Origin of the sequence: Paracoccus onubensis, assembly GCF_003591515.1 — a bacterium.
GTDB classification, from domain to species: domain Bacteria; phylum Pseudomonadota; class Alphaproteobacteria; order Rhodobacterales; family Rhodobacteraceae; genus Paracoccus; species Paracoccus onubensis.
Map to the genome: position 1 here is coordinate 1 of NZ_QZCG01000012.1, position 56,838 is coordinate 56,838.

A 56,838-nucleotide genomic window follows, 5' to 3' on the forward strand; every position below is an offset into this window, starting at 1 on the left:
TGAAGCGCTCAAAGAACGCCCATTCCTGGTCCGACATAAGATCTCGTGCCAAGCTGGTCTCCATCGCAGATGCCAGCTTGAAGCATGCCCTACGCCCGAGGGGAATCCCTTTTGTCAACACGACCTAGGTTATTCAGCCCGAGGCATATGCTTTTCCTTCTACAATTCGATTACAATGCTCTTCGCGGAAACCAATGGGCGGTTCTACGGTGGGGGAGTACTTGAGCTGTCACCGAACGAATTGAAAGGGCTTCCGTTGATCTATCACGAGCCTACGGATGCAGAGTTTGAAGCTTTTTTGGAGGTTCACAGAAGCGCCGGCAATGACCCCGAACCTGTTCTTGATTTCGGCGATGAATGGCTTCGGAAGAAAGCCGTGGTGAAGGAGGATGAGATCGCGGACATCCGGCGAGCTTGGTTATCAGTTAGGACACATCGACTTAGGCATAGCAACCGAAAGAGCATTTGAATTTTTGCCCTGTGGAAGGTCAATCCATCAGCGACTATCGAGACTATCCAGTGCTTCAATTGCGTCTAACGCCGGAGCAACGTCGACGGCGATTTCTTCGTGCTGATTTCAAGGCCGGTCCAAAGACGGCGAACGGCCGCTAGTGTAGCTACTTCCATTAGTTCTCGCCACCGCAGCGAACGACCGCTTCCCGCCGATGCTGTTGAAAAACTCGCCGATGATCTTCGGCCTGGAATGGTGCCGCACGTCCTCTTCAGGGAATTCCTTCCATGCCTGGCGTGCGCTTGATCGGCTTCTTCAGCCAATCTGCATCGAGGGGGCGTTTGCCGGGCGGAGCTTTGCCAGTTTCCGGAGGTTTTGGGCGGTGGCGGCGAGTGTGAACTCGTCCCTCACTCCCAATGGCCCCCTCAACCGCAGTCGGCTGAGCCCCAGGATACGTTTCAGATGCGCGAAGAGCATCTCGACCTTCTTGCGCCGTCTCGAGGCCGTCTCGTTGAAGGCAGACGCGACGCAGGTTCGGGCGAAGTCGCGCACGATCTCGTATTTGCCGCGTTGCAGGCTGCGCGTTTCGCTGTTCGGGCAGCATTGCGCCTTCAATGGACAAGCCTGGCAGTCGGTTTTCGCAGCGCGATACCTTCGTGGTTTCATCTCGTTCGAGAAGCGCGCCGGGTCGGAATAATTTCGTCGCGCGTGGCGCAGTTCGTTACCTTCTGGGCAGATGTAGCGGTCATTCTCTTCATCCCAAGTGAAATCGGAACGTGAAAACGTGCCGTCCGTGCGCTCGCCCTTGTCGATCACCGGGATGAAGGGCAGGATCTGCCGCTTCAGGACGATCTCGACCAGGCTTTCTTCGGAGCCATAGGCCGTATCGGCCACCAGCCAATCCGGGCGAATATCGAAGCGCTCTGCCGTGCGGTCCAGCATCGTAAGCGTGGAGCCGACCTCGGCCTGCCGAACCGAACGGCTCGCTTCAACATCCATGATGATCCCGTGATCCGTGTCGATCAGGTAGTTGTCCGAATAAGCGAAGAAGGCAGGCCCTTTGCGCGCAGCCGTCCACTGACTGGCGGGATCGGCATGGGCCGTGAACTTGGGTTTGACGGGCGTGGCTGTACCGAAGGCTTCCTCATCGAGCGTGTCGAGATACTCGCGCACCGCCCTCGGGGCCTCCGCCGGATCGATGGTTGAGGCGTCCCATTCGCTCTGGCGGCTGGAGCTCTGCTTTTGGACATCGGCGCTGATCAGGCTGGCATCGACGGCAAAGCCCTGACCGCCGACCAGGCCATGGGCAATGCACTGGGCAACCACGCGCTCGAAGACGTGGCGGAAGATATCGCTGTCGCGGAACTTGCCATGTCGAAGCTTCGAGAAACTCGAATGATCCGGCACCTTGTCCTCGAGTCCGAGCCGGCAGAACCAGCGATAAGCGAGGTTGAGGTGAACTTCCTGGCAGACACGCCGCTCGGACCGCAGCCCCATGACATAGCCGATTACCAGCATCCGGATCATGAGTTCAGGATCGATAGAGGGCCGACCGGTATGGCTGTAGAAACCGCGCATCTCCTCGTGCAGACCGGTCAGATCCAGGAAGCGGTCAATACCCCGAAGGAGATGGTCGGGGGGGATGTGCGTCTCGAGATCGAACTCGTAGAAAAGCCGGGTATGGACCTTCTGCCTTCCAAGCATCGCAATCCCTCCAGATCCCTGTAACCAAAGGGAATCAGAAGCCTCGATCCCGATCAAGCCCAGAGTTTTTCAACAGCATCCGCCCTTCGAGCACAACTCCTCGCGGATGCGGCACGGACAGAGCGATTGGAGCGAGGTCCCGAAGTAAAACTCCGCGAGCGGCCGTCTGCAAGGCAGCGTCCACAGGGATGACCGCAAGCAGTTCAAAACCCGAGCATTTGCCACATATCTGTCTCTGCGGATCATAAAACCGGCAGAACACAATTATCCGACAAATAAGTCCCTGCAATAAAAAGCATTTCATGGAGGGAGTTCGCGTCCTTGTCAGCGTCGATTGCGTCGAATGTAAACGTCTTATGCCTGATAAAACGCTCAACTATCAATGAGATGATGATCATCTTGACGCAAAGTGTCAGCACCGAAGGTGCATGGGGTGTGAAAAGGTCGGCGCCTTCCTCCCCGTCATCATCCGTCATCAAAATTGAATCTCGCTCGCAAGCTTGTCCCGGTGTGGATGGGTGAACGCGACCGCTGAAATGTGCGCTGCCATCGCGCCGGTTGCAGGGCTAGCGCTGGCGCGAACATTTCCGGCAAGAAAGCTGAACGGCTGTTCACCGCCCGATTGCCCTTTTTGCCGACTAGCTCAGTTCTTTATGGACGAGAAAGTTTATGGGCAAGCCGCACTCCGGGTCCACCGCCATTTTCCGGAATGAACTCAACCCCGGCAGCCTCCAGTGCAGCAGAGAGGGCCTCAAGCGTTGTCTGCCTTGGCGTGGTTTGGGCACTTTCAATTCTGGCAAGAGTGCGAACTGTCAGCCCTGACGCATTGGCCAAATCCTCTTGCGTCCAACCAAGTAGCCCTCGTGCTGCTCGAATCTGTTCGGGAAAAATATCCTTTCCCATGCCATTTTTGGTTGAAAATGTCTGATAATCGGACATAATGCCTCTGTTATAGCTAATAGCGGTCGTACGGAGTGCAGCAACACTCCGTACGACCTAACCACAACCCAAGCTGCGAGGAGCTCGGATCATGGCTGATTCCGACCATACACGAATACACACTGCCGTCACGCGCCGGAAGGCTCTGAAAACGACGGCGGCAGGCGTGATGTCCGTGCCATTTCAAGCAACTGGTGTCATTGCGTACACGGGAACCGATAAAGCCAGCCCCGATCCGGCCCTGACGCTGTGGCGGGAGTGGCAGGCTGCGCATGCGCATACAACAGCGCTGTGCCGTAAGCAGCAACGTCTCGAAGCATTGCTGATGCGGACAGCCGGCCTTCCCCGCGTGGAGGTGGAATTGGACGACGGCACGATTGTCACGTTGTCCCGGGAGGAGGATATCGAGGAACTGTTCGGCGATGATCCTGCCCTGGCTGGGGAATGCGCGAAAGCAAGGGCCGAGTTTGTGGCCCGTCAGGCCCGCTGGGCCGAAGCCGATGCGGTAATCGGCTATTCTGCGGCGCGGGAGGAAGAACTCGACGCTGCGGACCGTGCGCAGGATCTGGCGGATAGGCTGACGATAACACCGGCAACAACGATGGCTGGCGTGATCGGCAAGCTCGATATGATCTTGCGGGAAGGTCAGTCTTCAGAAGACTGCGATGAGTTTCCATGGCGGGAGATTCGCATGGCGCTTTTCGATCTGAGGCAAATCGAAAGGATGATTTGGGCATAGAGGTAAGGAATCAGCATGCCGTCATAGCGGATAGCTGGCCATTTATCACGTCATCGGCCCTCCTGATGCCCGTGATCCTGGATCCCGATCCCATCCGATTTGCCGCCGATTCCGCGCCACAATACGGCGTCGCATCCACGCCTCTTGCCTGCCCGAACCTGCATGTCCTTTCTGGATCAGAAATGACCAGAAGGAGGCAAGGCAGCCATGCACCCACCAGACCGTATCATCCGCCTGAACACCGTCCTTTCCCGCACCGGCCTCTCCCGGTCCACCATCTACCGCAAGATCGCCGAGGGCACGTTCCCGGCCCAGCTCAGGATCAGCGTCCACGGCGCGGGATGGCGCGAATCCGAGATCAACCGCTGGATCGACGATCCCGCTGGATGGAGGCCGCGCGGGGAGTTCGACGTCGATGGCTGACGGCGAAGCCGATGACGACGGAAGAGACATCTCGACCTGTTCCACGCGCGCCAGACCGCTTTCGGCATCGGAACAGCTTGAGGAACTGTTGGGCTATCCGTGGCCCTTCTCCGGCCGCCCGCCCAGGCACGACCTGTCCGAATGGACCGTCACCGACAACTGGCCTGATCCCGTTCCTGTCACGGAAACCGAGATCGAGGTGTTCGAGCGGTGGTTCGGTGATCTGTTCGATGAGCTGTTTGGCCCGGATGCTTGAGCGATCCGCAGGTCGAAACCAAAACCCGGACTTGATAACAGTACTGATATATGATACCAATCCTCATGAAAAAGCGTCACAGAACCACGCTTGAACTGATCTTCGCCCGCCCTGTCAGCGGCTCAATCCGTTGGGCAGACATCGAGGCGCTGTTCGTGGCCCTCGGGGCCGAAGTCAGTGAACGGGCAGGTTCGCGCGTAGGTGTATTCCTGTTTGGCGAAGTGCGCGTCTTTCATCGTCCACATCCGTCACCGGATACGGACAAGGGTGCAGTTGCCAGCATTCGCAAATGGCTGATCGAGAACGGAGTGGAGCCATGATCAACGTGATCGAGATCAATGGAGAGAAGGCGGTCATCACCTTCGACCCGGATATTCAGATGCTGCGCGGCGAGTTTGTCGGCCTGAATGGCGGTGCCGATTTTTATGCCGAAAGCGTCCACGACCTGATTGAGGAAGGCCAGAAATCATTGGCCGTCTACCTGGAGATGTGCCGGGAAAAAGGCATTGAGCCGGGTCGGAAATTTTCCGGGAAGTTCAATGTCCGCCTCGATCCCCGCGACCATGCTGCGGCCGTCATTGCCGCCGCCGCAGCGGGAAAAAGCCTGAATGAATGGATTGTCGGGGCGATCAGGGAAGCTGCCGAAAGCGACGACCAGGCGGCCTGAGCTTGAAACTGCGACCGGATTGTTCGGTCCCGAAACCTGTTGAGAAGGAGACCGAACATGACCGCTCCTACGCCTGCAATTCGCCAACGTGCAGCTCTTTACCTACGAGTCTCGACGGCACGACAGGCCGAGCATGATGTCTCCATCCCGGACCAGAAGCGGCAGGGCGAAGCCTATTGCAAGGCGCGCGGGCTGCAATTGGTTGAAACCTACATGGAACCGGGCGCAACGGCGACCAACGACCGCCGCCCCGAGTTCCAGCGCATGATCGAGGCGGGAATATCCAACCCCGCACCCTTCGATGTCGTCGTGGTTCATTCGTTCAGCCGATTCTTCCGCGATCACTTCGAATTGGAATTCTACGTCAGGAAGCTCGCCAAGAACGGTGTGAGGCTCCTCTCCATTACCCAGGAGATGGGCGATGATCCCATGCATGTCATGATGCGTCAGATCATGGCGCTGTTCGATGAATACCAGTCGAAGGAAAATGCCAAGCATGTGAGCCGGGCCTTGAAGGAGAATGCGCGGCAGGGTTTCTGGAACGGCTCGCTTCCTCCCATCGGCTATCGCACCGTTGCCGCCGAGCAGCGCGGGGCCAAGGTCAAGAAGAAGCTGGAGATCGATCCGCTCCACGCCGACACGGTGCGGTTGATCTTCCGGCTTGCCCTGCAGGGCGACGGCACGTCCGGCCAGATGGGCGTCAAGAACATCGTCTCCCATCTCAATCGCAATCGGATCTTCACCCGCGATGGTGGCCGGTGGGGCATCGGGCAGGTTCACCGCATCCTGACCCGGCGCACCTATATGGGTGAACATGAATGGGGAAAGAAGGGCAAGCACCAGAAAGACAATGCGTCCAGCGACGTCGTGATCGTCCCCGTCCCGCCGATTATTGACCGTGAGACCTTCGATGCGGTTCAGATCCTGCTCAAGGCCCGCAACCCCAAGGTCACGCCCGCCCGCGTTGTCAGCGGTCCGACCATGCTGACCGGTTTGATCCATTGCGCCAAATGCGGCGGAGCCATGACCATCCGGACCGGCAAGGGTGGACGCTATCGCTATTACGCCTGCTCGACCAGGGCACGGAAAGGACCAACCGCCTGTGAAGGCATGTCCGTCCCAATGGAAAAGCTGGATGATCTGGTGGCCGGTCACCTGGAAAGCCGACTGCTCCAGCCCGAACGGCTGGAAACCATCCTTGCTGCCATCCTCGACCGCAGGGAAGAACGCGCCGAGCGCCGCCAGGAACATATCGCCGAGTTGAACAAGCGGGCAACGGAATCGGACTTGCGCCTCAAGCGGGTCTATGACGCCATCGAGGCAGGTGTGGTCGATCTCGACGATCCGGCGCTCAAGGATCGCATCGATGGGCTCAAGACTGTCCGCGATCAGGCAAAAGCGGACGCCGAGCGCGCGCAAGCCATGCTTCGGCATTCAGGTCAGAAGGCGGTGACGCCGCAGATGCTGCGTAAGTTCGCCACCACGGCCCGTCAGCGCATCCGGCTCAAAGGGGGAGGTTATCGCCGCGACCACCTGCGCGCACTCGCGCAGCGCGTCGAGGTCGATACCGGCGAAGTCATGATCATGGGATCGAAGTCCCGGCTGCTTCAGACATTGGTGGCGGGCGATGGCGTAAACCCAGTGCCCTCTCAAGGACTGAAGTGGCGGAGAGAGAGGGATTCGAACCCTCGGAACCCGTGAAGGCTCAACGGTTTTCGAGACCGCCCCGTTCGACCACTCCGGCACCTCTCCGCGCTTGGGTGGTGAGGCGGGGATTTAGAAGGCCGGGGGTTGAAGCGCAAGGGGGTTCGTGGAAAAAACTGCAGAAACCGGAAAGTTCTGCCAGATGTTGCGAATGATTTTCCTTGCCGTGGGGATCGCCGCCGGCCTGCCCGCGATGGTTCATGCCAACCGGTCGGCACCCGTCGCCGAAGTGCAGACGCTTCAGGCGCGGCTTTGGCAGGTGCTCCAATTGGGCGATTTGATGCCCATCATCCGCAAGGAGGCACTGACAGAAGCGGTAAAGATGCAGGATTCGCTGTTTCAGAGAGGTGGAGATAACCGCTGGGAGCAGATCGTCGCACAGATCCATGAGACCGGGCGGCTTGAACAACTTTTGCGTGACGGCCTGCAAGAAGCCGTCGCAGATGAGCAGGCGGCACTGATCGAAGAGGCACTGGCATTTTATGAAACCTCGCTTGGTCAACGGCTGATCGGCCTTGAGACCTCCGCGCGCGAGGTGATTCTGGATATGGAAGCCGAGGCCGACGCAAAGGCAAACTATGCCCATGCGGCCGGTATGGAGCTTCCACGGATCGCCCAGATCAAGCGGCTGATCGATAAGGCCGATCTGATCGCGCCGAATGTTGCGGGCGGGATGAATGCCGCCCTGGCATTCTCGCGGGGCTTCAATGAGGGGGGCGGTTATCCGATGCCGATGTCCGAGGCGCAGATGCTGTCCGATGCATGGGCGCATGAAGCCTCGTTGCGGGCCGAGACCCTTGACTGGATGGAGGCCTATCTGTTCCTCGCATATTCTCCGCTGAGCGATGCTGAGCTTGATCGCTATATCGAATTCGCGGGGTCTTCCGCCGGGCAGGCTTTGGCCGATACGCTGTTCGGCGGTTTCGACAAGCTGTTTGAGTGGACATCCTATGAAATGGGGCTGGCGGCTGCCGGACAGATACAGGGGCGCAGATTGTGAGCAGGGACGTTCTGCTGGTCGGTCCGCTGGCGCATGCCGCGATATGCGATGTGCTTGGCGTATCCGGTGAGAAAGTGATGATTTCGGGCCGGCTTCAGGGCGGTAAGCATGCGGGTATCAAGGCCGGCGACTGGCCGTGCTTCATTGACGCAGAGCTGCCGCTGGAGGCGCGGAGGATGATTATGACACCGGAACTCGCGCGTTATGCCGCGGTCATGGGGTTGCACGAAGTTGCACATGAACGCGGTGTGTTGCTTGGGGTTCTGCCGCAGCACGGTGTTCGACAGGAGGAATGGGCCGAGGCGGGCTGGCAGCCCATGCTCGCCGCTGCCATTGCACGGATCATTCTGGATGAAGCGGAAAATATGCAACCCGAACAGATCGCGGGCCGCCTTCCGATGATCGGAGTGTGGGCGGAAAGCCGGTTGCGGGCGGCTGCGGCCCCGGTTTCGGGCGGTGGGGTAGTCGCAGCGCATGACGCCTCGGATATCCGGTTGCGTGAGCGGCGACAGCCCTTCGCGGGGTTTTTCGCGGTCGAGGAATGGCGATTGTCTCATCGCAAGTTCGACGGCAGCTTCACACCGCAGATTCGACGAGAAGGTTTTATCATGGGCGATGCGGTGGTCGTTCTGCCCTGGGATCCCGTCAGGGACCGCGTGCTGGTGATCGAACAGTTCCGGCTTGGCCCGGCAATGCGGCACGATCCGCAGCCCTGGATGCTGGAGGCGATCGCAGGCCGGATTGACGCAGGCGAAACCGTCGAAGAAGCGGCAAGGCGGGAGGCCGAGGAAGAAGCGGGCCTGCGGATGCAGCATCTGTTCCCGGCCGTGCATTGCTATCCCAGCCCGGGCGCCGTCACCGAGTTTCTTTATCAGTTCATCGGCATTGCCGATCTTCCTGACGGCGTCGCGGGCGTTCACGGTCTTGCCGATGAAGCGGAAGATATCCGCGGTCATCTGCTGCCGCGCAGTGAATTGGGACGCATGCTGCGCGACGGAGAAATCACCAATGGGCCGCTATCGATGCTGATCCTGTGGCTGGAGGGGCAGGCATCGCGGATTCTTTCGGATCTGGATGTGGGGCAGGGCTGAGATAAAGGGAGTTGCACAGATATATTCACCGGGGTTGTCGCGGCTCTGCGGATGCCAGCGGTTTCCCGTTTCCGCGGTGCCGGGCTTCCGGACAGCGCGGATGGCGTGGCGCAATCTTGGATTCCGATGCCTCCGGCGGTTGCATCGGGCTGCGCAGCATGTGTAGTTATTCCTAACGCTTAATTCACCCGCGAGAAGGCCGGAAACCCATGCTCATCCATTCTGATCTGTCCGATACGATCGGCAATACGCCTCTGATCCGGCTGAACCGGGCCAGCGAAGAAACCGGCTGCGAGATCCTCGGCAAGGCCGAATTCATGAATCCCGGTCAATCGGTCAAGGATCGCGCCGCGTTGTTCATCATCCGTGATGCCGTCGCGCGCGGCGAACTGCGTCCCGGCGGTACTATCGTTGAAGGAACGGCGGGGAATACCGGGATCGGTCTGGCGCTGGTGGGGTCTTCGCTTGGCTTCCGCTCGGTCATCGTGATTCCCGAAACCCAAAGCCAGGAAAAGAAGGACATGCTGCGGCTTGCGGGCGCGACATTGGTCGAGGTTCCGGCGGCGCCTTACAAGAATCCCAACAATTACGTCCGTTACTCCGGGCGGCTGGCCGAAGAATTGGCGAAAACCGAACCGAATGGTGCGATCTGGGCCAATCAGTTCGACAATATCGCCAACCGTCAGGCGCATATCGAAACCACCGGCCCCGAAATATGGGAGCAAACCGGCGGGAAACTGGACGGCTTCACCTGTGCCGTGGGCTCTGGCGGGACCCTGGCGGGGGTGGCGATGGTTCTGCAGCCCAAAGGGGTCAAGATCGGACTGGCCGATCCCGAGGGCGCGGCGTTGCACTCATTCTACACCACCGGGGAATTCGACAGCCCCGGCAGTTCCATCACCGAAGGTATCGGGCAGGGCCGGATTACCGCCAATCTTGAAGGTTTCACGCCGGATTTCAGCTGGCGCATTCCGGATGCCGAGGCATTGCCCATCATCTTCGATCTGCTGGAGCACGAGGGGCTGTGTCTGGGCGGTTCCAGCGGCATCAACGTTGCCGGGGCGATCCGTATGGCCCGCGAGATGGGCCCGGGACATACCATCGTCACGGTGTTGTGCGATTATGGCAATCGCTATCAGACCAAACTGTTCAATCCCGAATTCCTGCGCGCCAAGGGGCTGCCTGTGCCGGGCTGGATGATCCGGGAACCTGAAGTTTTGCCCGAAGTATTCACGGATTGATGATACTCATTCGCCGATATCTGGCCCTGTTTCTGACGGCCCTGCTGATTTTCTCGCAGCCGCTCTTGGCGCAGGAAAGTGGCGAGATCGATTATCAGATATGGGAAAATGTCGCGACCCAGGCCGAAAGGCAAAGCGAAAATATCGAAACCACTAGTGAGGAACTGGCCGCGCTGCGCGGCCGGATCGTCGAATGGCGCGGCAGGCTGCAAGCGGGGAAGAATGTCAACGGCGCGGAAATCAAATCCGTAAGAGACCAGATCGCAGCATTGGGGCCGGCGCCGGCTGAAGGCGAAACCGAGGATGAAGAAATCGCGGATCGCCGCGCCCAGTTGCAGAAAAATCTTTCTGCGCTTCAGGCACCGCGCCTGCAGGCCGATGAAGCATTCAGCCGTGCGGAATCCATCATTCGCCGTATTGATGAGGTGACCGCAGAACGGCAGGTGACGGAACTTGTCCGGGTATCGCCATCGCCATTGGTGCCGTCAAACTGGCCCGCGGCCCTGTCGGATGCAGGGAAACTTGCACAGGGGATCGCGTCGGAAGCCCGGCAGCGTACGATGGATCGAGATATCTGGGGCGAGATGCAGCCGAAACTGCCGCAGGTTCTGGGTTATCTCATTGCCGCGGTTCTTTTGCTGACAATCGGGCGGCGCTGGATCGACGGACTTCCATCGCGCTTATCGGCCCATGCGACGGAGTATTCGCGCGCGGTCGTCGCCTTCGTGGCGTCTCTTGGGCAGATCGCCTTGCCCCTGATCGGATTGTTCTTGCTGGTCCGGGCGATCAAGGCCAGTGCCTTGCCCGGCGAATGGACCCTGCCATTTTGGAATGCGCTGCCGGTCACGGGGATGATCGTCTATAGCGGTTACTGGCTGTCTCGCCAGTTATTCCCGGCGCAGGTCGTGGCGTATGACACGCTGTGGATGGAGCAGAAGGCGAAGAATTCTGCCCGCAGGATGGTGAATACGCTCGCGGTTCTGTTCGGGCTGCATCATCTGCTGTCCAGTGCCGTTCTGCCGCTGTCGGGCATTTATGAACGGCTGGGCGACGAGACCAACCGCGTGCAGCTGGATGTCTCGGAGGCCGCCGCTTCTGTCTGGCATTTCCTGCTGATTGCGCTGGCGGCTCTGGCGTTGTTTCGGCTGGGCAACGCGCTGCGCAGGCTGAACCGAAGCGAGCTTGAACAGCAATCCGCCCGTTATCGCATCATGTCCTTCATGGGCAGGCTGTCGCGCCTTGTTGCGGTGGGGACGGTGATCCCGGGCGTCATGGGCATGATCAATCTTGCCAATGGGATAATTTGGCCCTGGATACTGACATTGGCCCTATTCGGGGTGCTGATCCTGCTGAAAGATTTCTGTGCAGATGTCTTCAGCATGATCAAACGCGGCGAAGAGGGCGCACGGGAAGGTTTGATCCCGATGCTGATCGGCTTCGGTCTGATCATTCTGTCACTGCCGGTATTCCTGCTGATCTGGGGCGCGCGCGGTACCGATCTGGCCGAGATGTGGGTCAGTTTCCGGCAGGGTGTCAGCTTCGGCGGCATCAATCTTTCTCCGGGCTCGGTGCTGACGCTGCTGATCGTGTTCGTCATCGGTTACATGATGACGCGGGGGCTTCAGGGCATGTTCCGCAACACGATTCTGCCCAAGACCAAACTGGATGCCGGCGGGCAAAATGCTGTGGTGGCGGGGCTTGGATATGTCGGGATCTTCCTTGCGGCGCTTCTGGCAATCGCCTCGGCCGGGATCGACCTCAGCTCTCTGGCCATCGTGGCCGGCGCCCTGTCGGTCGGGATCGGTTTCGGCCTTCAGAATATCGTGTCGAATTTCGTTTCCGGCATCATCCTGTTGATCGAACGCCCGATCAGTGTCGGAGACTGGATCGAGGCAGGCGGTCAGCAGGGTATCGTTCAGCGGATTTCGGTGCGCTCCACTCAGGTCGAAACCTTCGACAAGACCGAGGTCATCGTCCCCAACAGCGATCTGATCAGCCAGCCGGTGATCAACTGGACGCGCAACAGCCAGACGGGACGCGTCATCATCCCGGTGGGGGTGGCATTTGGCAGCGATACGCGCCGGGTTCAGCAAGTATTGCAGGAAATCATCGAGGATCAGCCGCTGGTGACCGTCGACCCCGCGCCCTATGTCCTGTTCCGTGGTTTCGGGACGGACCGGCTTGAATTCGAGATCCGGGCGATCCTGTCCGATGTCGGGGCAGGTCTTGGGGTGACATCGGAAGTCTGTCATCAGATCGTTGAACGTTTCGCCGCTGAAGGGATCGTGATTCCCTTCATGCAAAGGGATATCTGGCTCCGCAATCCCGAGGCTCTGGATCGCGACGCGAAACCGCAGGTTCAGGCCGCACGGCCTCCAGCCCCACAACCCGATCCGCGCATTGCCGCTGACACGGCGGAAGGTGGGGACAGCTTGCCGGATAGCGATGGTGGCCCGGATGACGGAGCGCGCTGAGCGCGTAGGGTCGTGCTCTGTTTTCCTGCGTGATTTCCGGGCGTCATATATCTGAATGAGGTGAGAGCATGTTGTACCCCGCCCATTCACTCCCTCTGCTTCTTCTTTGTCCAAATACCTTGGGGGTCGCCGGCGGATCGCGCCACTGGTTCGAGAGACCAGCCGGCGACGGGCAGCGCCCCCGGCCATCGCGGAACGCAAGTAACCGGCGTTTCCGGTTCAGTGTGGCACGCTCCGGCTTATTCTCGGAAAAAAACCTTGTCAGACTGTTTGCCGCACGGCTTCAACCTCGTCATCGCTGCTGCCGTCATCCGGCAGACCCTCTCGCGATAGCAAGACCGCGACCGGGCGCAGCCATGGGATATGCGCGCAGACGATCATCAGGGCCACCATGATCGGCACGGCAAGGAACATTCCCGGAATTCCCCAGATCGAGCCCCAGAAGGCGAGACTGAGGATGATCCCAAAACTGGACAGGCGCAGGGTCTGCCCCAGCAGCATCGGATCCAGGACATTGCCGATGATGAATTGCGTCGCCGTGCAGGCCGCTGTGACGATTATCGTCAGAGTGATGTCGCCGCTAAGAACGAAGGCCAGAATGGCGGCAATGATGGTGGCGATGATCGAGCCGATCGAGGGGATGAAGTTCAGAACGAAGGTGATCAGGGCTATAGGTCCGGCAAGATCAAGTCCGGCCATCCGGAATATCAGCCAGACGATCAGGGCGGTCACCGCGCTGACGGCCGTCTTGACCACCAGATAGCGGTTTACCCGATGCATGATCGACGAGATGATCTGCCGGACATGACGCGCCTTGACGGGATCGCCGGTGAGCCGCTCGATCTTGGCGGGGAACCAGAGCTGCTCGGCGAACATGAAGCCGACGAACAGGATCACCAGCACGCTGCCCGACAGAACTCCCGAGGCCTGACCGGCAAGCGAACGTATCCAGCCGGTAATGTTGAAATTGGAAATCGCGGCCAGAAGCCGCTCCTGCGCCTCTGGCCCCAGCCAGTTCGTCAATGTAGGCAGGGCGGCCTGCGCCTGTTCTGCATAGGTGATCGCTGTCTGGACGACTTGGTTTACCTGCGAGACGACAGTGGTCGACACCCAAAGCAGTCCCAGCGCGATTCCGATCAGGGCCAGAAATGTCCCCATCCAGTTCGGAACTTTCAGCCGTGAGCAGATGGCGAATATCGCGTCGGTCGTCAGCGAAAACAGAATGATGGCGATTGCCAGTGAAATCAGGATGAATTTTGCCTGCCCCAGCATGAACAGGATCAGCCCGAAAGCGATGATTCCCAGGAAACCTGTCTGAAGCCGTTCTCTCAGTACCGTCTCGCCAGATTGATCCAACTCGTTCCTCGCCTTGATCCGCGGTGCCTGCATGAAGCACCGCGGGAAATGTTAAGCATCATCCTCGCCGATGTCACTTTCGCCGATGTTATTTCCGGCGATATCATCTTCGTCCGGGCCATCCTCGTCGATGCCATCCGCTTCCGCGTCGCCATGTTCTGCGATGCGGGCGACCGAGACGACGGTTTCACCCTCGGCGGTATTGAATACCCGGACTCCGCCAGCCGAACGCGAACGGAAGCTGATTCCTTCGATCGGAACCCGGATCGATTGCCCGGTCGAGGTGGCCAGCATGATCTGATCGTCGCCTTCCACGGGGAAACTGGCAACCAGAGGACCGCCGCGCATGGCCTTGTCCATGGCCATGACGCCCTGTCCGCCGCGTCCGCGAACCGGATAGCCATGGCTTGAACTGATCTTGCCCGAGCCCTTGGTGGTGATGGTCAGGATCAAATCCTCAGCCGCGGACATCTGGGCATAGCGCTCTTGCGAGATATTGCCTTCCTCGATCGTTTCCTCGTCATCATCAGCCTCTGCTCCGTCGTCCAGAGCTCCGGCGATTGCCCTGCGCATTTTCAGATAGGCCGCGCGCTCGGCCGGATCGGTTTCGAAATGCCGGATCACGGACATGCTGACGACCTGATCGCCCTTGGCCAGACGGATGCCGCGCACGCCGGTCGAGGCACGGCCCACGAAGACCCGGACCGCGGTGGTCGGGAACCGGATTGCCCGGCCATGCGCCGTGACCAGCATCACATCGTCATCCGCCGTCGCCATGCGCACCCCGATCAGGCTGACGTCATCGGGCAGTTTCATGGCGATCTTGCCATTCCGCATCACATTGGCGAAATCCGACAGCGCATTTCGGCGCACATCGCCTTGCGACGTGGCGAAGACGACCTGATAATTTTCCCATTCCGTTTTCGGCGCGTCGATCGGCATCAATGCGGCGATGGATACGCCGGGAACAATGGGCAGGATATTGACGATGGCTTTCCCGCGCGAGGTTCGCCCGCCAAGCGGCAGGCGCCATGTCTTCAGCCGGTAAACCATGCCGTCCGTGGTGAAGAACAGCAATTCGGTATGCGTATTGGCGACGAACAGCGTGGTCACCACGTCATCTTCCTTGGTCGCCATGCCCGACAGGCCCTTGCCGCCGCGGCGCTGCGCCCGGAATTCGGCCAGTGCCGTGCGCTTGATATAGCCGCCCGAGGTGATGGTGACGACCATATCCTCGCGCTCGATGAGATCTTCATCCTCCATATCGCCGGCCCAATCGGTGATTTCGGTCCGGCGGGGGACGGCGAACAGTTCTTTCACCTCACGAAGCTCATCGCTGATGATGCCCAGAATCCGCTCGCGCGAGGCAAGGATCGTCAGATATTCGCGGATCGCATCGGCAAGCTGCTGCAACTCATCCGTGACTTCCTTTACGCCGATCTGGGTCAGGCGTTGCAGACGCAGCTCCAGAATAGCGCGGGCCTGCGTTTCCGACAGGTTATAGGTGCCGTCGTCGTTGACCGGATGCAGAGGGTCGTCGATCAGGCGCAGATATTCGGCGATCTCGTGGGCTGGCCAGCGACGCTCCATCAAGCGCGCCCGTGCTTCGGCCGCGTCCGCAGAGGAACGGATCGTGGCGACGACTTCGTCAACATTGCTGACCGCGACCGCAAGACCACACAGAACATGGCTGCGCTCCCGTGCCTTGCGAAGCTCGAAGGCGGTGCGCCGCGCGACAACTTCTTCGCGGAACGCAATGAAATACGTCAGGAAATCGCGCAATGTCAGCTGTTCGGGCCGGCCGCCGTTCAGAGCCAGCATATTGCAGCCGAAACTGGTCTGCATCGGGGTAAAGCGGAAAAGCTGGTTCAACACGACATCCGGCGTGGCGTCGCGCTTCAACTCGATCACGACACGGACCCCGGTGCGATCGGTTTCGTCCTGAACGCCCGAGATACCCTCGATCCGCTTTTCCTTGGCCAGTTCGGCGATCTTCTCGATCAGAGTCGATTTGTTGACCTGATAGGGAATTTCGTCGAGGACGATGGCGAAGCGATCCTTGCGCGGCTCTTCGATATGGGTTTTGGCGCGGATGATGACGCTGCCCCGACCTTCCAGATAGGCCTTGCGGGCGCCGGAGCGGCCAAGGATCAATGCGCCGGTCGGGAAATCCGGACCCGGTACGATTTCCAGCAGCCTTTCGGTGGGCAAGTCGGGATTTTCGATCAGGGCAAGCGTGGCATCCACGATCTCGCCCAGATTGTGCGGCGGAATATTGGTGGCCATCCCGACGGCGATGCCGCCCGCGCCATTGACCAGCATATTCGGGAAACGCGCGGGCAGAACCGTGGGTTCATGGTCCTTGCCGTCATAATTGTCCTGAAAATCGACCGTGTCCTTGTCGATATCCTTCAGCAGATAATCGGCGGGCTTGTCCATCCGCACTTCGGTATAACGCATGGCCGCGGGCGGATCGCCATCCATCGAGCCGAAATTGCCCTGTCCATCCAGAAGCGGCAGCGACATCGAGAAATCCTGCGCCATCCGCACAAGCGCGTCATAGATCGCGCCATCGCCATGCGGGTGATATTTCCCCATCACGTCGCCCACAGGGCGGGCCGATTTGCGATAGGCCTTATCCGAGGTATTTCCCGTTTCCTGCATCGCGTAAAGAATACGGCGATGAACCGGCTTCAGCCCGTCGCGCAGATCGGGAATCGCCCGGCTGACGATCACCGACATGGCGTAATCGAGATAGGCGGTGCGCATCTCTTGCGAGATGTCGATCAGGGGGCCGTCATGCGTCATGATGGTACGCGCCGGGCCTGCGGAATCGGGAGTTTCCGGCAGATCGTCTTCAGGAGTGTCAGCCACGTGAATTCCTCAACATCTTGTTGAACGCCGGTATAGCCGACACGCAGGGTGGGGGCAATCTTGGCAGGGCGGATTGACCGATTTTCATTGCGCGTCCGCCGATGCCCACTCGTGCAGGCATAGGTCTTGAAACAGGTGAAACCTCGATCCTGACGGCGTGATCCGGTTCAGGATCCGTTTGGATGCAAGAAAGCGGGGGTCAGCGACGCAGGAGCGCGGCCTTCCCCCAAACCGCCAGCAGGATTGCCGAACAGATCGCATTCCAGTTTGCCATGGAAAGGCCAAGGAATCGCCACGCGACCTCATCGCAGCGCACGACCGGCGCCTCTTGCAGTTTTGCCATCAGATCCTGGGTCGACATGGCGGCGATATTCCCGACCCCGCCAGAGCAATGCGCCGGACCTGCCCACCAGGCCATTTCCACGCCGCTGTGATAGATGGCCAGCCCCAGGGCGATTGCGGCTGCGGCCATTCCCAGAACCGAAAGCGCCCGGACCCGGCCGGTCAGCCAGATTACACCGGCAATGATGACCGCCGCCAGATGCGGCCAACGTTGCAGAATGCACAATTCGCAAGGCGCATAACCCGCCGCCTGAAATCCGAGCGCGGCGATCAGAAGCGCGGCAGAGCCGGCCCCGGCGAGAAGCGGAAGAGACAGGTCTTTCATAGATACCTCAGCAAGATGAAGCCGCCGATGAGACAGATCATGAACAGGGTGAAGGCCAGCCCCAGCCGCTGCTCGATGAAGTCGCGGATCGGCGGGCCATAACGCCACAGAAGCGCCGCGACCACGAAAAACCGCCCGGCACGCCCGGCGATCGATGCCAGCACGAATAGCGGCACGGGGAAACCGATTGCGCCCGAAAAGATCGTGATGACCTTGAACGGAAACGGTGTCAGGGCGGCGAACAGGATCGCCCAGCCGCCATATTCGGCAAATCTGCCGGCGAGCTGGTGATAGGCGTCCTGCTTGCCGTAGACGGTCAGCACCCATTGTCCCGCCGAATCCATGAGAACAGCGCCGATCCAATAGCCAAGCAATGCGCCGAGGACCGACCCGACGGTTGCAACCGCCGCGATCAGGAAGGCGCGCGATCTGCGCGACAGGATCATCGGAATCATCAGCACATCCGGCGGAATCGGAAAGACAGAGCTTTCGATGAAACTGATCCCGAGCAGTGCGCGCATGGCGTGGCGGCCGCCCGCAAGCCCCATGGTCCAGTTGTAAAGCTTGCGTAACATGCTGTCCCCTTCGTTCAGAAACCGGATTGACCGCAAGGCGACCGGACGTCAAGGCGCTTGCAAATCGGGTCGCGCTGCTGTGATGATTGAGAACTGGGAACAATCAGGGATTGCGGACCGATGAAGTGGCGGGGACGACGGGGCAGCGGTAATGTGGATGACCGCAGGAGTATGGGCCGGGCCGGTGCAGGGGGCGTGGGTGTCGTAGGTGTGCTTGCGATTCTTGCTGTCGGTTATTTCTTCGGCATCGATATTTCGCCGATCGTGCAGGGGCTGGAACAGGGCGGGCAGCAATCGGAACGACCGCTGACCGAAGCCGAAGAGCAATATGGCGAGTTTGTATCGGTGGTTCTGGCCGATACCGAGGAAATCTGGGGCGAGGTTCTGCAGGAACAGGCCGGTATCACCTATGCGGAACCCCGGCTGGTGCTGTTCAGCGGTGCGGTGCAATCCGCCTGTGGCGGCGCCTCGGCGGCGATGGGGCCGTTCTATTGCCCCGGCGATCAGCAGGTTTATCTGGACACCGATTTTTTCGACATGATGGGGCAGCGGATGGGGGCTGGCGGCGATTTCGCCTATGCCTATGTCATCGCGCATGAAATCGGCCACCATGTCCAGAATCTGACAGGTGTTCTGGAGCAGGTGAATGCCCTTCGTGGTCGTCTTGGCGAACAGGATGCCAATGCGGTTTCGGTGCTGACCGAATTGCAGGCCGATTGTTTCGCCGGGTTATGGGCGCGGCATGCGCAGGATCGTTTCGGCTCGCTGGAAGAGGGCGATCTGAACGAGGCGATGACCGCTGCCGCGGCAGTCGGAGACGATGCCATACAGGCAAGCGCAGGCCGGACGCCGATGCCCGACAGTTTCACCCATGGCAGCTCACAGCAAAGGCAGGAATGGCTTATGCGGGGATTTCGCTCAGGTGAACTGGCGCAATGCGACACATTCGCCGAGGCAGGTCTTGAATAGCGGCCTTAGCGGGGCAGCACGGCCCTGCGCCCCCGCTCCATCTGCGCCCATTCGGGCCACCAGCCAAGCTTTTCGAGCACGACGATTGCCACGATCACCAGAATGACGAACAGCACCAGCTTGACCCTCCGCGCACTGGGAGGATTGCGGGCCCATTGGGATGCGCGCAGAAACCACAGCAGGTTGTTCATCGGCCTCATATCCTGTTAGTCCCCGGAAAGTATCAGACAGACAGCCAAGCCGAAACCAGGAATTCCCGTGCCTCATCACCAGGACAACCGCGACCTTCCCTATAGCGCGCGCCAGATGTTCGATCTCGTTGCAGATATCGAAAGCTATCCGCAATTCCTGCCGTGGAACAGCGCAGCGCGGATCCGATCCCGCCAGACGCGTCCCGACGGCGCAGAGGAAATCGCGGCCGATCTGGTCGTCAGCTTCAAGGTTTTCCGTGAGCGTTTCGGCAGCCGCGTCGTTCTTTGGCCCGCCGAGTCCGAAAGCGGCAAGCTGAAGATCGACACCGAATACCTGGACGGCCCGTTCCGGCATATGCAAAGCGGCTGGACCTTCATGGATCTGCCTGATGGCGGTTGCCGGGTTGAGTTTTTCGTGGATTTCGAATTCCGCAACGCGATTCTTCAAAAACTGATCGGCGTCGTTTTTCACGAGGCCATGTCGCGCATCGTCAAAGCCTTCGAGACCCGCGCGAATGAATTATACGGATAATTCACCGGACGGCCTTGCCGGATGCCGGCTTTCCCCGGCATGTTGTCGGGAGTGACGAACAATGTGTCGATTACGGTGATGTAACGCATCACTGTTGTTTTGACGCGCTCTGACCCTGCCGCTATAGACAAAGCAAATATCGAAAGGCTTTTGCCCTGTGGCACGTGCGATACTTTCATTTCTGGGTGCTATATTTGCGTGGGGCGTAACCGCCATTTTCTTTGCTGCGCTCACGCTTGGCGGGATTTTCTGGATTTACTCGGATGATCTGCCCAGTCATGAGCAACTGGCGCGATACAGTCCCAAGACCATCAGCCGAATCTATTCGGGCGAGGGCATGCTGATCGACGAATATGCCGAAGAGCGGCGGATTTTCGTTCCGATCAAGGAAATCCCCGATCTGGTCAAGCAGGCATTCGTCAGTGCCGAGGACAAGAATTTCTATAACCATCCCGGTTACGATCTGCGCGGTATTGCTGCCGCAGGACTGGAATTCATCAAATCCGGCGGGGACAGTGCCCGTGGCGCCTCGACCATTCCGCAGCAGGTCGTCAAGAATTTCCTGCTGTCTTCGGATGTGCGGCTTGAACGGAAGATCAAGGAACTGATCCTTGCCGTCAGGCTGGAACATACGCTGAGCAAGGATCAGATCCTCGAACTCTATCTGAATGAAATCTACCTTGGGCAGAACAGCTATGGCGTTGCCGCCGCCGCGCAGGTGTTCTTCAACAAGACCCTGACGGAACTGGCACCGCACGAAGCGGCCATGCTTGCATCCCTTCCCAAGGCCCCGAGTGATTTTCACCCCGTTCGCGCCAAGGAGGCTCTGACCAACCGGCGTAATTACGTGCTGCGGGAAATGTGGCAGAACGGCTATATCGACGAAGCCACCTATGAGGCTGAAGCCAAGCTGCCGCTCCGGACCGTGCAGAATGGTGATTATCCGCCTTTCCGCGAACAGATGCCCCGGCGCGACTATTTCACCGACGAGATTCGGCGCCAGCTCAGCCGTGATTTCGGTCATGACGAATTCTACGGAGGCGGCCTGACCATCCGCGCCACGGTCGATCCGCAGATGCAGAGTCAGGCGGCAAACGCATTGCGGGCCGCGCTGGAGAAATACGACCGGGATCTGGGGATCTGGAACGGCACCGGTGAAACGATTCCAGCCGAACAGTTGACGGACGAGGCATCCTGGCGCGGCGCGCTGTGGGAGCTGGAGGTTCCTCGCGATATTCCCGGCTGGCATCCTGCCGTGGTTCTGGAACTTGGCGAGCAAGACGCACGGATCGGAATCGAGGGCATTGAAGAGCATCCCGATGGGCACTGGATTCCGGCAAATGACGTGCAATGGGCACGCAAGCGGCTGCCGGATGGCACTCTGGCTCCGCCTGCGCAGGTGGCCGGCGATCTGGTCGAGGTCGGAGATGTCGTTCTGGTGCGAGCGATGACCAATGACGAAGACCGCAGCTTTATCCGCTGGACGCTGCGGCAGGTGCCGCGGATTCAGGGCGGTTTCATGGCCATGGATGTCAATACGGGGCGCGTGATTGCGATGCAGGGCGGGTTTTCATATGAATCCTCGGTCTTCAACCGCGCAACTCAGGCACAGCGGCAGCCCGGCTCCAGCTTCAAGCCTTTCGTTTATGCGGCGGCGCTGGACAACAATTATACCCCCGCGACCATCGTCGTCGATGAACCGATCCGGGTGAATACCCCGGCCGGATTGTGGGAACCGAAGAATTCCAGCGGCAAGCATTATGGTCCGACTCCGCTGCGGACCGGGATCGAGCAGTCCCGAAACCTGATGACGATCCGTATCGCGCGGGATATCGGTATGGAGATTGTCGCCGATTATGCCGAGAAATTTGGCGTTTACGACGAATTGAAGCCGTTTCTTGCCAATTCGCTTGGCGCGCAGGAGACGACCTTGTTCAAGATGGTTGCGGCCTATGCGATGTTCGCCAATGGCGGTGAACGGGTCGAGCCGACTCTGGTTGACCGCGTACAGGACCGCCGCGGCAGGACGATCTACCGCCATGACCGGCGCATCTGCGAAACCTGCGAGATGCAGGCTTTGCCCGCCGGCAGTGCCCCTGTGATCAAAAGCAACCGCGAACGGGTCATGGACGCCGTGACGGCCTATCAGCTGACCTCGATGCTGGAAGGTGTCGTCAAGCGGGGATCGGGTAACGGGGTCAATCTGCCGGTGCCGATTGCAGGCAAGACCGGAACGACGAACGATGCCAAGGATGTCTGGTTCATCGGCTTTTCAAGTAATATCGTCGCGGGATGCTATCTTGGCTATGATCAGCCGCGCGGATTGGGGCCGCATGCTTATGGCGGAACGCTTTGTGTGCCGGTGTTCAACGCGTTCATGCGTGAAGCGATCAAGGAATATGGCGGCTCGGAATTCAAGGTTCCGCCGGGCGGATACTGGGTCAAGATCGACCGTTTCACCGGGCAGCGCCTGCCCGATGACGCAAATGGCCCGAATGTCATCGCCGAGTATTTCCGCGATGGTACCGATCCTGACTGGCTGTCGCCCTATGTCGTCGCTGGATTTGGCGACGAAAATGTCGTTCTTCCGTGGGAAGCCGGGTCTGGCGGCGGGCAATCCGTGACCACCTCGACCGGAGAGCAGAAAGTGATCCCGAACAAGGCGGATTTCGGAACGCTGTCTTCTGGCGGGCTATATTGATGGATATCCGGCAGCGGGAAAACCCTGCTGTCGCGATCACAGCTCGGTCCGCAATTCCCACAAATCGGCAAACAGTACCACATCCAGCATCCGGCGCAGGTAATTGACGCCCGATGTCCCGCCCGAGCCGCGCTTGAAGCCGATGATGCGCTCGACCGTGGTGACATGGTTGAAGCGCCAGCGGCGGAAATAATCCTCGAAATCAACGAGCTTTTCCGCCAGTTCGTATAATTCCCACCAGCGGACAGGATCGCGGTAAATGCTGGCCCAGGCGGCGCGGGCAGCGGGATCGGGAAGATGCGGACGATCCAGCCTTTCACGCGGCGGAATATCGAAACCACAGGCGCGCAGATGCGATAACACCACATCGTAAAGCGATGGGCGGGCAATTTCCGCCCGAAGCGAGGCAACCAAGGCTTCCCGATGTTCATGCGGGCGCAGCATCTCGATATTGCGATTGCCGGCAACGAATTCGATCATGCGATATTGCCACGACTGGAAGCCGCTGCTTTCGCCAAGACTTTCGCGAAATTCGGTGTATTCGCTGGGCGTCATGGTGCGCAGCACATCCCATGCCGAGTTTAGCTGCTCCATGATCCGGGCGACTCGGGTCAGCATCTTGAAGGCAGGCTGTAAATTGCCCGAAGCAATAGCAGCACGCGCCGCATTCAATTCATGCAGCGCAAGTTTCATCCAGAGTTCCGAGGTCTGATGCTGGACGATGAACAGCATCTCGTCATGCGCTTGCGACAGCGGGTGCTGTGCCGTCAGAATCTTGTCGAGATGCAGATAGTCGCCATAAGACATGCGCCCCTGAAAAGACATGCGGGCGCCGTCGTCGGAAGGATCATAGCTCATTGTCGCAACCTGAAACACTGCTTTCGGTCAGCCGAAAACCTGAATAAAGGCTGGCATAGGCGCAGGTTTGCTTCAAGTTTGAAATTTATTCGAACATATCAAAGATTAAGTCGCTTGCAGGCGGCGGGCGGTCACCAACACCGAAACCGCCGCCAAAGGAGGGCGGAACCGCACCTCTTGGCGCGGGCACCAGGAATGTCAGCCAGCCGCTTTTTTGGCCGCAGGTTTCTTTGCGGCGGTTTTTTTGGCGGCCGGTTTCTTGGCCGTTTTCGATGCGGCCTTCTTTTTCGTGCCTTTTTTGGCCGATTTCGCGGCGATCAATTCAAGGGCCTGTTCCTGCGTGATATCATCGGGCGAGACATCCCGCGGCAAGGTCGCATTGATCTTTTCCCATTTGATGTAAGGACCATAACGGCCATTCATCACCTGGATTGAGCCTCCATCGGGATGGCTGCCCAGCTCGCGTAATGGGGTCGCGGCGGTCCTGCCGCGAATCTGCTTGGCGGCAAGAACTTCCACGGCGCGATTCATGCCCACGGTGAACACCTCGTCCACCTCTGGCAGATTGGCGTATTTCCGGCCATGTTTGACATAGGGGCCATAGCGCCCGATCCCGGCCTCGATCAACTCGCCGTCATCGGGATGCGGACCGACGGGGCGGGGCAGCGACAATAGCTGCAATGCCTTTTCCAGATCGATCTCCGCCGGATTCCAGCCTTTCGGGACCGAGGCGCGTGGCGGTTTCGGAACATCCTCCGTTGCCTCGCCCCGCTGCACATAGGGGCCGAACCGTCCGGATTTCAGGCTGATATCGTCGCCACCATCCTGTCCCAGCACGCGGTCGCCCACCGCTTCCTCGCCATCGGGTGAGGATAGCGGGCGCGTATAGCGGCATTCGGGATAGTTCGTGCAACCAATGAACGCCCCGCCCGAACGCGCGGTTTTCAGGTTCAGCCGCCCGGCGCCGCAAAGCGGGCATTGACGCGGATCGCCGCCATCTGCGCGAGGCGGGTAGAGATGCGGAGCAAGCGCGTCGTCGATCGCCTCCAGCACTTCGCCGATCCGCAGATCGGACGTGCCTTCGAGCGCCTTCGAGAAGTCTTTCCAGAAACGCCCCAGTACGTCGCGCCACACCCGGTCGCCCGCGCTGATCTCATCCAGCTCGTTTTCCAGATCGGCGGTGAAGTCGTAACTCAGGTAGCGCGGGAAATATTTGACAAGGAAGGTCGTGACCAACCGTCCCTTGTCTTCCGGAATCAGACGGTTCTTGTCCTTGCGGACATAGTCGCGATCCTGAATCGTGGTAACGATGCTGGCATAGGTCGAGGGACGCCCGATTCCCAGTTCCTCCATCCGCTTGACCAATGTGGCCTCAGTATATCGGGGCGGAGGTTGAGTGAAATGCTGACGGGCGGCGGTGCTGGCCGCGTCATTCATCAGCAGACCGGGGGCGGCACGCTGACCGGCGGGCGCGTCGGGCGCGCTGTCCCCCTTTTCGCGGGCTTTGGCGAATTCAGGCTCGAAGGATTTGGCGACCAGTGCGGCGGTTTCGCCTTCGCCGATCGCGGGCAGGCGCGCGCTGTCCTCACCTTCGTCGTCGTCACGGCCCTGATCGTAGACCTTCAGAAAGCCGTCGAACAGCATTACCTGACCGGTCGCGCGCAGTCCGACCTGACCATCTGCGCTGCCGATCTCGACCGTGGTGCGCTCCATCCGGGCTGCTTCCATCTGGCTGGCGATGGTGCGTTTCCAGATCAGGTCATAAAGCTTGCGTTGGTCCTCGGCGGTCACCTTCAGCTTGTCGGTGGACAGCATCATGTCGGTGGGGCGGATACATTCATGCGCTTCCTGCGCGTTCTTGGCCTTGTTCTTGTACATGCGGGGCGATTTCGGAAGATATTTTTCGCCGAACTTGGCTTTGATCGCGTCGCGGGCGGCCATCACGGCCTCGGGCGCCATGTCGATACCATCGGTTCGCATGTAGGTAATCAGCCCCGCCTCATACAGCCTTTGTGCCGCCGACATGCAGGCCTTTGCGCCCATGCCCATCTTGCGGCTGGCTTCCTGCTGAAGCGTCGAGGTCATGAAGGGTGGCCAAGGATTGCGGCTGGCGGGTTTGGCGGTGACACTGGTCACGGTCAGATCGCGCGAGGTCACGGCACTGACGGCCATGGCGGCTTTTTCGGCGTTAGGCAGATCGAAACGTTCCAACTTCGATCCGGCCAGCGAAACCAGCTGCGCATCGTATTCCTGCCCCGCGGGAGTCGCCAGCCTTGCATGGACCGACCAGTATTCGCGAGCCTTGAAGGCCTCGATCTCCATCTCGCGGTCGACAATCAGGCGCAGGCAGACCGATTGCACCCGTCCCGCCGATTTTGCACCGGGCAGTTTGCGCCACAGGACCGGCGAGAGATTGAAGCCGACCAGATAATCAAGCGCACGACGGGCCAGATAGGCATCGACAAGCGCCTGATCGATCTCGCGCGGCTGTTTCATTGCCTCGCTGACGGCGGCTTTCGTAATGGCGTTGAAGGTCACGCGGCTGACATCCTTGCCGCCTTTCAGCGAAGATTGCAGCGCCTCCAGCAAATGCCATGAAATCGCCTCGCCCTCGCGGTCGGGGTCGGTGGCGAGGATCAGGCTGTTATCATCCTTCAGAGCGTCCCGGATCGCCTTGAGATGTTTCTTGCTGTCGCTTGCCACCTCCCATTTCATCGCGAAATCATCTTCGGTATCGACGCTGCCATCCTTCGGAGGCAGGTCGCGGACATGACCGAAACTGGCAAGCACGCGATAGTCGCCGCCGAGATATTTCTCGATGGTTTTGGCTTTGGCCGGTGATTCGACGACGACAACGGGCATTGGGACCTCGGAACGGTTGCAACGGGGCGGCAACATGGGTGGCAGGGGAGGCAGAGTCAACGTCTCATGGCATCAGGGCTTTATATTGGACGGTGCGCATGTGCGACAGGGTTACCCGTCTGCCCCCGCAGCCAGCGTGAAATTGCCGGATCAAATGCACCGGTTCGCGGCGCCAGCCGCTGGCTGATGACAATTGCGACAACTGCCTGTCCTCCTGCGGTCGGTAGGCCGGGGATCGGGCCGGAAGATATGCGATTGCGGGTTTTCCGGTCAGTTTAGGGCGATCTTACCGCCGGGCATCCGGATGATCCGGCCCTGTACCTCCAATGCGAGGATCGCGGCGTTTGCTGCAGCCGCGGATAATCCCAGTTCACGGATCAGGTCATTTTCATCGGTTGGGCTAGGCGTGAGTTGCGACAGGATCTGCGCTTCCCACGTGGCGGGATCCACAGCTTGTTCGGGATATGGAGCGGATTGGTCCGATTCTGTGGCGTTCTCCGACGACCTGTCGGGACGCTGCACTTCCAATGCTTCGATCACATCCGCTGCGCTGCGCACCAGATGAGCGCCGTCCCGGATAAGCTGATTACAGCCCGACGCCCTGGAATCCATCGGGTGACCGGGCACCGCCATGACGTCGCGCCCCTGATCCAGTGCATATCTGGCGGTAATCAATGAACCGGACCGATGCGCCGCCTCGATCACCACAACGGCCTGGGAAAGCCCGGATATGATCCGGTTGCGGGCCGGAAAATGGCGTGCCGCCGGGACGGTTCCGGGAGGCTGTTCGGATATGACCGCGCCCTGCACAGCGATCCGCATCAGCAATTCCGTATTCTCGGCCGGATACGGGATATCGACGCCCCCGGCCAGAACCGCGACGGTTCCAGTCGCCAGCGCCGCATGATGGGCAGCCGCGTCGATCCCACGTGCCATTCCGGCAATGACGGCGTGGCGGTTTTGCCCCAGCCCCACGGCCATTCCGCGCGCCATGCGCAGCCCAAGCGACGAGGCGTTGCGGGCGCCGATCACGGCAATCGGAGAAAGCGTCAGCCAATCCGCTTCACCCAGCAGCCAGAGCACCGGCGGTGAAGCATCGATCTGACGCAGGGCAGGTGGGTAAAGGGGCGAATCATGGCGGATCAGTTTTGCCCCTGCCTTTCGTCCTGCCCGTAATTCGGCGGCTGCGACGGCTTCGGGGCAGGGGGAATAATCTGCTACGCCGGCAGCGGCGGCGATTTCGGGCAATGCCTCAAAGGCGGCGCGGACGCTGCCATGTTCATTCACCAGCCGGTGAAAGGTCGCCGGGCCGACCCGGCGGGAACGGATGAGGCGGAGCCAGGTCAAATCGTCGTCCCTTGCCGCCGGGCGGGGGGGAAGGGGGGCGGGCGGAACGAAACCGGTATCCATGAACTGCCTCTGCTTCATCCTGAGGCAAGGATAACCGGTGATTCGTTAATAAATGATTGAAAGAAAGGTCAGAGAAGAATTCGCCTTTGGCACGATACGCCTCCGCGGTCACGCCGGCCCCGCATGTTTCCGGGTTACCCTTTCGCCGATCCCCCGACCGTCAGTCCGCCGATCATCAACGTGGGCTGGCCAACCCCGACCGGCACCCATTGTCCCTGTTTGCCGCAATTGCCGATGCCGGGATCAAGCGCCATGTCGTTGCCGACGGCGCGAATATGCTGCAACGCGGTTGCGCCGTCTCCGATCAGGGTCGCGCCGCGAATTGAGTCTCCGATCTGGCCATTATGCACACGGTAGGCCTCGGTGCAGGAGAAGACGAATTTGCCGTTGGTGATATCAACCTGTCCGCCGCCGAAGCCCACGGCGTAGATGCCATCCTTCAGATCGGAAAGGATCGCCGCGGGATCGGCATCGCCGCCCGGCATATAGGTATTGGTCATGCGCGGCATGGGGGCATGGGCATAGCTTTCGCGACGGCCATTGCCGGTCGGTTCCACGCCCATCAGCCGGGCGTTCTGGCGGTCCTGCATGTAGCCGACAAGGATACCGTCCTCGATCAGTACGTTCCGGGCCGGAGGGGTTCCCTCGTCATCGACGCTGAGAGATCCGCGCCGGTCGGGAATGGTCCCGTCATCCACGACGGTGACCCCCGGAGCGGCCACGCGTTGTCCCATCAGCCCCGCGAATGCCGAGGCCTTCTTGCGGTTGAAATCCCCCTCCAACCCGTGCCCCACGGCCTCGTGCAGCAGGATTCCGGGCCAGCCCGGCCCCAGCACCACGTCCATCACCCCAGCGGGTGCGGGCACCGAGCGCAGATTCACAAGGGCGATCCGCAGGGCTTCGTCTATGGCGGGCTGCCAATGCGCGGGCTCCATCAACCCGTCCAGCGATACGCGTCCGCCACCTCCGTGATTGCCGGATTCGCGGCGATCGTTATTCTCGACGATGACTGCGACATTCAGTCGCGCCATTGGCCGGATATCGGTGACCAGCCCGCCTTCGGGGCGCAGGATCGTCACCTCCTGCAGCGACGAAGCGATGGAGGCGGTCACCTGCACGACCCGGGGATCTCTGGCCCGTGCATAAGCGTCGATTTCCCGCAGCAGCTCGATTCTCCGGGCGATCGGAATACCCCCCGCCGGGTCGATCGCAGCATAAAGCGACGCGGCCCGCATCGGTGCGGGATCAGCCAGTTTCCCGCCACCCGCGCCCACGGCAAGTCGTGCGGTTTCCGCCGCCCTGCGAAGAGATTCCTTTGTGATTTCAGTAGAGTGAGCGTAACCCGTGACCTCGCCTCGCACCGCTCTTAGGCCAAAACCGCGATTCGCGGTATAGCTGGAATTGCGCAACCGGCCGTCATCGAACACCAGCGTTTCGGCGGTGGTTCTTTCGAAAAACAACTCGCCATCATCTGCGCCGGCAACGGCGTCCTGAAGGATTGTCAGGGCTTCGTCCCGATCAAGAGACTGGGCAAACGGGTCAAACTGGTCGCGTTTCATGGGCGGGCAACTCCGTTGGTGGCGGGCCGTGTAATTTTGTTCTTTCGCAGCGAGATGCGGCGAATTTCGCTTCAAATACCGATGTATCACTTGCCCGAGAGGCTGAGATATGGTCATAGAACGGACTATGTGAAAGGGAAAGGGGCGGCCTTGCGCGGCCCCTGCGGCCATACCGGCCTCACCAAACGCGACGGGATGGAATGATGGCAAAAGCGATGATTCGGCGTGCAGCTGCAACAGTAACGGGACTGGCAGGAACAGGTTTGCTGGCCAGTGCGGCTTTCGCGCAGGATGTTTTGGGAGAGCTGCCGGTGATCGGCAAGCCGGTCGCCAAGGGGACGGGCTTTCAGCCCGCCGTGACCGAACTGGCGCGGGACCAGCAATGGCTGGATCATTTCGTGCTGATCATCATTGCGGTGATCACGCTTTTCGTCTGCGCTCTGCTGCTGATCGTCATCCTCCGCTACAACAGCCGTTCGAATCCGGTTCCGGCGAAATTCACCCATAATACCCCGGTCGAGATCGTCTGGACGCTGGTGCCGGTGCTGATCCTCGTCGTGATCGGTGCCTTCTCGCTTCCGGCGCTGTTCCGCAGTCAGGAAATGCCGCCGAACCCGGATGTGGTTATCAAGGCGATCGGTAACCAGTGGTACTGGTCCTATGAATATCCCGACAATGAAGTCAGCTTCGATTCGATCATGCTGACCAAGGAAGAACTGGCCGATAACGGTTACAGCGAGGATGAATATCTTCTCGCTACCGATACCGAGGTCGTGGTGCCGGTCGGCAAGACCGTTCTTCTGCAGGTCACCGCGAATGACGTGATCCACAGCTGGACCATTCCCGCTTTTGCGATCAAGCAGGACGCCGTTCCGGGCCGGATCGCGCAAGCCTGGTTCAATGTCGAGCAAGAAGGCGTGTATTTCGGTCAGTGCAGCGAGCTTTGCGGGATCAACCATGCCTATATGCCCATCGTCGTGAAAGCCGTCGCGCCCGAAAAATATATCGCCTGGGTGGAAGAGCAGGGCGGTTCGCTCAGCGAAGAAGAGCAGGCGGCCCTGATGGATGATTCCGGGATCGCAGTGGCCTCGGCCAACTGATCCCCTAATACAGAAACGCGCAGGAATGTCTGATACCCACGCATATGATCACACACCCGAGGCAGAGTTCGGCGACTTTGTCGCGCTGCTGAAGCCTCGGGTGATGTCGCTTGTGGTGTTCACGGCTTTTGTCGGGCTGTGGGTCGCGCCTGTGCCGATGCATCCTTTCCTTGTTTTCTGCTCGGTCCTTTTTATCGCCCTTGGGGGCGGGGCGTCGGGCGCATTGAACATGTGGTATGATGCAGATATCGATGCCGTGATGAATCGCACCCGGGGGCGCCCGATTCCTTCGGGCCGCGTGACAGGGGGCGAGGCGCTTGGCCTTGGCCTTGGCCTGACGGTGATTGCGGTCATGATGCTGGGGCTGACGGCGAACTGGTTTGCTGCCGGGTTCCTGGCCTTCACGATATTCTTCTATGCCGTCATCTACACGATGTGGCTGAAACGCTGGACGCCGCAGAACATCGTGATCGGCGGTGCCGCAGGGGCATTTCCTCCGATGATCGGCTGGGCCTGCGCAACTGGCGGAATCAGCGTTGAGTCGTTCCTGATGTTCGCGTTGATCTTCTTCTGGACGCCGCCGCATTTCTGGGCGCTCGCGCTGTTCATGAAAGAGGATTATCACAAGGCAGGCGTTCCGATGCTGACGGTCACGCATGGTCGCGCCGTCACTCGCCGCCATATCTTCGGCTATACGCTTGTGCTGGCGCCTTTCGCGCTTTGGCTTGGGCTGACCTCCGTCGGCGGTCCGATCTATCTTGCGGTGGCCCTGGTGCTGAACGTGCTGTTCATTCGTGGCGGCTGGCAGATCATGCGCCGGAGCGAAGAAACGGCGATTGCCGATAATTACGCTGTCGAACGACGGGTGTTCAAACTGTCTCTATACTACCTGTTCCTGCATTTCCTGGCCCTTATGGTCCAGCATTGGGTGGGGGCATGGTGATGCAGCAGTTCCAGACCGAACATGAACTGCACCGCCGCCGGCGCTCGCGCAATGTGGGGCTTGGGCTGGTGCTGGCCGCATTTGTCGCATTGGTTTTTGCTTTGACCGTGGTCAAGGTGCGTCAGGGCGACCTGATGGAGGCTTTCGACCATCAGCCGCGCACATCAATCGTGCCACAGGATGAGGCAAGCGAATGAACCGTGATACCCGCACCCTATTCGGCCTTGTCGCCGTCGTGCTGACGATGGGCGCACTCGCATGGGCGGCCGTTCCGTTCTACAACTGGTTCTGCAGGGTCACAGGCTTTGCCGGAACGACACAGGTTTCAACTCAGGCGCCCGATGAGGTGCTGGAGGAAGTCGTTCGTGTTCGCTTTGATGCTAATGTCGACGGCGATCTTGGCTGGACCTTCCGTCCCATGCAGACAAAAATGGATGTTCGCATCGGTGAGAATGCGATGGCCTTCTACGAGGCCGTCAACAATACCGACGAGACAATCACCGGTACGGCCAGTTATAATGTTGCGCCGGATGTGGCGGGATATTATTTCAGCAAAATCCAGTGCTTCTGCTTTACCGAGCAAACACTGGAGCCGGGTGAACGGGTGGAGATGCCGGTCAATTTCTACGTCGATCCGGAAATGGTCGACGATGCCGATGCAAGCTGGGTGCGGGACATCACGCTGTCCTACACCTTCCACCGGACCGAACCGAAGCAGGCCGCGCTTGACGCGGAACCGGCAAGTAACGTCAACTGATCCGAGGAGCCGACGGGGACTCACATATGGCGCACGCAAAGAACCACGATTATCATATTCTTCCGCCCTCTATCTGGCCCGCTATCGGTGCGTTGTCGGCGTTTCTGATGCTGTACGGCGCCGTTGGCTGGATGCATGCCGATGAAGTACATCTTTTCAAGATTCCGGTCTCGGGCCCCTGGCTGTTCCTGATCGGTCTTGCCGGTGTGCTGTATGTCATGTTCAGCTGGTGGTCCGATGTCGTCCGCGAAGGCGAAAGCGGCGATCATACGCCAGTGGTCCGCATCGGCCTGCAATATGGCTTCCTCCTGTTCATCATCTCGGAAGTGATGTTCTTCGTCGCCTGGTTCTGGAACTTCATCAAGAACGCGATGTATCCGATGGGCCCGGAAAGCCCGCTGAAGGACGGCGTCTGGCCGCCGGAAGGTATCGTGACCTTCGACGCCTGGCATCTGCCGTTCATCAACACGCTGATCCTGTTGCTGTCGGGTGTGGCCGTTACCTGGGCGCACCATGCATGGGTGCATGAGGGGGATCGCAAGACCGTCATTCGCGGCCTCATCATTGCGGTTGTTCTGGGCGTGTTCTTCTCGATCCTGCAGGCATATGAATACAGCCACGCGGCATTCGGACTGGCTGATACCGCCTATGCCGGCGCGTTTTACATGGCGACGGGCTTCCATGGCTTCCACGTCATCATCGGGACGATCTTCCTGCTGGTCTGCCTGATTCGCTTCTCGCGCGGGCAGATGACGCAGGAGCAACATGTCGGGTTCGAGGCTGCGGCCTGGTACTGGCACTTCGTCGATGTGGTCTGGCTGTTCCTGTTCGCTGTGGTCTATATCTGGGGAAGCTGATCCCCGGCAGACAATTCCGACGGCGCGGGGTATCTTCCCGCGCCGTTTTCTTTTGGGCCAGGCCCCTTATCGAAGGCTTTTCCGTTATTCATGCGCCGCTATCTCTTTCCCCTGATCCTTGGTATCCTTGGCTGTGCCATCCTGATCGCTCTTGGCGTCTGGCAGTTGCAGCGTCTGGATTGGAAAGAGGGAATGCTGGCCGAGATCCAGGCCAAGATCGACGCGCCGGCCGTGCCGTTGCCCGAAAATCCCGATCCTTCGATGAAATATTTGCCGGTCACGGTCAGCGGCACCACAAGCGGCGATGAGATCGATATCCTGTCTCATACCAAGGATCAGGGCGGCGGTTATCAGATCGTGTCGCGTTTCATCACCGATGATGGACGGGCGATTATGGTCGACCGGGGCTTCATCCCTCAGGAGGCGCGGCATCAGAAGCGTGGCCCGGTGCGGCTGGAGATACGGGGAAACCTGCATTGGCCTGATGAAAAAAGCAGCTCCACGCCCGAACCCAATCTGGACGAGAACATCTGGTTCGCCCGCGATGTGCCAGCCATGGCGAAGGCGTTGAAGACCGAACCGATCCTTGTTGTCGCCAGTTTCGTCACCGGCGACGCACAGGGGGCAGAGCCTATCCCCGTCGCGATCGAGGGCATCCCGAACAATCATCTGTCCTATGCGGTGCAATGGTTCATGATCGCGGCTGTTTGGGCAGGGATGACAGTCGCGTTGATCTGGCGTATCAGACAGCGGACTTATTGAAGGAATGCGAATGCGTTACGTCTCGACGCGGGGACAAGCCCCGGTTCTGGATTTCGAACAGGCCATGTTGTCCGGGCTGGCCCGCGACGGCGGATTGTATCTGCCCGAGACCGTGCCGCAATTGACGGATATCGCGGCGCTTGAGGGTCTGCCCTATGAAGAGGTCGCGTTCCGGGTGATCCGCCCCTTTACCGGCGAAAGCTTTACGGATGATGAATTGCGGGGCGCGATTTCCCGCGCATATGGGCGCATCAATCATGCGGCCCGGGCGCCGCTGAAGCAGCTTGCGCCCGGTCATCATCTTTTGGAGCTGTTCCACGGCCCCACGCTGGCTTTCAAGGATTTCGCGATGCAGCTCATCGCGCAACTCTTCGAGATTGCGTTGAAACGCTCGGGGCAGCGCGTCACGATCGTCGGAGCGACCTCGGGTGATACGGGCAGCGCGGCGATCGAGGCGTTTAGGGGTATCGATAATGTCGATGTCTTCATCATGTTCCCGCATGGCCGAGTTTCCGAGGTGCAGCGGCGGCAGATGACCACGCCCGACGCGGCCAATATTCACGCGCTTGCGGTGACCGGTCACTTCGATGATTGTCAGGCGCGGCTGAAGGATCTGTTCAACGACCATGATTTCCGCGACACGGTCGGACTTGCGGGCGTGAACAGTATCAACTGGGCGCGTGTGGTCGCGCAGATCGTCTATTATTTCACCGCAGCCGTCAGCCTTGGCGCGCCGAACCGCCCGCTTGATTTTACTGTGCCGACCGGCAATTTCGGCGATATTCTGGCCGGTTCATTCGCGCGTGAGATGGGCTTGCCGATTCGCCGGCTGATCGTCGCAACCAATCAGAATGACATCCTGCACCGGGCATTGACGACCGGCGAATACCGGGTGGGAACGGTTGAGCCTTCGATTTCGCCCTCGATGGATATCCAGATCAGTTCGAATTTCGAACGGGCGCTGTATCTGGCTTATGGCAAGGATAGCGGCGCGATCCGGCAATTGATGGATGAGCTGAAATCCGGCGGTTTCACCATCAGTCAGGGCGCCTTGCAGGCTTTGCGCGAACTCTATGTCTCGGGCCGGGTCTCCGAGGATGAGACATTGGCGATGATCCGCACCATCCGCGATGAAACCGGCGAGGTCCTGTGCCCGCATAGCGCTGTTGGCGTGGCCGTGGCCCGCCGGCATATGGAGCAGGGCGTGCCGATGGTGACGCTGGCGACCGCGCATCCGGCGAAATTCCCTGATGCGGTTGAAAAGGCGGTCGGTTTGCGGCCCGCGCTGCCTCCGCATATGGCCGATCTGTTCGACCTGCCTGAACATGTGGCCCGGGTCGAGAATGACGCCGAAGCGCTCAAATCCCTGATTCTTGAACGGAGAACGAATTGACCACCGATCCCCATCTTCGCCTGACGACCCTTTCCAACGGCTTGCGGATTGCCACACGGCAGATGCCGGGGCTGCATTCCGCCGCCCTTGGCGTCTGGGTCAATGCGGGCGGGCGGAATGAGCGGGTCGAGCAGAACGGCATTGCCCATTTCCTTGAGCATATGGCCTTCAAGGGCACCAAGACCCGCAGCGCCTTGCAGATCGCCGAGACGATCGAGGATGTGGGCGGATTCATCAATGCCTATACGTCGCGCGATGTGACCGCCTATTATGTGCGGGTGCTGGAAGCCGATGTCGATCTGGCTTTCGACGTGATCTCGGATATCGTGCTGAACCCGGTTTTCGACTCCCGCGAGATCGAGGTGGAGCGTGGCGTGATCCTTCAGGAGATCGGGCAATCTCTGGACACGCCCGATGATGTGATCTTCGACTGGCTGCAAGAGGCAGCCTATCCCGATCAGGCCATCGGCCGCCCGATTCTGGGCCCGGCAGAGAAGGTCAGCAGCTTCGGCCGCACCGATCTGGCCGGTTTCGTGGCCGAGAATTACGGCCCCGGACAGATGATCGTCGCAGCGGCAGGGGCGGTCGATCATGATCGCATGGTGAAACTGGCCGAAGCGGCTTTTGGCCATCTTGTTCCGATCCTTCAGCCACAGCGGGAAGCCGCAGTCTGGCAGGGGCGCGAGGTCCGGCACGTCAAGCAGCTTGAACAGGCGCATTTCGCCCTTGCGCTGGAAGGCCCGGGCTATCTTTCGCCGGATTTCTATGCCGCGCAGATATTCTCGGCGGCGCTTGGCGGGGGTATGTCCTCGCGCCTGTTCCAGAAGATCCGGGAAGAGCGTGGCCTGTGTTATACGATCTTTGCGCAGGCGGGTTTCCATGATGATACCGGCATGATGACGGTCTATGCGGGCACCGGCGGCGATGATGTCGCCGATCTTGCCCGGCTGACCATAGACGAGATCAAGCGCGCAGCCGAGGATATGTCGGAAGCCGAAATCGCCAGAGCCAAGGCACAACTTCGGGCCGGATTGCTGATGGGGCTGGAAAGCCCATCTGCGCAGGCCGAGCGTATTGCGCGGGTGCTGGCGATCTGGGGCCGGGTAGCGGATCCCGCCGAAGTGGCCGAGCGGGTCGCGGCGGTATCCCTGACCGATGTTCGCAATCATGCTTTGCAGCTGATCGAAAGGGCGCGCCCGGCACTGGCGCTTTACGGTCCGGTATCCTCTGCTCCCGCACGCGAGGAGTTGGCGGACAGACTGGCTGCGTGATGCTGTTCAGGCGACGTCCCATCCGACTGGAAACAGAACGGATGACGCTGCGTCTGCCTGCGCATTCCGATTTCAAGGCGTGGCGGGACCTGCGGGTGGAAAGCCGTGATTTCCTGACTCCCTGGGAGCCGGTCTGGTCGCCCGACCACCTGACGCGCAAAAGCTTTACCAATCGGGTTTATTGGGCGGCGCGGGCAAGCCGGAACGGAACTGCCCTGCCATTGTTCCTGATGCGTCGGGACGGGATCATCCTGGGCGCGATCACGCTGGACAATATCCGCCGCGGGCCGGCACAGATGGGAACCATCGGCTATTGGGTCGGGCAGAGCTTTGCACGACAGGGCTATATGCGCGAGGCGATCGGCGCCCTTGTCCATCACGCTTTCACGACACTGGATCTGTCCCGGATCGAGGCGGCATGCCTGCCTGAAAATGCCGCATCGCGCGGCGTGCTGGAGCGTTCGGGCTTCAAATATGAAGGCGTCGCGCAAAGCTATCTGCAGATCAATGGCCGCTGGCGGAACCATGTGCTTTACGCCAATCTGCGCGGCGACAGGCGGGGGCGTAGCGAAGCGCGTTGACCGCCGCCCGACCAGCAAGGAGATGAACATGACCCTGAACCCCGCCGACGACAGGCTGGCTGCGCGCCTTCCCCAGGGTGTTCTGCGGGAGGTCACGTCCGCCTATACCGAAGAGGCGCGCGGCTTGTTCACCGGTCAGGCGGGGCTGGTCGCCGCGCCCCGGGATAGCGGCGAAGTGGCCGCAATCCTGCGGGTCTGTGCCGAAGCGCAGGTGCCAATCGTGCCGCGTGGCGGGGGAACCGGGCTTGTCGGTGGGCAGGTCATGCCCGAGGGGCCCGCGCCGCTGATCCTGTCGCTTGAACGCATGAATGCGATCCGCGAGATTTACCCGGATGAGAATGTGATACTGGCCGAGGCGGGCGCCACCGTGCAGCAGGCCCGTGACGCGGCAGCCGGGGCAGGGCGGCAATTCCCCTTGTCGCTTGCGTCACAGGGAACGGCGCAGATCGGCGGGGTGCTTTCCACGAATGCGGGCGGCGTGAATGTTTTGCGTTATGGCAATGCGCGGGCCTTATGCCTTGGCATTGAGGCGGTCCTGCCATCGGGCGAGATCATGCGCGACCTCAAACGGTTGCGGAAGGACAATACCGGCTACGATCTGCGCGACCTTCTGATCGGAGCCGAGGGAACGCTGGGGATCATTACCGCCGCCTCGCTGGTCATGGCGCCGGTTCCGGCCGAGTCCGGCGTAGCCATGCTGGTTGTGGAAAGCCCGGATGCGGCGCTACGGCTTCTTTCGATCGCGCAAGCGCGCATGGCCGGGGGAGTGTCCGCGTTTGAACTGATCTCGGGCGTGGGGCTTGATTTCCTGCAAGAGCATTTCCCGAATCTGCGGCAACCCTTTGCATCGCGCCCCAAATGGGTCGTGCTGATCGAGGTCGGTCTGCCTGCGGGCCTTGTCGCCGATGAGGCGTTGGAAGGTCTGTTCATGGCCGGATCCGAGGCAGGGCTCGTCAGTGACGGCGTCATTGCGCAATCCGGGCAACAGGCGGCGGAACTGTGGAATATACGCGAAGATATTCCTCACGCTAATCGCGCGGTGGGTGCCATCGCCAGTCATGATATAAGTCTGCCCTTGTCCGAAATTGCCGGGTTCATCCGTGATGCGGGTGCCATGCTGGCGGATCGCGGTGATATGCGGATCAATTGTTTCGGCCATCTGGGCGATGGTAACCTGCATTACAATCTGTTTCCGGCCGCGGGCCGAACACGCGCGGAATATGCCGATATCCGCAGCGGGTTATCCTTTGCCGTGCATGAAATGGTGCTTGCGCGTGGCGGCTCATTCTCGGCCGAGCATGGGGTCGGGCGTCTGAAGGTTGCGGATCTGGAACGCTGGGGCGATCCGGTCCGACTTGCCGCGATGCGGGCAATCAAACAGGCGCTCGATCCGCACGGGATCATGAATCCGGGGGCGGTATTATCTTGTGCATCACGCTGATCAGATGCGGCTTAGGTTATTCCCGCATGTCACGGTCGGTACTGTCATTTTCCGTGCCGTTTCCGACAAGGCTGCGCTCGGCTGAAGCGCCATAGGTCGCCCAGTTCTGATCCTCGCCGCAATCCGGCAATTCATCGGCGTGCCAGCTCAGATGCATATGGGATTTGGCGATCATCAGGCCGGTGATCGGTGCGGTCACAAAGAGGAACAGCGTGATCAGCAATTCATGCCAGCTTGGATGCTCTCCGAAAAAGGCGAACCAGGCAAGCGACGCCAGAAGAACACCGCCGACGCCAAGTGTCGCGGCCTTCGTCGGCGCGTGCAGACGGGTCATCTGATCGGGGAGTTTGACCAGCCCGTAAGAACCGATCACCCCGAACAGACCGCCAATGACCAGAAGGGCACTGATAAGGATTTCCGCAATCATGCTCATGTCCGTTCCCTCATTCGATCACATCGCCGCGCAGGATGAATTTCGCATAGGCCACGGTTGAAACGAAGCCGACCATGGCCAGAAGCATCATGATCTCGAAATACATCGTCGTATCATGCAGGATCCCGAACAGGGCGATCACGGCGATCATATTGACGGTCATCGTGTCCAAAGCCAGAATCCGGTCGCTGACCCCGGGGGCGAACAGGATGCGATACAGGCAGAACAGAAGGCCAAGCCCAAAGCAGCAGAAGGCGAAATAAAGCGCGTATTCGATCATCCGAAAATCTCCATCAGCCGTGCTTCGTAACGGGTCTTGATATCCTCGATCACCGATTCCGGATCGGGGGCGTGCAGGCAATGCACCAGCAGGGCGTGGCCGTCCTGAGACAGGTCCGCACTGACCGTTCCGGGTGTCAGGGTGATTGTCGCGGCCAGCACGGTAATCGCCTCGGGCGAGCGCAATTCCAGAGGAATGGTGATCCATGCCGGTTGCAGATCGCGGTTGGGTTTGAACAGCACGATCATTGCCACCTGGATATTGGCGACGACGATATCCCAGAATACCAGTGCGATATAGGCCAGCAGCTTGCGCGGATTGCGGATTCTGGCGCGATCCGGCCAATAGGGTTCCGTCAGGGCAGGAATGGCAATGCTGAGGATCACCGCAAAAACCAGCGAGCCCCATGCAAAGCGATTGACCAGCAGCATCCAGACCAGAACCAGAAGCGCCGACAGATAGGGGTGGGGAAAGATGCGGCGGATCATCTGGAGCCCTCCTGCATGCGCAGCACGGAATCGTAATAGAGTTCGGGCTGGGTCAGTTGCTCGGCCATGTGCTGAAGATAGCCGGTCAGAGGTCCGGCGAAGATCGTCATGGCCACACTGCACGCCAGCAATCCGCCAACGGCAAGAAAGGCCAGCCACGGCGCCGCGGAATCATCGACATCCTGAATCGGCTCGTCGGATTCCAGCTTGGTCGGGATCGGGCCCCGCACCGGGCGTTGGCCTTCGTCGGTATCGTTCCCGGGTTCGGGGTCGAGTTCATGCGCCTTCCAGAACAGGATCGAGCCGGCGCGGCCGAAGCCGACCAGCGAGATCACCGAGGTGACGAGGATCACTGTCCAGATCACCGCCATCCAGGGATCCGTGGCGGTGGCCCGGATGATCAGCAGTTTGCCAAGGAAGCCGGATAGCGGCGGTAATCCGACAACGGCAATCGCCGTAGCGAAGAAAAGCGCCGAGACAAGGCCGGTATTGCGGATCGCTGGACGTTGGCGCAGCCAGAAATCTCCTCCGCGACGGGCGGCGACAAGATCGACGACTAGGAACAGCGCCGCCGCCGCCAGCGTCGAATGCAGCATGTAATACAGCCCGGCTGTCAGCCCCTGCACGTCAAACCGCGCGATCGAGATGACCAGAGTCCCGATCGAGGCGATGGCGGCAAATGCTGCAAGCCGTGTCAGGCTTCGTGTCCCCAGAACTCCGAGCTGCCCCAGAATCAGGGTTATGAGGGCGGCGGGCAGCAGAAGATCGGTGGCGATGGTCTCGACGATGGAATCGCTTGGAAAGACCAGCGTGAAGAACCGGATAATCGCATAGATCCCGACCTTGGACATGATCGCGAATAAAGCCGCGACCGGCCCCGGGGCGTTGGCATAGGTCGAGGGCAGCCAGAAATGCAGCGGCACGATGGCCGCCTTGATCGCGAAGACCAGCATCAGCAGCACCGCGCCGGTCCGCAGCAACGCGGTATCCTGTGGCTCCATCATGGCGACACGCTCGGCCATGTCGGCCATGTTCAGTGTGCCCGTCACCGCATAAAGCGTGCCAAGCGCAGCAAGAAACAATGCCGATCCGGCAAGATTATAGCCGATATACTGTACGCCCGCGCGCAGACGCATCGGGCCGCCGCCATGGGTCATCAGGCCATAGCTGGCGATCAGCAGTATCTCGAAGAACACGAACAGGTTGAAGGCATCGCCCGTCATGAAAGCGCCGTTGATGCCCATCAGCTGGAACATCCAGAGCGAATGGAAATGCCAGCCTTTGCGATCCCAGCCAGAGCCGATACCGTAAAGCTGAACGATCACCGCCAGAATGCCCGTCAGCAAAAGCATCAAGGCCGCCAGCTTGTCCAGCATCAGCACGATACCGAAAGGTGCAGGCCAGTTGCCCAGCCGATAAACGATAACCTCTCCGCCTGCCGCCGTAACGTTCAGCTTGATGGCGACGATCAATGTCAGCAGGCTGCCGATGACCCCGAACACCCGCTGTTGCAGCAAATCGTGGCGCATCCAGAGGATCATCAATGGCCCGAGAATGGCCGGGACGAGAACCGGAGCGATCAGCCAGTGGGGGGTCATGCGCGCTCTTCCTCGGGCCGGTCGTCAATGGTCTTGAGAGGAGGCATCTCCCTGTCATCCGGGGGCATGTTGATATGATCGTCCCCACCCTCGATAAACGCGCCCAAAGACATCATCACCACAACAGCGGTCATCCCGAAGGAGATCACGATCGCTGTCAGAACCAGAGCCTGCGGCAGCGGATCGGTATAGGCGGCGGCATCGCCGTCATGCAGGATCGGCGGCAGGTTCACGACCAGCCTTCCCGTCGCGAACAGGAAGGTATTGATCGCATATGTGATCATGGTCATGCCAAGAACGACCGCAAAGGTACGCAGACGCAGGATAAGGTAAATTCCGGCGGCCATGCAGGCGCCGATACCGCTCGCGACGAGAAGCTCCATCAATGGGCCCCTTTCTGTTCTTCACTCAGGTCAATATCCATTGGTTTTTCGTTCACGGTTTCTCCGGCCTGCCGGGCGATCCGGCTTAGCGAGTTCAGGGCAAGCATCACCGCGCCAACGACACAAAGGAACACGCCAAGGTCGAAACCCATCGCCGTGGCAAGTTCGAATTCTTCAAGGAAGGGCAGTTTCACATAGCCATAGGCAGAGGTCAGGAAGGGCTTGCCATTGAACCATGCGCCGATGCCGGTCACGCCTGCGGCAACCACGCCAGCACCGATCAGGGCATGAAAGGGGATGTTTTGCCGGTCCTGCGCCCATGCATAGCCCGAGGCCATATATTGCATCAGAAGGGCAATGGCGACGACCAGACCGGCGATGAATCCGCCACCCGGCTGATTATGGCCGCGCAGGAAGATAAACAGGCCGACGACCAGAGAGATCGGCAGGATCACCCTTGTGACGATCACCAGCATCATCGGATGCCGATCCCCCGCGCGACGCTGATCGTGGACCCAGTTCTTCAGTCGCGCCGAGGATTTGCCCTGCAGCAATGTTTGCGTCAGTGCGAAAATCGCAAGCGCTGCAATGCCCAGAACGGTTATCTCGCCAAATGTATCATAGCCGCGGAAATCCACGAGGATGACATTGACGACATTATCGCCTCCGCCCAGTTTATAACTGTTTTCGAGCATATAGCCCGAGATCGAGTCAAAGGCGAAATCGCGCCGCAGAATGGCATAGCACAGCCCGCCAAAGCCCAGCCCCGCCAGCGTGGCGATACAGGCGTCCCAGCCGCGGCGGGGCGTAGTCGTCTCGATCAGCGTGCGCTTGGGCAGGAAATTCAGTGCCAGCAACAGCAGGATCACTGTGACGACCTCGACCGAAATCTGGGTCAGGGCAAGATCGGGGGCAGAGAAATAGGTAAAGAAGATCGACGTGATCAACCCGACAATGGCGATCAGCACAAGCGCAAGCAGACGCACACGGTGAAAGAATACCATGCTTCCGGTCGCAAACATTGCGAGCAGCCAGCCGATGAAGGGTATCGGACCAACCGGCAGCATGGGCCGGGTGGCCGGTCCCGCATCGCCCGTATACCAGGCGAGAGCGCCCGCAAACAGCGATGTCAGGGTAAAGAATGACAATGCACGGGGCATCGAGCCGTTATTGAACTTGTCCGTGATCCAGCGTCCCGCCAGCACCGATGCCCGCACGATGGTATCGAAGATCACCTTTGCTTCCGGGCGCGGCGCCGACTCCCATGATTTCAATGCGGGTTCATGCCGCCTCAGCAGGATGATACCGCCCGCTATGGCGATCAGCGACATGATCAGGGCGGCATTCAGCCCGTGCCATAATGCGAGATGGGCATGTTCGGATTCTCCGGTTACGGCGCTTGCAGAGGCATCGACAAGCCAGCCGGCCATCGTATTGGGGAACAAACCGATCAGCACGACCAGAACGGTCAGCAAGGCCGGTCCGGCCCACATGCCGAAGCCCGGATCGTGGGGCTGGTGAGGATAATCGTCCCGCTCGGGGCCGGTGAAGACGTGAAAGACGAAGCGCAGCGAATAGCCGACCGAGAACAGCGCGGCGACCGTCGCCACCGTCATGAAAAACAGCCGGGCGGTCTCCAGATGGCTTGCTTCGTACAGCATCATTTCTTTCGACAGAAAGCCGTTGAGCGGTGGTATCCCGGCCATGGAAAGCGCAGCGACCGTGACGATGGCGAAGGTCACCGGCATCAGCTTGCGCAATCCTCCGAGACGTTGGATCGAGCGCGTTCCGGCCTCGTGATCCACGATCCCGGCTGTCATGAAAAGCGCGGCCTTGAAGGTGGCGTGATTGATAATATGGAAGACGGCGGCGATTGCGGCTTCCCTTGTGCCAAAGCCCAGCAGCATGGTGATCAGCCCCAGATGGCTGACGGTCGAGAAAGCCAGCACCGCCTTGAGATCGTCCTTGAACAGCGCGATCACAGCGCCGATCAGCATGGTGACCAGACCTGTCGTCGCGACGATCCAGAACCATTCCGGCGTACCTCCCAGCACCGGCCATAGCCGCGCCATCAGGAACAGGCCGGCCTTTACCATGGTTGCGCTGTGCAGATAGGCCGAAACCGGCGTGGGTGCGGCCATGGCATGCGGCAGCCAGAAATGGAACGGGAACTGGGCGGATTTGGTAAATGCGCCCAGAAGGATCAGGATCAGGGCAGGCAGGTACCACTCGCTTGCCTGGATCGTCTCTTTCGACCGAAGAATATCGCTGATGTCATAGCTGCCCGCGATCTGGCCGAGGATCATCATCCCGGCGATCATCGCCATGCCGCCCATGCCGGTGACGGTTAGTGCCATGCGTGCACCCTGGCGACCTTCGGGAAGATGCCGCCAATAGCCGATCAGCAGGAAGGAGGACAGCGACGTCAGTTCCCAGAACACCAGCAAAAGCAGGATGTTGTCCGACAGGACGATGCCCATCATCGCGCCCTGGAACAGCATCAGATAGGTATAGAACTTGCCAACCGGATCCGTGCGCGACAGGTAAAAACGGGCATAGGTGATGATCAGCAGCCCGATCCCGAGAATAAGCGTTCCGAACAGCAGCGACAGCCCGTCGATCCGAAAATTCGCATTGAGCTGGATCATCGGCAGCCATTCGATACGGGCGGTGATCACCTCGCCCCGCATGACGGCCGGGATATGCAGAAGCAGCCCCAGAAGCGCGACCAATGTCACTGTTCCGCAAGCCATTGCGGCGACCGAGCGACCAGAGCGAACCAGCAAACCTGGCAGCAATGCCCCGATGAAAGGCAGCAGGGCGATGAGGGCTGGCGACATGGGTCCTCGTTCCTGTTGGTGTTTGTTTATGGGTTCTTTGCCTTTGTGTTTCCAATCAGGGACAAGGAGTCAAGTAAGTGACCCGAGAAACGGTAACTTCCCCTAGGCGATGTTCCCGTTTCGTGCTAGTTCTTGAGAAAAGAGAAGGGGCAGATATGCGAGTTCTGGGCATCGATCCCGGGTTGAGGAATATGGGCTGGGGCGTGATCGCGGTGGACGGGCCGCGTTTGCGGCATGTGGCGAACGGGGTGATCCGCACGTCGGGATCCTCGGATTCCGGCGATCTGGCGGCGCGGCTTCTTGTGTTGTTTCAAGGGCTTTCGGCAGTTATTTCGGAATATGGGCCTGACGTTGCCGCGGTCGAACAGACCTTCGTCAACAAGGACGCGGTCGGGACGCTGAAACTGGGGCAGGCACGCGGCATTGCCCTGCTGGCACCGGCGGCAGCCGGGATCACGGTCGGGGAATACGCGCCGAATGCGGTCAAGAAAACCGTGGTTGGTGTCGGCCACGCCGCAAAGGAGCAGGTGCAGCATATGGTTCGCGTTCAATTGCCCGGTGTACAGTTCGACGGACCTGATTCCGCGGATGCGCTGGCCATCGCAATCTGTCACGCGCATCACCTGCAAGGCCGCGCGCTTCGGGTGGCAACGATGCGACAGGGTGTCGCATGATTGGTCGTATCGCCGGAATCATCCTCCATCGCGCCCGGGATCATGTGCTGATCGACGTGCGCGGGGTGGGATATATCGTCCATGTCAGCGATCGTACCGCAATGAATCTGCCCCCTGTCGGGCAGGCCGTCGCGCTTTATACCGAATTGCTGGTGCGCGAGGATTTGTTGCAGCTTTTCGGGTTTCCGACATTGCTTGAAAAGGAATGGCACCGTTTGCTGATCTCGGTGCAGGGGGTGGGGGCCAAGGTCTCGCTTGCCATGCTGGGCACGCTTGGGGCCGAAGGATTGTCGCGGGCGATTGCGCTTGGCGATTGGGCGGCGGTGCGCAAGGCGCAGGGTGTCGGCCCCAAGCTCGCGCAACGTGTCGTTCTGGAACTGAAGGACAAGGCCCCGGCGATCATGGCGCTTGGCGGCGATCTGACCGTCGATGCCGGAGCAGGGGCAGCGGCCGGTCCGGGCATCGAACCCGACCAACTCGCCACCAATCCGATTGCACAGGACACGGCCAGCCCAACCCCTTCGGCGCAACCCGCCGGAGGAACAGCCAGGGCCGCGGCCGAGGCTTTGTCGGCGCTTGTCAATCTGGGCTATGCTCATTCCGAGGCCGCCTCTGCCGTGGCCGAGGCCCAGGCGCGGGAGAATGGGGCCGAGACTTCCGGCCTGATCCGCGCGGCACTGAAATCGCTCGCCCCGAAAGGATAACATGAGCCAGCCCGATCCAACCCTGCGACCCGAACCCATGGAGGGCGAGACCGAGGATCGCGCCCTGCGCCCGCAAGCACTGACTGAATTCATCGGACAGTCCGAGGCGCGGGCCAATCTGCGGGTCTTTATCGAAAGCGCGAAAATGCGCGGCCGGGCAATGGACCATACCCTGTTCTTCGGCCCGCCAGGGCTGGGCAAGACGACACTGGCGCAGATCATGGCGCGCGAACTTGGCGTGAATTTCCGCATGACCTCGGGCCCGGTTCTGGCCCGTGCGGGCGATCTTGCGGCGATCCTGACCAATCTGGAAGCGCGCGACGTGCTGTTCATCGATGAGATTCATCGCATGAACCCGGTGGTGGAAGAGGTACTTTACCCGGCGATGGAAGATTTCGAACTCGATCTGGTCATCGGCGAAGGGCCGGCGGCGCGGACCGTGCGGATCGAATTGCAACCCTTTACCCTTGTTGGGGCAACTACCCGGCTTGGCCTGCTGACCACGCCTCTGCGCGATCGTTTCGGCATCCCGACGCGGCTGCAATTCTATGAGACCGAAGAACTGGATCTGATCGTGCAGCGCGGTGCCCGGAAACTGGGGATCGAAGCCGATCCCACCGGCACGCGCGAGATTGCCCGCCGCGCCCGTGGCACGCCTCGTATTGCGGGGCGTTTGCTGCGCAGGGTGATCGACTTCGCCCTTGTCGACGGCGATGGACGCCTGACCCGTGACATTGCGGATTCAGCGTTAACACGGCTTGGCGTGGATGATATCGGCCTGGATGGGGCGGATCGGCGTTATCTCAGGGTGATTGCCGAACATTACGGCGGCGGACCAGTCGGGGTCGAGACGCTGTCGGCGGCCCTGTCCGAAAGCCGGGATGCGATCGAAGAGGTGATCGAGCCGTTCCTTCTGCAACAGGGATTGATCGCACGAACCCCACGCGGAAGGCAGCTTGCAGCGCGGGCGTGGCGGCATCTGGGACTGGCGGCGCCGATACTGCCCGGCCAGCCGGAGCTGTTCGAGGAATGATCCCTGGAACGGGGCCGGGGCAGGTCCGGTTACGTGCCTCCGGGATTATCTTCTGACGAAGGACAGGCGGTTCAGGGCGTCAGCCCTTCGGGATCCGGCAGACCATTGGCGCGGGCTGTTGCGGTCAGGGTACTTGCCAGCAGGCATGCGATCGTCATCGGACCGACACCGCCGGGAACCGGAGTGATCGCGCCCGCAATCTGCGAGGCCGCAGCGAAATCGACATCGCCGACCAAACCGTCATCGGTGCGATTGATGCCGACATCCACGACGGCCGCACCGGGCTTGATCCAGTCTCCCTGCACGAAATTGGGGCGGCCGACGGCCGCGACGACGATATCGGCCTGACGGCACAGCTCGGGCAGGTTTCTCGTGCGGGAATGCGCAATCGTTACCGTGGCGCTGTCACGCAGCAAAAGCTGGGCCATCGGTTTGCCCACGATATTGCTGCGCCCGATGACCACCGCGCTTTTGCCCGACAGATCGCCCAACAGGTCACGCAGCAGCATCAGGCAGCCAAGTGGGGTACAGGGAACCATGGCCTTCTGCCCGGTGGCCAGTCTTCCGACATTCAGGATATGGAAACCATCGACATCCTTTTCGGGCCGGATCGCATTGATGACCGCCGCTTCGTCCATATGCGCGGGCAGGGGAAGCTGTACCAGAATTCCGTTCACAGCGGGATCGTTGTTCAACTGCTCGATCAGGGCAAGCAGCTCGGCTTGCGGGGCTTCCGCGGAAAGGCGATGGGCGAAGGAATTCATGCCGGTTTCGCGGGTCTGCTTTTCCTTCGAACGCACATAGACCTGACTTGCCGGGTCTTCGCCGACCAGCACCACGGCCAGACCGGGCGTGATCCCCTGTGCTATCATCGCGGCTGTCTGGAGTTTGATCTGTTCACGTAAACCAGCGGCAAAGGCTTTCCCGTCGATCACTTTGGCAGTCATTCGCTGTCTCCCTTCAGGTGGAGGTTTTCCTGTGCAATGGCGGCTTCGACAAGCTGGCGCCAGATCGAGCCGATCAGATCGGGGTCCAGCCCGTTCTCGGCCGCATGCCTGCTTGCATTCGCGACGACCTCTTCGACGCGCCAATCGATGCGGGCGGGCAGGTTCTGAGCCGCCTTGATCTGGGCAGCACGGTCGATCATGGCGCGGCGGCGGGCAAGCAGGCGGATCAGTTCCGCGTCAAGCGCATCGATTTCCGCGCGCAGCGCGGGCATGTCCGGAATGTCATCGATCTCTGTCATCGTGACAAGGACATGCAACGGCAGAGCGACGGTTGCAAGAGAGACGGGGTAATACTTTATGGTTCCTATGCCCATGGCCGGACGTTAACATCTTATGACGTGCAGCAGATCAAAAGGAGATCGCAATGCCGACGAATAATGTTCTTTACCGCACCAGCGCGACTGCGACAGGTGGCGGGCGTGACGGCAAGTCACAGGTGGATGATGGCAGTTTCACCGCCGATCTGACGATACCGAAAGAACTGGGCGGGCCTGGCGGCGACGGGCTCAATCCCGAAAAGCTGTTTGCAACCGGTTATGCTGCTTGTTTCATGGGGGCCATGCGGCATTATGCAGCCTCGAAAAAGATCAAGGTCCCCGAGGATGCCAGCGTTCAGGTCAGCGTCGGGATCGGTCCGCGCGAGGACACGGGCTTCGGACTCGAGGTCCAGATCACCGTCAGCCTGCCGGGAGTCGAGCAGGCCGTGGCCGAAGATCTGATCGCAGGTGGTCATCAGGTCTGCCCTTATTCCGATGCGACGCGGGGATCGTTGCAGATCACACCGAAACTCGCCTGACAAGATAATGGCAGGATGCGGGTTCAGCTCTTCGCGGCAATCCGCATCCCGATCTAATGCCTGCCGCGTTTTCCCGAACCCGCCCACTTCCTTCTTCACTCAAATATCTCGGCCGTTGCGGGATGCGCATAATGACGACTGCAACATGCACCTGTTCTCGGATTATTGTGTCAACGCAATGAAAAACCCCGGCTTTTCAGGGCCGGGGTTCGGGTTTCCTCGAATGCGAAAGATCAGGCAGGGGCCGGGGTGCCGCCGGGCGCGGATTTTCCTGCCTTCGGAACAGAACTGACGGATGGCACCAGGCTGCCCGGTGCATCATCATCGTCACCATCCAATGCATCACCGCGGATGATCTTGCCGATCTCTTCGCCGGTCAGAGTCTCGTATTCCAGCAAACCCTTGGCGAGCCGTTCGAACTCTTCTTCCTTTTCGATCAGGATACTGCGGGCCTTCTGATAGCCTTCTTCGATCAACTCGCGGACTTCCTGTTCGATCAGTTCCTTGGTCGCTGCCGAGATCGAAAAGCCGCCGGTCGAGCCGTTATACCCCTCATGCGCTTCGGCATAGTCAATATTGCCGACCTTGTCAGACATGCCCCAGCGCATCACCATGGCCCGGGCAAGCTGGCTGGCCTGCTGGATATCCCCCGCCGGGCCATTGGACACGCCTTCCTCGCCATATTTCAGGATTTCGGCGGCTTTGCCGGCCATGGCCATGGCCAGCTTCTGTTTGACCTCGTCCTTGTGATAGTTCAGCCGGTCCATCTCGGGCAGGCTGACCACCATGCCAAGCGCGCCGCCGCGCGGGATGATCGTTGCCTTGTAGACGGGATCGCATTTCGGAAGAGAAAGGCCGACGATCGCATGTCCCGCCTCGTGATAGGCGGTCTTTTCCTTTTGCTCGGGGGTCAGCACCATGCTGCGCCGTTCGACCCCAAGCATGACCTTGTCCTTCGCGTTCTCGAAATCGACCATCGAGACGAAACGCCGCCCGATCCGCGCCGCCATCAGGGCAGCCTCATTCACGAGGTTCATCAGATCCGCACCCGAAAAACCCGGTGTACCACGCGCGATCAGCCGCAGATCGACATCGGGACCAACCGGAACCTTGCGGGCATGGACCGAGAGGATCTTCTCGCGGCCCTTGATATCGGGGTTCGGAACATGGATCTGACGGTCGAAGCGGCCGGGGCGCAGAAGCGCGGGGTCCAGCACGTCCTTGCGGTTGGTGGCGGCGATGATGATGATGCCTTCATTCGCCTCGAACCCGTCCATCTCGACCAGAAGCTGGTTCAGCGTCTGTTCGCGTTCGTCATTCCCGCCGCCGATGCCGACGCCGCGCGAACGGCCCACGGCATCGATCTCGTCGATGAACAGGATACAGGGGGCGGATTTCTTGGCCTGTTCGAACATGTCACGGACCCGGCTTGCGCCGACACCCACGAACATCTCGACGAAATCGGAACCCGAAATGGTGAAGAACGGCACGCCGGCCTCACCTGCGATCGCGCGGGCCAGAAGGGTCTTACCGGTGCCCGGAGGGCCGACCAGCAACGCGCCTTTCGGGATTTTCCCGCCCAAACGGCTGAATTTCTGCGGATTGCGCAGGAATTCTACGATTTCTTCCAGCTCTTCCTTGGCCTCATCGATGCCGGCCACATCGTCAAAGGTCACACGGCCATGCTTTTCGGTCAGCAGCTTGGCGCGGGATTTGCCGAAACCCATGGCCCCCCCGCGGCCGCCGCCCTGCATGCGGTTCATGAAGAAGATCCAGACGCCGATCAGCAGGATGAAGGGAAGGTAGACCCCCAAAAGCGACATGAAACCCGATTGTTGCTGTTTGACGACGTCGACCTTGACGCCCTTGTTGATCAGCTTGTCCGCGATTTCTTCACCCACGGGGCGAATGGTCGTGTATTGTTGCTGATCACTACCCATGATCGACAATTCTTCGCCATCTATGGTGACAGATGTAACCTCGTCCTTGTCGACACGCTCCATGAATTCCGAGTAGCTGATCTGCCGGGCATTCATATTCGCGGCGCCGTCGCTGAACAGGTTGAACAGCGCCACAATCATCAGGAACAGAACTACCCAAAAGGCGAGGTTACGTGCATTGCCCAAATCGGGTCCTCCGGCAAAAATCGGTTCTAGATGAAAATAGGGATTATTGGCGGAGGTTCAATGTACCAAAAGCAGTCTGCGCAAATCAGTCGCATTCCGAAGCGGCTCTACGATGTATGGGTCGCAATCTCGCAAGAGAGGTGCGGCGATCAACTGAGTGCCGTTCCAGATGGCCGGACTCGAGGCAGCTTCGTCCCTGCTTAGGCCGCGATCACGCCAAGGCAGGTCGATAAGTGGGGCAAATCCAAGGGTTGCGATATGCTCTTCCTTTTGCAATCCTTTGATATTCCATCTGTTATCCCAGTTCGGACCGTGGCTTTCGCCGCTTTTTTTTGCTGCGGCGGGTTCGCGAACCAGTCGCAGCATATCGTTCGCCGGTTCAATCAGGACGCCGTCCAGCGTAACGCGGTTATGCGTGGCAATGGACTCGAGCGCGTTCAGAACCGTTTGACGGCGGGGAGGATAATCCGCGCCGGTGATCCAGCGACAGCCTGCAATCAACAGCCGCCGGAATATTTCAGGAGGCGCATCCAGCAGGGGTGCATGGGGAAGATACAACGAGCCGTGACGGATAATCGCCTGTTCTGCCAGTTGCGCCGTATAGTGATTCAATGCTGCACGCGCCTTGCCGAGATTCCTGGCTGAAAGCGCAATGGCTTGCGAGTCCAGCGCCAATGCAGTCATAGCATGGCGGATCCGGACGCGGTCGTAGTCGGTATTCTGGTTGCTGGGATCGTCAATCCAGCCGATCCCGTGATCTGTCAGCCAGCGCCGCAATTCCGCTCTGGTGATTTGCAGCATTGGACGCAGCCAGCGAATGCCGTGAAATTGACGCGTTTCGGACATCCCGGCGAGCCCGTCGATACCCGCTCCGCGTGCGAGCCGCATCAGCAGGGTCTCGGCCTGATCATCCGCCGTATGGCCAAAGGCGATGGCGGGCAGATCATGTCTTTTCGCCCAATCCGACAGCAGCAGCAAGCGCCCGTCACGCGCATTCGCCATGAGATTGCCGCCTTCCGATATGTCACGTTGCCAAAGCAACACGTCATGGCGCAATCCCAGTTTCGCCGCATTTCTGGCAACCTCCTGCGCTTCGGATGCGCTTTCTGCCCGAAGACCGTGATCCACCGTGGCCACCTGGATCCGACGACCGGCAGCCCAATTGGCGATCATATGCATCAATGCGGTTGAATCTCCGCCGCCGGACACCGCCACGCCCAGGGCGGGCAGGTCCTTTGCCTGACGATCAAGCGCCGCGCATACCCGGGATTCGAGATCGGCCGGAGGGGCAGTCACCTATCGCCTCATTCCTGGTTTACCAGATCCGCAGCCGCCTCGGGGTTTACTGTCGCGTCTTGTTCGGATCCCAACGCCTTGCTGGCGCAGTCAAGCACCGTCAGGCGGTGCTCGGCCTCCTGGGATTGCGCGGTGCCCGGAAAGCGTGCCGGGATTTCGGCAAGATACAGGCAGGCAGCGACAGGATCGCCATCGGCCTCGATCACCCGGGCGATGCCCAGCAGACTGTCCGCCGCCCGGGAGCCGTCGGGATCGGCGGTGAAACCTTCAAGCCATGCCGTCGCTGCGGCCCGGGGCTGTCCGATATTGTCCAGCGCCGTTCCCCGCAGATAATAGGCTTGTGCAGTCAAAGGTCCACCTGCATGGTTTTGCGCCACCGCCGCGAACATGTCCGCCGCGCGCCGGAACTCGCCCGCATTCAGGGCCTTGTAAGCTGCATCGAAATCCGCCTGCTCTTCGGAAGACGCCGTGTCGTTTTCTCCGTCAGGCGCTGTCGCGCCATTGCCGACCTGTGGAATAATCTCGACCCCGGTACCTTCCGCGCTCGTATCCGGAGCCATCAGGGCACCAAGATCGCAGGTTTCGTCCATCTCGCACAGACGGAATTCCAGATCGTCCATGCGCGCGGTGCTTTCCCTGATGACCGTCCGGATGCGGTTCTGAAGCTGCTCCGTCTGATCGGTCAGCTGGTTCAGACGGTCTTCCATGGCATTCATGCGGTCGATGGCATTCGCGCCGCCGGCCTCCTGATAGCCCTCGGCTCCGGCGGCGCTCAACTCGCCGCGCAGGCTTTGCAACTGATTGCGCAGATCCGAGATGGTGGCCCGCAACCCGGCAAGGGTCGGCTCCTGTGCTTGCACAGGCAATACCGTCATCGCGATCAAAAGCGCGGCGGCGGCGGTTTGCTTGATCACGATCCAACCCCGGATGCACTGACCACGGTAACGGCCCGCCGGTTTTTTGCGTAGCAGCTTTCTTCCGAACAGACTTCTGCCGGACGTTCCTTGCCGAAGCTGAGCGTGCGGATGCGGCCCGATTCTACGCCATTGGCGACCAGATATTCCTGTACGGCGCCTGCCCGCCGCGCGCCCAGCGCAAGATTATATTCACGGGTGCCGGTCTCTTCGGCATGCCCCTGCACGACAGCCGAGAATTCCTGATGCTTCGTCAGCCATTCGGCCTGACGATTCAGGATCGCGCGGGCTTCGGAATTCAGGGCGGTCTGGTTGGCCGCGAACAGGATGGTATCACCGACCTGGCTCGAAAAATACTGGGCGGTTGCTTCTCCGGGAAGGGAGCCGCTGGCCAGGTCACCCTGATACAGCGCCCCGTTGCCCAGATTGGCATAAGGGTCCTGAACCTGCTGGGCAGGAGGCTGCTGCGCGCAGGCGGCAAGCATAACGACTGATAGTGTAAGAGGAAGAAGATATGGTTTCATTGTAGGGTTCCTATGGCAACAAGGGACCCCAGGATGGGTCCGACGCGGCAGAATCGAGTTCGAGCGGACGCATATTCCTTCCGCTAATATCAACCGAGTGCAGGCGCGGCTGTCCATTTCCGCCCGGTGTCACTCGGGTAAACATGATAACTCGTCCATTGGGGGCCCATGTCGGGCCTTCGTCAAGAAACGAATCGGTCAGGGTTTTCTCTTCCGAGCCGTCGCTGCGCATGACGGCGATATGAAAACGATCCCCCAGCTGCTTTGTAAAGGCAATCATGTCGCCCTTCGGGGACCAGGTGGGATCGCCATAGCGGCCTTCGCCAAAGCTAATGCGGGTCGGCTCTCCGCCCTCAACGGGCACGACATAAAGCTGCTGAGTGCCCGAGCGGTCCGATTCAAAGACGATACGCTTGCCATCGGGGCTGAATGAGGGCGAGGTATCTATCGCATGGGTCTTGGTCAACGGTCGCCCGGTCCCCGTCGCGGCGTCCATCAGCCACAGATCGGTATCGACGCCGTTATCCTGCGCAAAGGCGATCCATCGGCCATCGGGCGAAAAGACCGGCGAAAAGGCCATGCTGTTGCCGCCCTGCGTCAGAGGCCGCGAGGAAACGCTTGCGACATCAAGGATCTGAAGCTGCGGAAAACCGCTTTCAAAGCTGGTATAGACGATCTTCTTTCCGTCGGGCGAGAATTGCGGTGCCAGCACAAGCGATGAACTGTCCGTCATCCACAGGATATTCGCGCCATCGTAATCCATGACACCGATCCGCTTGATACGGGCATCCTTCGGACCGGTTTCCTGCACGAAGGCCACCCGGCTGTCGAAATAGGCGGATTCGCCGGTCAGCCGCGAATAGATCTGGTCCGCAATCTTATGGGCTGCGCGCCGCCAGTCGCCCGAGCGCGCAACGAATTGCATTCCGTCGCCCAGCGGCTGGCCGGCGAAAATGTCGAACAGCCGGAACTTGACGTTGATCTCTTCGCCCTGACCGCTGACATCGGCGGTGACCAGCGCTTGCGCATTGATCGCCCGCCATTCCTCATAGGCGACGGCATCGTTGAAATCGTCATGGCTGGAGACATGCGCGTCCCGGGCGATCTCGCGGAACAGGCCGGTGCCGGTCAGGTCATCGGCAACAACCTGCCGAATTTTTCCGGCGAGATCGGAATCGCCGTAGAAATCGGGGATGGCGATGGCAACCGGATCGGTCACGCCATCGGTGATTTCGATTCGCAGCGGTCCGTCCTGCGCCAATGCGGGCAGTGCAGTCACGGCGGCAGCGCCTGTCAGGCCAAGCGCAAGAACGAGGGCAGGGGTCAGCTTATGGAACATACTTTCCTCTTTAACGTCATTGACGGATGGGAAAAAGGGCGGGTCATGGCTGTTCCCCTTGTTCAAATCGTATTCCATCCGGGCGAAAATCAACGATCACGTTGCGCCAGCGGCCGTATTTCTCGCGCGGTAGGGGAAAACCCGCGCGTCCGCAATTCAGAATCGCGCGACGTGCGGTTTCATATGCGATCTGTGTCGAGGTCTGCGACGAGCCGCCCTGCGAATCGATAAGCTGAAGGCTGTTCAGTTCGGGGCGGCCGTCAGGCGACATCTGGAATTCGATCGATACCGCCACGCGCGAGGCATCCACCGAAAGCGCGCCACGTTGCCAGCATCCTTCAAGTGCAATCCGAAAACCCTCGCGCTCTGACATGGAAAGGGGCTGGCCAAGCGGCGCAGCCCCCGTTGTCGTTTCGCCCGCGTCCGACTGCTGGTCTGACGGTTCATCCGGCTCCGGCAAGGGGGTCGGCGTGATCGGGGTCGGTGTCAGTTGATTCGGCTCGGGAGGCGGATCCTGCTGGGGTTCGGCGGATTGATTCTGCGACATGGCGTCGGAAAGTGCCGCGGAAAGCGGATCCTGTTCCGCCGAAGCACCGCTGCCGCCTTCGATGCGCTGGACATTGCCGCCGGCCGTTTCACCGGTTGAGGCCGTATCTTCGCCATCCGAGCCGGATTCACCCTGCTGCGCTTCGCGCAACGCATCCTCGACCGACTGGCGGCTTTCGGCTTCGCGTTCTGCCTCACGGGCGGCGTCCTCGGCGGCCTGGCGTTCTTCCTCCCTGCGAGCTTCTTCTTCGGCTCGCCGCCGCTCTTCCTCGGCCCGCGCTTCTGCCGCTGCGGCTTCCCGTTCGGCCTCTTCCCGTTCCGCCTGTGCTGCCGCGCGGCGTTGCTCTGCTTCCCGTTCGGCCTGTTCGGCGGCACGGCGTCGTTCGGCTTCCCGTGCCGCTTCTTCTGCGGCCTGCCGTTCTTCTTCCCGCTGGCGGGCTTCTTCCGCAGCCTGTTGCCGTTCCTCTTCGGCGCGCTGTGCGTCTTCTGCCGCTCGCCGTTCAGCGGCTTCCCGTTCGGCCTGCTCGGCGGCGCGTTGCTGTTCTTCTTGCGCGGCCTGTTCCGCCGCCTGCCGTTCTTCTTCGGCCTGTGCGGCTTCCTGTGCTGCCTGTCGTTCCTCGGCTTCGCGCGCTGCCTGCGCGGCGGCTGCCTGCTGCGCGCGTTCGGCCGCCTGCTGTGCTGCAATCCTCGCGTTATAATCTTCGACCAGCCCATCGGGGCGGTTGCGCGGACGTGTGGAACTGTCCAGCACCAGTGCCGATACGGGCGCGCTGGGCTCTATCGTTTCATCCTGTTCCGAGGGTTCCGGGCGTGCCGGCTGCTCGGGTGCTTGGGGCTGGGTGGTGGCCGCGGGTGCGGCGGGCGCCGCCTCTTCCTGTTCCGGAAGCTCGGGGGCCTCGGGAAGATCGGTCGCGACATTGACCGGTTCACGATTCTCGAAATCGCTCAGGTCAGGTTCGGCCTCCGATGCATCGGGCTCCGCGAGTTCCTGCGCTTCGGATTCCGAATTGGGCGCTGGCGTCTCTTCGGGTGTCTCTGCCTGAGTGCTTTCGGCTTCGGGTTCGGTGATTTCCGTGACGGCTGTGGCATCAGGATTGACCGGCCCTGCTCCGCGAGATGCGGCGGCATATTGCTCGAACTCGGCCCCGCTCATGGTTGCGACCTCGGTCATGCGCACCGGCTGCGAGGGTTGTGGCCGGAACAGCACGCCGCCCAGCAAGGCCCAGAGGATCAGTGCGGCATGCGCGATCCCCGAAATCCACCATCCGATGCGCTCTTCCCGGTCGGACATTTATCAGCCGTCCATCCGTGGGCCGCCGGTGTCGGTCACCAGAACGATATTGGTGAAGCCGGCGGCGTTCAAAGCTCCCATGATCTGCACGACGCGCGCATAGGGAATACCGCCATCGGCGCGCAGGAAGATCTTGTCGGACTGCCGCTCCTCCAGAACCGAGCGAAGGCGAGTCAGAATCTCGTCATCCGCGACCGGATTATTCATCAGCGTGACCT

The 56,838-nt window shown here is 60.3% G+C and carries 55 protein-coding genes and 1 tRNA gene (1 of these 56 only partly in view); 28 read left to right on the forward strand and 28 right to left on the reverse strand.

Going from position 1 to position 56,838, the window contains the following annotated elements; all coding sequences use genetic code 11:
- Window positions 1-145: 145 nt before the first annotated feature.
- On the forward strand, window positions 146-469 hold the full coding sequence (locus tag D3P04_RS23975) for a hypothetical protein (RefSeq protein WP_408634390.1): 324 nt from the start codon (window positions 146-148) through the stop codon (window positions 467-469).
- A gap of 297 nt (window positions 470-766) precedes the next feature.
- Here D3P04_RS23975 and D3P04_RS16700 read toward each other — a convergent pair whose 3' ends face one another.
- From D3P04_RS16700 to D3P04_RS16710, 3 genes are all read right to left on the reverse strand, one after another.
- A complete protein-coding gene (locus tag D3P04_RS16700) occupies window positions 767-2,155 on the reverse strand; it encodes an IS1182 family transposase (protein WP_119750905.1) in 1,389 nt (462 codons plus the stop codon).
- Between the two features lie 242 nt (window positions 2,156-2,397).
- Window positions 2,398-2,631 carry a hypothetical protein gene (locus D3P04_RS16705; RefSeq protein WP_119750906.1) on the reverse strand — a complete coding sequence of 78 codons (234 nt, stop codon included), beginning with the start codon at window positions 2,629-2,631 and terminating at the stop codon, window positions 2,398-2,400.
- 175 nt (window positions 2,632-2,806) lie between these two features.
- The gene (locus tag D3P04_RS16710; RefSeq protein WP_232845052.1) at window positions 2,807-3,094 is read right to left on the reverse strand and encodes a helix-turn-helix domain-containing protein; all 288 of its coding nucleotides are present in this window, start codon (window positions 3,092-3,094) and stop codon (window positions 2,807-2,809) included.
- Window positions 3,095-3,185: 91 nt separating this feature from the next.
- Here D3P04_RS16710 and D3P04_RS16715 point away from each other — a divergent pair, with 91 nt between their 5' ends.
- The 6 genes from D3P04_RS16715 to D3P04_RS16740 all read left to right on the forward strand — a co-directional run bounded on the left by D3P04_RS16715 (window position 3,186) and on the right by D3P04_RS16740 (window position 6,880).
- Window positions 3,186-3,833, forward strand: a complete 648-nt coding sequence (locus D3P04_RS16715; protein WP_119750907.1) for a hypothetical protein — start codon at window positions 3,186-3,188, stop codon at window positions 3,831-3,833.
- Between the two features lie 207 nt (window positions 3,834-4,040).
- Window positions 4,041-4,256, forward strand: a complete 216-nt coding sequence (locus tag D3P04_RS16720) for a helix-turn-helix transcriptional regulator (protein ID WP_119750908.1) — start codon at window positions 4,041-4,043, stop codon at window positions 4,254-4,256.
- Complete coding sequence (locus D3P04_RS23430; protein ID WP_182912912.1) at window positions 4,249-4,512, forward strand: hypothetical protein; 264 nt, start codon at window positions 4,249-4,251, stop codon at window positions 4,510-4,512. The genes D3P04_RS16720 and D3P04_RS23430 overlap by 8 nt, the downstream gene beginning before the upstream one ends.
- Before the next feature lie 65 nt (window positions 4,513-4,577).
- Entirely contained in the window at window positions 4,578-4,832 is a 255-nt protein-coding gene (locus D3P04_RS16730; protein WP_119750909.1) for a type II toxin-antitoxin system HicA family toxin, read from the forward strand.
- Complete coding sequence (locus tag D3P04_RS16735) at window positions 4,829-5,179, forward strand: type II toxin-antitoxin system HicB family antitoxin (RefSeq protein ID WP_119750910.1); 351 nt, start codon at window positions 4,829-4,831, stop codon at window positions 5,177-5,179. The genes D3P04_RS16730 and D3P04_RS16735 overlap by 4 nt, the downstream gene beginning before the upstream one ends.
- 57 nt (window positions 5,180-5,236) lie before the next feature.
- Window positions 5,237-6,880: a recombinase family protein gene (locus D3P04_RS16740; protein ID WP_119750911.1), complete on the forward strand. Its 1,644-nt coding sequence runs from the start codon at window positions 5,237-5,239 to the stop codon at window positions 6,878-6,880.
- Here the strand turns inward: D3P04_RS16740 and D3P04_RS16745 are convergent.
- Window positions 6,842-6,931 (reverse strand) — tRNA-Ser (locus D3P04_RS16745). The two genes, D3P04_RS16740 and D3P04_RS16745, sit on opposite strands and share 39 nt — an antisense overlap.
- Window positions 6,932-6,989: 58 nt before the next feature.
- Between D3P04_RS16745 and D3P04_RS16750 the strand changes: the two genes are divergently transcribed.
- From D3P04_RS16750 to D3P04_RS16765, 4 genes are all read left to right on the forward strand, one after another.
- Window positions 6,990-7,883 carry a DUF2059 domain-containing protein gene (locus D3P04_RS16750; protein ID WP_182912903.1) on the forward strand — a complete coding sequence of 298 codons (894 nt, stop codon included), beginning with the start codon at window positions 6,990-6,992 and terminating at the stop codon, window positions 7,881-7,883.
- The gene (locus tag D3P04_RS16755; RefSeq protein ID WP_119750913.1) at window positions 7,880-8,974 is read left to right on the forward strand and encodes an NUDIX domain-containing protein; all 1,095 of its coding nucleotides are present in this window, start codon (window positions 7,880-7,882) and stop codon (window positions 8,972-8,974) included. The genes D3P04_RS16750 and D3P04_RS16755 overlap by 4 nt, the downstream gene beginning before the upstream one ends.
- Before the next feature lie 209 nt (window positions 8,975-9,183).
- Window positions 9,184-10,215, forward strand: a complete 1,032-nt coding sequence (locus D3P04_RS16760) for a cysteine synthase A (protein WP_119750914.1) — start codon at window positions 9,184-9,186, stop codon at window positions 10,213-10,215.
- A complete protein-coding gene (locus D3P04_RS16765) occupies window positions 10,215-12,689 on the forward strand; it encodes a DUF3772 domain-containing protein (RefSeq protein WP_119750915.1) in 2,475 nt (824 codons plus the stop codon). Before D3P04_RS16760 ends, D3P04_RS16765 begins: the two co-directional genes overlap by 1 nt.
- Before the next feature lie 261 nt (window positions 12,690-12,950).
- Here D3P04_RS16765 and D3P04_RS16770 read toward each other — a convergent pair whose 3' ends face one another.
- The 4 genes from D3P04_RS16770 to D3P04_RS16785 form a co-directional block, all read right to left on the reverse strand.
- Window positions 12,951-14,078 (reverse strand): AI-2E family transporter, encoded by a 1,128-nt coding sequence (locus tag D3P04_RS16770; protein ID WP_119750916.1) that lies wholly within the window; start codon window positions 14,076-14,078, stop codon window positions 12,951-12,953.
- 18 nt (window positions 14,079-14,096) lie between these two features.
- Window positions 14,097-16,919 carry a DNA gyrase subunit A gene (gene gyrA, locus D3P04_RS16775; protein WP_182912904.1) on the reverse strand — a complete coding sequence of 941 codons (2,823 nt, stop codon included), beginning with the start codon at window positions 16,917-16,919 and terminating at the stop codon, window positions 14,097-14,099.
- Window positions 16,920-17,118: 199 nt separating this feature from the next.
- Window positions 17,119-17,586 (reverse strand): disulfide bond formation protein B, encoded by a 468-nt coding sequence (locus D3P04_RS16780; protein WP_119750917.1) that lies wholly within the window; start codon window positions 17,584-17,586, stop codon window positions 17,119-17,121.
- The gene (locus D3P04_RS16785) at window positions 17,583-18,161 is read right to left on the reverse strand and encodes a YqaA family protein (protein ID WP_119750919.1); all 579 of its coding nucleotides are present in this window, start codon (window positions 18,159-18,161) and stop codon (window positions 17,583-17,585) included. Before D3P04_RS16785 ends, D3P04_RS16780 begins: the two co-directional genes overlap by 4 nt.
- A gap of 120 nt (window positions 18,162-18,281) precedes the next feature.
- On the opposite strand from D3P04_RS16785, the gene ypfJ reads away from it, so the two are divergent.
- Window positions 18,282-19,130 carry a KPN_02809 family neutral zinc metallopeptidase gene (gene ypfJ, locus D3P04_RS16790; RefSeq protein WP_119750920.1) on the forward strand — a complete coding sequence of 283 codons (849 nt, stop codon included), beginning with the start codon at window positions 18,282-18,284 and terminating at the stop codon, window positions 19,128-19,130.
- A 5-nt stretch (window positions 19,131-19,135) separates the two neighbouring features.
- Here the strand turns inward: ypfJ and D3P04_RS16795 are convergent, their stop codons facing one another.
- Window positions 19,136-19,321 (reverse strand): hypothetical protein, encoded by a 186-nt coding sequence (locus D3P04_RS16795; RefSeq protein ID WP_119750922.1) that lies wholly within the window; start codon window positions 19,319-19,321, stop codon window positions 19,136-19,138.
- Between the two features lie 67 nt (window positions 19,322-19,388).
- Here D3P04_RS16795 and D3P04_RS16800 point away from each other — a divergent pair, with 67 nt between their 5' ends.
- Together D3P04_RS16800 and D3P04_RS16805 are read left to right on the forward strand one after the other, a co-directional pair.
- Window positions 19,389-19,853: a type II toxin-antitoxin system RatA family toxin gene (locus D3P04_RS16800; protein ID WP_119750923.1), complete on the forward strand. Its 465-nt coding sequence runs from the start codon at window positions 19,389-19,391 to the stop codon at window positions 19,851-19,853.
- A 157-nt stretch (window positions 19,854-20,010) separates the two neighbouring features.
- Window positions 20,011-22,554, forward strand: coding sequence for a penicillin-binding protein 1A (locus tag D3P04_RS16805; RefSeq protein ID WP_119750925.1), 2,544 nt, complete (start codon window positions 20,011-20,013; stop codon window positions 22,552-22,554).
- A gap of 36 nt (window positions 22,555-22,590) precedes the next feature.
- On the opposite strand, the gene kynA is transcribed toward D3P04_RS16805, so the two are convergent.
- The 4 genes from kynA to tldD form a co-directional block, all read right to left on the reverse strand.
- Window positions 22,591-23,412 carry a tryptophan 2,3-dioxygenase gene (gene kynA / locus D3P04_RS16810; protein ID WP_119750926.1) on the reverse strand — a complete coding sequence of 274 codons (822 nt, stop codon included), beginning with the start codon at window positions 23,410-23,412 and terminating at the stop codon, window positions 22,591-22,593.
- Between the two features lie 198 nt (window positions 23,413-23,610).
- Entirely contained in the window at window positions 23,611-26,274 is a 2,664-nt protein-coding gene (gene topA, locus D3P04_RS16815) for a type I DNA topoisomerase (RefSeq protein WP_119751126.1), read from the reverse strand.
- A gap of 270 nt (window positions 26,275-26,544) precedes the next feature.
- Window positions 26,545-27,621, reverse strand: a complete 1,077-nt coding sequence (gene dprA, locus D3P04_RS16820) for a DNA-processing protein DprA (RefSeq protein ID WP_232845053.1) — start codon at window positions 27,619-27,621, stop codon at window positions 26,545-26,547.
- A 197-nt stretch (window positions 27,622-27,818) separates the two neighbouring features.
- Window positions 27,819-29,243 carry a metalloprotease TldD gene (tldD, locus tag D3P04_RS16825; RefSeq protein WP_119750929.1) on the reverse strand — a complete coding sequence of 475 codons (1,425 nt, stop codon included), beginning with the start codon at window positions 29,241-29,243 and terminating at the stop codon, window positions 27,819-27,821.
- A gap of 215 nt (window positions 29,244-29,458) precedes the next feature.
- Here tldD and coxB point away from each other — a divergent pair, with 215 nt between their 5' ends.
- The 10 genes from coxB to D3P04_RS16875 all read left to right on the forward strand — a co-directional run bounded on the left by coxB (window position 29,459) and on the right by D3P04_RS16875 (window position 38,348).
- Window positions 29,459-30,343, forward strand: coding sequence for a cytochrome c oxidase subunit II (gene coxB / locus D3P04_RS16830; protein WP_232845054.1), 885 nt, complete (start codon window positions 29,459-29,461; stop codon window positions 30,341-30,343).
- Between the two features lie 25 nt (window positions 30,344-30,368).
- Window positions 30,369-31,286 (forward strand): heme o synthase, encoded by a 918-nt coding sequence (cyoE, locus tag D3P04_RS16835; RefSeq protein WP_119750933.1) that lies wholly within the window; start codon window positions 30,369-30,371, stop codon window positions 31,284-31,286.
- Window positions 31,280-31,483, forward strand: a complete 204-nt coding sequence (locus D3P04_RS16840; protein ID WP_232845055.1) for a hypothetical protein — start codon at window positions 31,280-31,282, stop codon at window positions 31,481-31,483. The genes cyoE and D3P04_RS16840 overlap by 7 nt, the downstream gene beginning before the upstream one ends.
- Window positions 31,480-32,043 (forward strand): cytochrome c oxidase assembly protein, encoded by a 564-nt coding sequence (locus tag D3P04_RS16845; protein WP_119750935.1) that lies wholly within the window; start codon window positions 31,480-31,482, stop codon window positions 32,041-32,043. The genes D3P04_RS16840 and D3P04_RS16845 overlap by 4 nt, the downstream gene beginning before the upstream one ends.
- A gap of 26 nt (window positions 32,044-32,069) precedes the next feature.
- Complete coding sequence (locus D3P04_RS16850) at window positions 32,070-32,900, forward strand: cytochrome c oxidase subunit 3 (RefSeq protein ID WP_119750936.1); 831 nt, start codon at window positions 32,070-32,072, stop codon at window positions 32,898-32,900.
- A gap of 90 nt (window positions 32,901-32,990) precedes the next feature.
- A complete protein-coding gene (locus tag D3P04_RS16855) occupies window positions 32,991-33,662 on the forward strand; it encodes an SURF1 family protein (RefSeq protein WP_119750937.1) in 672 nt (223 codons plus the stop codon).
- Window positions 33,663-33,672: 10 nt separating this feature from the next.
- On the forward strand, window positions 33,673-35,055 hold the full coding sequence (thrC, locus tag D3P04_RS16860) for a threonine synthase (RefSeq protein ID WP_119750939.1): 1,383 nt from the start codon (window positions 33,673-33,675) through the stop codon (window positions 35,053-35,055).
- Window positions 35,052-36,326 (forward strand): M16 family metallopeptidase, encoded by a 1,275-nt coding sequence (locus tag D3P04_RS16865; RefSeq protein ID WP_269902631.1) that lies wholly within the window; start codon window positions 35,052-35,054, stop codon window positions 36,324-36,326. Before thrC ends, D3P04_RS16865 begins: the two co-directional genes overlap by 4 nt.
- Window positions 36,326-36,907: a GNAT family N-acetyltransferase gene (locus tag D3P04_RS16870; RefSeq protein ID WP_119750940.1), complete on the forward strand. Its 582-nt coding sequence runs from the start codon at window positions 36,326-36,328 to the stop codon at window positions 36,905-36,907. The genes D3P04_RS16865 and D3P04_RS16870 overlap by 1 nt, the downstream gene beginning before the upstream one ends.
- 28 nt (window positions 36,908-36,935) lie before the next feature.
- Window positions 36,936-38,348 carry an FAD-binding oxidoreductase gene (locus tag D3P04_RS16875; protein ID WP_119750941.1) on the forward strand — a complete coding sequence of 471 codons (1,413 nt, stop codon included), beginning with the start codon at window positions 36,936-36,938 and terminating at the stop codon, window positions 38,346-38,348.
- A 16-nt stretch (window positions 38,349-38,364) separates the two neighbouring features.
- Here the strand turns inward: D3P04_RS16875 and D3P04_RS16880 are convergent, their stop codons facing one another.
- From D3P04_RS16880 to D3P04_RS16905, 6 genes are read right to left on the reverse strand one after another with little or no spacing between them, the layout of a single operon-like run.
- The gene (locus tag D3P04_RS16880; protein ID WP_119750942.1) at window positions 38,365-38,781 is read right to left on the reverse strand and encodes a Na+/H+ antiporter subunit G; all 417 of its coding nucleotides are present in this window, start codon (window positions 38,779-38,781) and stop codon (window positions 38,365-38,367) included.
- 10 nt (window positions 38,782-38,791) lie between these two features.
- Complete coding sequence (locus tag D3P04_RS16885) at window positions 38,792-39,061, reverse strand: K+/H+ antiporter subunit F (protein WP_119750944.1); 270 nt, start codon at window positions 39,059-39,061, stop codon at window positions 38,792-38,794.
- Window positions 39,058-39,549, reverse strand: coding sequence for a Na+/H+ antiporter subunit E (locus D3P04_RS16890; RefSeq protein ID WP_119750946.1), 492 nt, complete (start codon window positions 39,547-39,549; stop codon window positions 39,058-39,060). The genes D3P04_RS16885 and D3P04_RS16890 overlap by 4 nt, the downstream gene beginning before the upstream one ends.
- Window positions 39,546-41,147: a monovalent cation/H+ antiporter subunit D gene (locus D3P04_RS16895; RefSeq protein WP_119750948.1), complete on the reverse strand. Its 1,602-nt coding sequence runs from the start codon at window positions 41,145-41,147 to the stop codon at window positions 39,546-39,548. Before D3P04_RS16895 ends, D3P04_RS16890 begins: the two co-directional genes overlap by 4 nt.
- Complete coding sequence (locus D3P04_RS16900; protein WP_119750949.1) at window positions 41,144-41,530, reverse strand: Na+/H+ antiporter subunit C; 387 nt, start codon at window positions 41,528-41,530, stop codon at window positions 41,144-41,146. Before D3P04_RS16900 ends, D3P04_RS16895 begins: the two co-directional genes overlap by 4 nt.
- The gene (locus D3P04_RS16905) at window positions 41,530-44,370 is read right to left on the reverse strand and encodes a monovalent cation/H+ antiporter subunit A (protein ID WP_119750950.1); all 2,841 of its coding nucleotides are present in this window, start codon (window positions 44,368-44,370) and stop codon (window positions 41,530-41,532) included. Before D3P04_RS16905 ends, D3P04_RS16900 begins: the two co-directional genes overlap by 1 nt.
- 155 nt (window positions 44,371-44,525) lie before the next feature.
- Between D3P04_RS16905 and ruvC the strand changes: the two genes are divergently transcribed.
- Genes ruvC through ruvB form a run of 3 tightly spaced genes read left to right on the forward strand, consistent with a single transcriptional unit; the run spans window position 44,526 to window position 46,781 of the window.
- A complete protein-coding gene (gene ruvC / locus D3P04_RS16910; RefSeq protein ID WP_119750952.1) occupies window positions 44,526-45,044 on the forward strand; it encodes a crossover junction endodeoxyribonuclease RuvC in 519 nt (172 codons plus the stop codon).
- On the forward strand, window positions 45,041-45,748 hold the full coding sequence (gene ruvA, locus D3P04_RS16915) for a Holliday junction branch migration protein RuvA (protein WP_119750953.1): 708 nt from the start codon (window positions 45,041-45,043) through the stop codon (window positions 45,746-45,748). The genes ruvC and ruvA overlap by 4 nt, the downstream gene beginning before the upstream one ends.
- Window position 45,749: 1 nt before the next feature.
- Window positions 45,750-46,781 carry a Holliday junction branch migration DNA helicase RuvB gene (ruvB, locus tag D3P04_RS16920; protein ID WP_119750955.1) on the forward strand — a complete coding sequence of 344 codons (1,032 nt, stop codon included), beginning with the start codon at window positions 45,750-45,752 and terminating at the stop codon, window positions 46,779-46,781.
- Window positions 46,782-46,852: 71 nt separating this feature from the next.
- Here the strand turns inward: ruvB and folD are convergent, their stop codons facing one another.
- Together folD and D3P04_RS16930 are read right to left on the reverse strand one after the other, a co-directional pair.
- On the reverse strand, window positions 46,853-47,728 hold the full coding sequence (gene folD, locus D3P04_RS16925) for a bifunctional methylenetetrahydrofolate dehydrogenase/methenyltetrahydrofolate cyclohydrolase FolD (RefSeq protein WP_119750957.1): 876 nt from the start codon (window positions 47,726-47,728) through the stop codon (window positions 46,853-46,855).
- Window positions 47,725-48,027, reverse strand: coding sequence for a chorismate mutase (locus D3P04_RS16930; RefSeq protein WP_182912905.1), 303 nt, complete (start codon window positions 48,025-48,027; stop codon window positions 47,725-47,727). The genes folD and D3P04_RS16930 overlap by 4 nt, the downstream gene beginning before the upstream one ends.
- Before the next feature lie 125 nt (window positions 48,028-48,152).
- Here D3P04_RS16930 and D3P04_RS16935 point away from each other — a divergent pair, with 125 nt between their 5' ends.
- On the forward strand, window positions 48,153-48,584 hold the full coding sequence (locus D3P04_RS16935) for an organic hydroperoxide resistance protein (protein WP_119750959.1): 432 nt from the start codon (window positions 48,153-48,155) through the stop codon (window positions 48,582-48,584).
- 233 nt (window positions 48,585-48,817) lie between these two features.
- Here D3P04_RS16935 and ftsH read toward each other — a convergent pair whose 3' ends face one another.
- The 7 genes in view from ftsH to D3P04_RS16970 are tightly spaced (at most 57 nt apart) and all read right to left on the reverse strand, a layout consistent with a single transcriptional unit that may run on beyond the window.
- The gene (gene ftsH / locus D3P04_RS16940; RefSeq protein WP_119750960.1) at window positions 48,818-50,710 is read right to left on the reverse strand and encodes an ATP-dependent zinc metalloprotease FtsH; all 1,893 of its coding nucleotides are present in this window, start codon (window positions 50,708-50,710) and stop codon (window positions 48,818-48,820) included.
- A 57-nt stretch (window positions 50,711-50,767) separates the two neighbouring features.
- The gene (gene tilS / locus D3P04_RS16945; protein ID WP_119750962.1) at window positions 50,768-52,006 is read right to left on the reverse strand and encodes a tRNA lysidine(34) synthetase TilS; all 1,239 of its coding nucleotides are present in this window, start codon (window positions 52,004-52,006) and stop codon (window positions 50,768-50,770) included.
- A gap of 8 nt (window positions 52,007-52,014) precedes the next feature.
- Window positions 52,015-52,920 (reverse strand): tetratricopeptide repeat protein, encoded by a 906-nt coding sequence (locus tag D3P04_RS16950; protein WP_232845056.1) that lies wholly within the window; start codon window positions 52,918-52,920, stop codon window positions 52,015-52,017.
- Window positions 52,917-53,444 (reverse strand): peptidoglycan-associated lipoprotein Pal, encoded by a 528-nt coding sequence (gene pal, locus D3P04_RS16955; protein WP_119750964.1) that lies wholly within the window; start codon window positions 53,442-53,444, stop codon window positions 52,917-52,919. The genes D3P04_RS16950 and pal overlap by 4 nt, the downstream gene beginning before the upstream one ends.
- A 10-nt stretch (window positions 53,445-53,454) precedes the next feature.
- A complete protein-coding gene (gene tolB, locus D3P04_RS16960; protein WP_119750965.1) occupies window positions 53,455-54,783 on the reverse strand; it encodes a Tol-Pal system beta propeller repeat protein TolB in 1,329 nt (442 codons plus the stop codon).
- A 43-nt stretch (window positions 54,784-54,826) separates the two neighbouring features.
- Window positions 54,827-56,620 carry a protein TolA gene (locus tag D3P04_RS16965; RefSeq protein WP_119750967.1) on the reverse strand — a complete coding sequence of 598 codons (1,794 nt, stop codon included), beginning with the start codon at window positions 56,618-56,620 and terminating at the stop codon, window positions 54,827-54,829.
- Window positions 56,621-56,623: 3 nt separating this feature from the next.
- Window positions 56,624-56,838, reverse strand: partial view of an ExbD/TolR family protein gene (locus D3P04_RS16970; RefSeq protein ID WP_119750968.1) — the 3' end only. 238 nt of this gene lie beyond the right edge of the window; the window shows 215 of its 453 coding nt (coding positions 239-453); its start codon lies off the right edge, out of view; its stop codon occupies window positions 56,624-56,626.

Coding starts and splice junctions, on each gene's coding strand:
- D3P04_RS16700 (WP_119750905.1), bottom strand. CDS start 2,155: ATGCTTGGAAGGCAGAAGGTCCATACCCGGCTTTTCTACGAGTTCGAT.
- D3P04_RS16705 (WP_119750906.1), bottom strand. CDS start 2,631: ATGACGGATGATGACGGGGAGGAAGGCGCCGACCTTTTCACACCCCAT.
- D3P04_RS16710 (WP_232845052.1), bottom strand. CDS start 3,094: ATGTCCGATTATCAGACATTTTCAACCAAAAATGGCATGGGAAAGGAT.
- D3P04_RS16715 (WP_119750907.1), top strand. CDS start 3,186: ATGGCTGATTCCGACCATACACGAATACACACTGCCGTCACGCGCCGG.
- D3P04_RS16720 (WP_119750908.1), top strand. CDS start 4,041: ATGCACCCACCAGACCGTATCATCCGCCTGAACACCGTCCTTTCCCGC.
- D3P04_RS23430 (WP_182912912.1), top strand. CDS start 4,249: ATGGCTGACGGCGAAGCCGATGACGACGGAAGAGACATCTCGACCTGT.
- D3P04_RS16730 (WP_119750909.1), top strand. CDS start 4,578: ATGAAAAAGCGTCACAGAACCACGCTTGAACTGATCTTCGCCCGCCCT.
- D3P04_RS16735 (WP_119750910.1), top strand. CDS start 4,829: ATGATCAACGTGATCGAGATCAATGGAGAGAAGGCGGTCATCACCTTC.
- D3P04_RS16740 (WP_119750911.1), top strand. CDS start 5,237: ATGACCGCTCCTACGCCTGCAATTCGCCAACGTGCAGCTCTTTACCTA.
- D3P04_RS16760 (WP_119750914.1), top strand. CDS start 9,184: ATGCTCATCCATTCTGATCTGTCCGATACGATCGGCAATACGCCTCTG.
- D3P04_RS16765 (WP_119750915.1), top strand. CDS start 10,215: ATGATACTCATTCGCCGATATCTGGCCCTGTTTCTGACGGCCCTGCTG.
- D3P04_RS16770 (WP_119750916.1), bottom strand. CDS start 14,078: ATGCAGGCACCGCGGATCAAGGCGAGGAACGAGTTGGATCAATCTGGC.
- D3P04_RS16780 (WP_119750917.1), bottom strand. CDS start 17,586: ATGAAAGACCTGTCTCTTCCGCTTCTCGCCGGGGCCGGCTCTGCCGCG.
- D3P04_RS16785 (WP_119750919.1), bottom strand. CDS start 18,161: ATGTTACGCAAGCTTTACAACTGGACCATGGGGCTTGCGGGCGGCCGC.
- ypfJ (WP_119750920.1), top strand. CDS start 18,282: ATGAAGTGGCGGGGACGACGGGGCAGCGGTAATGTGGATGACCGCAGG.
- D3P04_RS16795 (WP_119750922.1), bottom strand. CDS start 19,321: ATGAACAACCTGCTGTGGTTTCTGCGCGCATCCCAATGGGCCCGCAAT.
- kynA (WP_119750926.1), bottom strand. CDS start 23,412: ATGAGCTATGATCCTTCCGACGACGGCGCCCGCATGTCTTTTCAGGGG.
- topA (WP_119751126.1), bottom strand. CDS start 26,274: ATGCCCGTTGTCGTCGTCGAATCACCGGCCAAAGCCAAAACCATCGAG.
- tldD (WP_119750929.1), bottom strand. CDS start 29,243: ATGAAACGCGACCAGTTTGACCCGTTTGCCCAGTCTCTTGATCGGGAC.
- coxB (WP_232845054.1), top strand. CDS start 29,459: ATGATTCGGCGTGCAGCTGCAACAGTAACGGGACTGGCAGGAACAGGT.
- cyoE (WP_119750933.1), top strand. CDS start 30,369: ATGTCTGATACCCACGCATATGATCACACACCCGAGGCAGAGTTCGGC.
- D3P04_RS16840 (WP_232845055.1), top strand. CDS start 31,280: ATGGTGATGCAGCAGTTCCAGACCGAACATGAACTGCACCGCCGCCGG.
- D3P04_RS16845 (WP_119750935.1), top strand. CDS start 31,480: ATGAACCGTGATACCCGCACCCTATTCGGCCTTGTCGCCGTCGTGCTG.
- D3P04_RS16850 (WP_119750936.1), top strand. CDS start 32,070: ATGGCGCACGCAAAGAACCACGATTATCATATTCTTCCGCCCTCTATC.
- D3P04_RS16855 (WP_119750937.1), top strand. CDS start 32,991: ATGCGCCGCTATCTCTTTCCCCTGATCCTTGGTATCCTTGGCTGTGCC.
- thrC (WP_119750939.1), top strand. CDS start 33,673: ATGCGTTACGTCTCGACGCGGGGACAAGCCCCGGTTCTGGATTTCGAA.
- D3P04_RS16870 (WP_119750940.1), top strand. CDS start 36,326: ATGCTGTTCAGGCGACGTCCCATCCGACTGGAAACAGAACGGATGACG.
- D3P04_RS16875 (WP_119750941.1), top strand. CDS start 36,936: ATGACCCTGAACCCCGCCGACGACAGGCTGGCTGCGCGCCTTCCCCAG.
- D3P04_RS16880 (WP_119750942.1), bottom strand. CDS start 38,781: ATGAGCATGATTGCGGAAATCCTTATCAGTGCCCTTCTGGTCATTGGC.
- D3P04_RS16885 (WP_119750944.1), bottom strand. CDS start 39,061: ATGATCGAATACGCGCTTTATTTCGCCTTCTGCTGCTTTGGGCTTGGC.
- D3P04_RS16890 (WP_119750946.1), bottom strand. CDS start 39,549: ATGATCCGCCGCATCTTTCCCCACCCCTATCTGTCGGCGCTTCTGGTT.
- D3P04_RS16895 (WP_119750948.1), bottom strand. CDS start 41,147: ATGACCCCCCACTGGCTGATCGCTCCGGTTCTCGTCCCGGCCATTCTC.
- D3P04_RS16900 (WP_119750949.1), bottom strand. CDS start 41,530: ATGGAGCTTCTCGTCGCGAGCGGTATCGGCGCCTGCATGGCCGCCGGA.
- D3P04_RS16905 (WP_119750950.1), bottom strand. CDS start 44,370: ATGTCGCCAGCCCTCATCGCCCTGCTGCCTTTCATCGGGGCATTGCTG.
- ruvC (WP_119750952.1), top strand. CDS start 44,526: ATGCGAGTTCTGGGCATCGATCCCGGGTTGAGGAATATGGGCTGGGGC.
- ruvA (WP_119750953.1), top strand. CDS start 45,041: ATGATTGGTCGTATCGCCGGAATCATCCTCCATCGCGCCCGGGATCAT.
- ruvB (WP_119750955.1), top strand. CDS start 45,750: ATGAGCCAGCCCGATCCAACCCTGCGACCCGAACCCATGGAGGGCGAG.
- folD (WP_119750957.1), bottom strand. CDS start 47,728: ATGACTGCCAAAGTGATCGACGGGAAAGCCTTTGCCGCTGGTTTACGT.
- D3P04_RS16930 (WP_182912905.1), bottom strand. CDS start 48,027: ATGACAGAGATCGATGACATTCCGGACATGCCCGCGCTGCGCGCGGAA.
- D3P04_RS16935 (WP_119750959.1), top strand. CDS start 48,153: ATGCCGACGAATAATGTTCTTTACCGCACCAGCGCGACTGCGACAGGT.
- pal (WP_119750964.1), bottom strand. CDS start 53,444: ATGAAACCATATCTTCTTCCTCTTACACTATCAGTCGTTATGCTTGCC.
- tolB (WP_119750965.1), bottom strand. CDS start 54,783: ATGTTCCATAAGCTGACCCCTGCCCTCGTTCTTGCGCTTGGCCTGACA.
- D3P04_RS16965 (WP_119750967.1), bottom strand. CDS start 56,620: ATGTCCGACCGGGAAGAGCGCATCGGATGGTGGATTTCGGGGATCGCG.